The following is a 56,707-nucleotide window of genomic DNA, read 5'->3' as shown; positions in this document are numbered from 1 at the left end:
CTTTCTTTTGCAGATACTGCACGGTCATGGCCGAGAGAATGTGCTGCTCGGTAAAGCTCTTGGTTGCCAGGATCAGCGGCGCGGCGAGCGCCTGGCTGGTGAAGAGCGCGGCGGCGCATAGCGCCGTCAGGCCGGAAAACAGTCTCATAGAAGCTCCTTGTTATAATTATCGCGCGAGATGCGGGCTCAGTAGTCGACCCAGTGCCGCCAGCAGCGTATCCAGAATCAGGGCGAACAGGGCGGTGGCCGCCGCGCCCAGGATCAGCGTCGGGAAGTCATTCAGGTAGATCCCAGGGAAAATCAGCTCGCCGTAGCTGCTGGCGCCAATCAGGAATGCCAGCGGTGCGGTACCGACGTTAATCGCAGTGGCAATGCGAATACCAGAAAGCATCACCGGCCACGCGTTAGGGATCTCAACCTGACGCAGGCGCTGCCATTTGGTCATGCCGATACCGTTTGCCGCTTCCAGCAACGACGCGGGAACAGAGCACAGCCCGGCATAGGTGTTACGCACAATCGGCAGCAGAGAGGCCAGAAAGAGGGCGATAATGGCCGGTTTATCACCGATGCCAATCACCACCATCGCCAGCGCCAGAACGGCCAGCGGCGGCAGGGTGTTACCCACGTTAAAGATTTGCATCACATATTCGGCGATACCACGCGCGGCTGGACGGCTCAGCAAAATACCGCTTGGAATGCCCACCAGCAGGGCAAAGAACATTGATGAAAAGACCAGAATCAGGTGCTGTTGCCCGAGGTAGATCAGGTCAACCTGGCGCGCCTTAATCGTCTCCAGTCCAATTCCCCAGGTGAGGAGAGCGAGAACCACGATAATCGCGCCGACAAAAAGCAGCGAACGTTTAAGTAATGGGTGCATTGCGGTGTGTCTCCCTGTGCGCATGCGTTATAGCAACCACCGGTTGCCTGTTGTTATGCCATGTTTCGGCAGGGGTACTTCACCTATAGCAAGCGAAACGGAAGGGTTCCAGCGAAGGGGGTAAAACAGTAACCCTATGAAATTAGTGACAACCTGGGTGAAGCCTTATGGCATAAGGGCTGTCAGTGGGCAGGCAGAATAGTCTTAAAGAAGCATGCTTTACGTGACAATGTCACGTAAGGCATGCTGATTAAACCTGTCGACTAAGCGCGGCGCGCACTTTTCGTACCCGCCACGAGATGCGGACGATAGAGAAGGCGGCGACGACCACCAGCATCAGGCCCAGCGCCAGCATCGCGTGGAATCCAAACTCTCTGAACAGGATCAGCCCCGCGATACCTCCGCTGATAAAGGAGAAAAGGGTAGTTAAATGGGTTTTGAGCTGACTCTTTTGCGCGGCCGTATCTTTGGAATAATCCCGGCGCAGCATGGCGACCATAACGGAGGCCAGCGAAATGCCCGCATCGGTCAGCGTGCCGGTGATGTGTGTGGATCTTACCCGTCCACCGGATAGCTGAGTGGAGGTGGAATTATGAATTCCCATCAACCCGCACAGGAAAATAATAATCTCCTGATTCGTGGCAAAGGAGTGAAAATACATTTCGTACAGGGATACCCCTGCCAGTAATAGCCCTTCAACAAACAGAACCTGGCTGAATACCAGCCTGATGTTATGGATAATCCCCCAGATAACAATAATCCGCGCAGCGATGGCACCTGAGACAAACGAAAGAATAATGGCGCCGAAGAAAAGAATATCGCTGAGATCGGTGGAGGAAACTTCGCTGGATAGCTGCGAGGTATTGCCCGTCATATGCGAGGGAAAAAAGCCGAACGCGCCCAGCGCAATGGCATTCAGCAGTCCCGCGGAGGTCGCCAGCCAGAGGGCAAGACGACGATCCTCCTGATGCGTTCGTTCTTTCTTTAATTTAATCAGCAAAGAATACCTCCGGTTTGAGCTTTGCCTGAACGCTCAAGCTAACAAAGCGATGTCGCTGGCTGACCAGGATATTGCTTAATTATTATTTCAACGGGAGGAGTGCGAGGTTTTGTAATTAAATAAAATAACCTTGTTAATATAATGCTTTATTGCTGATGACGCGAGCAGACTGGCGGGCATAAATACCGGCCCAGTATGCATGCTCGCTGGAGCGGGATGGGATTTGATTCAGTGTAGACATAGATGTAATTCACAACGACGAGAAGAGAAGCCAGCATCTGGTCCGCTGTTCCTGGGAATGTACAGATCGCCAGCCAGGGTGATCCCGTATCGGTTCTCGAACGTCACCTTGCGGTGGTCGACTTTATCGCTCTCGGCGAAGGTCTTATCTCAGGTTGTCACCATCGAAACGCGGGCGTCAGGATTTCGTGTTTCTTACTAATTCATTGTTTTAACTCAACTTAATGATGCGCATAGCAGCACGGCGGACAGTTTGGTGAATATTTTCATTCGACGCTGGCGTCCGGCTGGGGCCGGATGATTGCCGTGCGCATCACGCCCGATATGGAGATGGCTGTGGTTGCCGCTCCGGCGCATTTTCGGCGCTATGGTTTTCCGCAGACGCCCGCCGATCTGGATGCTCATCCCTGCATTGCCTACCAGTTCGCCGACGGTAACCACTATCAATGGGAGCTTGTGCAGGATGGGAAGCGAGTGACTCACCGCCCGGAGGGGCAATGGGCCTTTTCCGACAGCTACATGGAGGCCGAAGCGGCCCGGCTGGGACTCGGGCTGGCCTATGTCCCGGTTGAGCTGGTGGCTGACGATCTGGAGCGTGGCACGCTTATACGCGTCTTACAGCGCTACAGCCTGCGGATGGACGGACTGTACCTCTATTATCCACACCGCAACGTATCCCCGGCGCTGAGAGCGGTGATTGATACGCTGAAAATTTAGGGTGCCTCTTCGCTACGGTCTATACAGCCCCTGCGTTTGTGATACGCTACTATTTTATATAGCGCAGCTCAACTAAGGCTCTGAAATGACAAAAATAACGCCAGAATATACGGTAGTTGACTTATCACGTTGGGCAAGAAAGGAACACTTTGAAGTATTTCAGGGCTTTGCTCAATCTACATTTAACCAAACGGTTCAGCTGGACATTACCGTGCTGCTAAAGCATATCAAAGAGGTTGGCTGGAAATTTTATCCTGCGATTATTTCCCTTATTTCTCACGTCGTAAACCGGCATCCGGAATTCCGTATGGCCATGAAGGATAATGAGCTTGTAATATGGAATGAGGTGCATCCCAGCTATACCCTTTTCCATAAAGAGACGGAGACGTTTTCATCATTATGGAGTCACTTCGACGGGAATATTCATCACTTTCAGAACGTTTATGCAGAAGACGTTTCTCGCTATGGTGATAATCTTGCCTACTGGCCCAAAGAAGAGTCCCGGGAGAATATATTTTTCATATCTGATATTCCGTGGGTCAGTTTTAGCAGTTTTAACGTCAACGTCGCTAACATGCGGAATTTTTTTGCGCCCATGTTCACGTTTGGAAAATACTATAACCAGGATGAAAAAGTCTTGTTGCCTTTCGCCGTTCAGGTCCATCATTCTGTTTGTGATGGCTTCCATGTAGCCAGGATGATCAACGAGTTGCAAGAGTTATGTGATAATTTACCACACCATTCAGAGGCGCCGAACGTGTGATTCACGTGTTTTTAACATACGTCTGACGAGAGGAAATGCTGTAACCAAATTTTACGCCAGAACAGATTAAAATGTTCAATCGCATTGTTTTCGAGAAGATCGAAATAATGCATGATGAAGCCGCGAGCCGTTTCCGGCCCGCGGCGGCAGGACAGGTGATGAGACGTTCTGACGATCAGGCGGCTTTGACGGCCCGGATTTTTTTGGTGCTGTCCGCATCTGATGCTGTTTTATCCGTTTCAGCATTGAGCTCGGGAAGCTTGCTGGTACGCAGGATATGCTGCACGGACTCTTTCTGCTCGGCGAGATAAAGACCTAGGTTCTCCGCCTGCGTTTCATCCATCTGCATTCCGCTTTGCAACAGCCAGTCGGTAAACGCTTCTGCCATATCGAGCAGCTTGTCGTGAGCGTCAGCCTCTTTCTTACTGGCAAATGTCATTTTTTCTTCACCTTTTCGTACGACAACAAATTTTGTTTCAACAGCCATTGTGCACCCCCATATACTGTAATTATATACAGTATAGCAGTTGTGAAGTTGTGTTGCAGCAAAAATGTGCGAGCCTGGCCTGCACAACGGGTGGACAAGCCAGGTGCTGTTATCGGTACAGCGTTTTTTCGACAATCGGGATCAGCAAAGTGGACTGCCATTCCGCCAGCGTCAGCTGGGCAAGTTTACCCAGCGCGGTGTAGAACGGATGGGCCGCGTTTTCAACGAATACGCTAAGGAAACGCGTGCTCCATGGCAGCAGATGCCAGGCAAGAAGCTGGTCGCGTTCTGTTTCGCGACCGTTCTCGGCAAGCCATGCCGCCAGCATCAGCAACGTTCCGAAATGATCTTCGGGCTCATTCTGCTGCATCTCAAAGGCGATATGGTTTTCACGCATCCACTGACGCAACGCGAGGGTCGAATCGCCAAACAGCACGGACTCGCGATCAAGCCAGACCGAGCCCCACGGGGGGGCGGGCAGGGCATACGGGCCAATAAACAGACGCTGCCAGGCGTCTTTCAACGCTTCATCCGACGGGGTCTTAAACATACTGGCGACAGGCAGCAGGTTTTCCTCCGCCAGCGGCCAGTCCTGAACCCAGTCACCTGCGGTCAGGGCACTCACCAGCGGCGCGGTCTGCTCGCTGTCTGGGGCGAAATAAAACAGCGCGCCCAGTACCCGGGCGCTGAACGCGAACGATTCGCGGTGTGAGACATCATTCATTACAACTTTCCTTACTTGCGCGCGGGTAGCCCCGCGCACCTGTGTTAACCTGCAATTGCTAACCCTGCGGTCATATGCAGACCATAAAATAGCCCACGGCCAATCAGTTCACCCAGCACCACCAGAACGACACCTGCAAACAGGCCGAGCGTTTTTTGCTCCTGACGACGAATAAGCGGGCAGATCCAGCAGCCTAAACCCGCCGCCAGCAACGCGATGCGCCACACCTGAAGCGAGCCATAATCTGGCAGCAGGGCGCTGGCCTGCTGGATGGAACTCTGTATCGTCCCCAGCGTATTGCTTTGCAACACGACGACCGCCACGCAGACGATAATTGCCAGTACGCTGACAGACGCGGCAAGAGTACCTTTGAATGTCACGTTTGCGACGCGTAGCAGCAGCGCGGCCAGCAGAGGACCAGCAAGGACCATCGTCAGGAAGAAGCTCAGCGTGGTGTAACCCGTATACCAGGTCGGGACAGTCTCTATCTGATAGACCCGGGTCATCGCCCAGACAAAAACGATACCCAGAAGCTGGCTGACAACCAGCCAGATTTTGCCCAAAGCTGGGGGCATTTTACCGATAACCGACACCAGCCACCAGAAACCGCCCACGGCAAAGAAGATCGAACCCGCCGCGATCTCATTACTCAGCGCTGACGCGCCCACGCGGTTAAGCGAGTTGAAGGCACGCAGCGGGGAGCCAAGATGCAGCACCGAAGCCATAAACCCAATACCCATTACCAGCCAGAGAAAAAACAGGCTGCGCACGATGCGCATTCTGGCCTTGTCATCATTTTCCTTAAGCCAGACGAAGCCCATCACGATTAACGCGCCGGCCACGCACTGCCCGAAAACGGTGAAGATCACCAGCGGCCATTCATGCCATCCACTTCCCATCTCACACCTCCTTCGGGTTTGCCAGGTAGCCGGTGGTGTCCCCCGTCGGACGGCTGTTGGCGTTAGGTTTAATCACAATACTCGGCTTTGTGAAGTGCGCAGACGGCAGCGGCGCGACGGCAGCAAGCTGGCCGTGTTTTTTGCGCAGTTCCTCAATCGGGCCAAAGTCCAGCGCGCGCAGCGGGCAGGATTCGACGCAGATGGGCTTTTTGCCGTCCGCCACCCGGCTGTGGCAGCCGTCGCACTTGTCATGTGGCCTTTGGCGGCATTGTACTGCGGCGCGCCGTACGGGCAGGCCATGTGGCAGTAGCGACAGCCGATGCAGACATCCTCGTCCACCACCACAAAACCGTCGTCGCGCTTGTGCATTGCCCCGCTCGGGCAGACCTTGGTGCAGGCCGGATCTTCGCAGTGGTTGCAGGCAATCGACAGGTAATAGGCGAAGACATTCTGATGCCAGACGCCGTTATCCTCCTGCCAGTCGCCGCCCGCATATTCATAAATACGACGGAAGCTGACCTCCGGGGTCAGATCTTTGTAATCCTTGCAGGCCAGCTCGCAGGTTTTGCAACCGGTGCAGCGGCTGGAATCAATAAAAAATCCATACTGGGTTGTCATCGGTTAATCCTTATGCCTTCTCGATCTGCACCAGGTTCGTGTGCTGCGGGTTGCCTTTCGCCAGCGGTGACGGGCGGTGCGTGGTCAGGGTATTGATGCAGGAGCCGTGATCGACACGATCGCCTTTCATGTTGGCGTCATGCCAGGCGCCCTGGCCCATCGCGCTTACGCCGGGCATGATGCGCGGGGTGACTTTCGCAGCAATGCGCACTTCGCCGCGGTCGTTGAAGACGCGCACCATATCCCCATTTTTGATACCTCGTTGCTCTGCATCCACAGGGTTAAGCCACACCTCCTGGCGACAGGCGGCCTGGAGCACATCTACGTTGCCGTAACTGGAGTGGGTACGGGCTTTAAAGTGGAAACCGAACAGTTGCAGCGGGAATTTGCTGCGCTCGGGCGCGTCCCAGCCTTCAAAGGTTGAGGTATAGACCGGCAGCGGGGTGATGGTTTCGTCTTTTTGCAGTTCCCAGGTTGCCGCAATATCCGCCAGCTTGCTGGAGTAGATCTCGATTTTGCCCGACGGGGTTTTCAGCGGATTGGCATCCGGATCGTCACGGAATTTTTTATAGGCCACAAAATGTCCATTTGGATCTTTGCGCTTATAAATACCCATTTTTTTCAGCGCGTCGTAGGACGGCAGCAGCGGATCTTTGGCGACCATTTTGGCGTACAGGTAGCGCAGCCACTGCTCCTGCGTACGGCCTTCGGTGAATTTCTGATGGATATCCGGTCCGAGGCGTTTCGCCACTTCGCTCATGATCCAGTAAATGGGCTTGCGCTCGAACTTCGGGGCGGTAACCGGCTGGAGGAAAATCAGGTATCCCATGTTGCCGGCGTAATCGTTGGGGATGATATCTTCCTGCTCGACGGTCATCAGATCCGGCAGAACAATATCGGCATACTTCGCAGACGAGGTCATGAAGTTATCAATGACGACGATCGTTTCGCACTTGCTCTCATCCTGCAAAATGTCGTGAGTTTTGTTGATATCGGAGTGCTGGTTGATGATGGTATTACCCGCGTAGTTCCAGATGAACTTGATCGGCACATCGAGCTTATCTTTGCCGCGTACGCCGTCGCGCAGGGCGGTCATCTCCGGTCCACGCACGATGGCATCCGTCCAGCTGAAGCAGGAGATTTGCGTTTTCACCGGATTTTCCGGCAGCGGCATGCGTTCGATGGTGATGGTGTAGGTCGATTCGCGTGCGCCGCTGTTACCGCCGTTAATGCCGACGTTGCCGGTCAGGATCGGCAGCATGGCGATGGCGCGGGACGTTTGCTCCCCGTTTGCCTGACGCTGCGGGCCCCAGCCCTGGCAAATGTAGGCCGGTTTCGCCGAACCGATTTCACGGGCCAGCTTAATGATGCGTTCGGCAGGGATGCCCGTTATGCGAGACGCCCAATCCGGAGTTTTCGCGGTTTTGTCATCACCCTGGCCGAGAATATAGGCTTTGTAATGACCATTAGCCGGTGCGCCTTCCGGCAGGGTTTTTTCGTCATAACCCACGCAGTATTTATCGAGGAAAGGTTGATCGACCAGATTTTCATTAATCAGCACCCACGCAATACCTGCCACCAGCGCGGCATCGGTGCCCGGACGAATCGGGATCCACTCGTCTTCACGCCCTGCGGCAGTGTCGGTATAACGCGGATCGATAACGATCATCCGCGCGTTTGACCGTTCGCGCGCCTGCTCAAGGAAGTATGTGATACCGCCGCCGCTCATGCGCGTTTCCGCCGGATTATTGCCGAACATCACCACCAGTTTGGTGTTTTCGATATCCGATGTGCTGTTGCCGTCGTTGCTGCCGTAGGTGTAGGGCATTGCGCAGGCGATCTGCGCGGTGCTGTAGGTGCCGTAGTGGCTGAGGAAGCCGCCGTAGCAGTTCATCAGGCGCGCGACCAGCGAGGCGTAAGGGGAGGAACGGGTGATGTTGCCGCCTACAATTCCGGAGGAGTAGTTAATGTAGACCGCTTCGTTGCCGTATTTTTCGACCACGCTTTTCAGACTCGCGGCGATGGTGTCCAGCGCTTCTTCCCAGGTGATACGCTCAAACTTGCCTTCTCCGCGTTTGCCCACGCGTTTCATCGGATAGTTCAGACGGTCTGGGTGATTGATGCGACGGCGAATTGAACGGCCTCGCAGGCAGGCGCGAACCTGATGGTTGCCGTAAACATCCTCGCCGGTATTATCCGTCTCAACCCAATAGACTTCGTCATCGCGAACGTGCAGACGCAGAGCGCAGCGGCTACCGCAGTTTACCGAGCAGGCGCCCCAGACGACTTTGTCTTCTGCGGGCTGAATAGCGGACTGCACAGCGGCGGCGGCGCTTTTCAGACCAAAAGGTAATGCGATCCCACCGGCGGCAAGCGCCAGAGATCCTATGGCAGTAGATTTAACCAGAGTTCGACGGCTTATCCCGCCGTGATGTTCAACTTCGGACATGACTCACCCCATCATTGTTAATAATTATTTTCACCCGTGACTACAACCGGGCTAATGATGGGGGGAATGTTACTTATTTAGAGGTATTAAATATTAATCCTCGTCAAATCAGGGGAATTGAGTGGGAAAATCATTGCGGCTCAGCGGGCGCATTCTCCTGCGTACCTGCGCCGCTCACCGGGTAGTTGCCGCTACTGGTGCGGGTATACAAAATTTTGAAAGTATCGTTGGCACAATGCCCAACGACCTGCGCATCCGGCTGATCGGCCTGATCGTTCGGGACGATGTTCAGGGTAAAGCCAGACTCCGGTACGCCGTTGTTGATAATCTTCTGCTGAATGTCGCTTTTCACGCGCTCGCAGGAATCCGGGGCCGCAAGAAGAGCGGGTGAAGCACTCATTAACAGCAGGGCGGTAATCCAGGGTAACCGTTTCATCTGTAGCTCCTTTTCACTGTGTAGACTGTAAGCATAGCAGGGCTAGGGTAAGCTTTTGTTTTTGGGTCTGTCTTTCTGAATTGTCCTGGAGCCCTGCCTGCGTCATAAAATAAATTGCGAATAATGGTGCTGATTGTCTACCAGATAAGAAGGCAGGGTGCGTTTTGATACCTCTTGCCTGACCAGTTTTCGGTCTCGTCCCCAGATATCTTCGGCGTTTGTGATAACCTTCATAATATGTTCCGGGTTATTGAATTCCGGCAGATCGTATTCGGTATGAGAAATGGTAGACATTTTTTCAGAAATTCTTTCTGGGGTCATTACCCAGGAGAAATGCCAGCCGCCATCTTTCACAATCTTATTATTGATTTTTAGCCAGTTCCATTTAAACCATGACCAGTTTTTATCTTTGCGCGCACGCTTCCAGTTTCGGAAAGATTCAGGCTCACCGTGGAAGAAATGCTTAAGGTTGTAATAGGACGTCGCGCGCGGCAAAGTACATTTTCTAGGCGTACCATCCGTGTTGTGAACCTGGAGATTAAACTGATAGTTGAATACGTTTTGATGAATAGTCGTGCAGAGCGCGCGCGGATTAATGGCCCTGACCGTGTCGGGAGAGAAGATTTCGTCAACGTCTGACACCAGAATCAGATCGTCGTCTGCCGCGTCTTTTAACCCGTTCATAATGGAGTTGCGAAGCGCTGCTTCATTTGCCCATGCATCAACCTGGTTATTATCCGCCCGGTTTAAAATAGGCTGCGCGTCAAAAGGCACGTAAATGATTTTGTCTTTGAATTTGGCAAACTTCGTAATATCGAAATGCAATTCTCGCGGTATGCCCGTAAAAGAGTGTGTTGCTTCTACAATGACAAAACGGTCAACGACATCAGCGAGAGTATGTAATCTGATGTCGAGCAACATATCTTCGTCATAGTATAAAAAACAGTCGTAAATCATGATGTTAACCCGAAAATTTAAGAATCTAATTTTATAATAGTGTGGAATCTTCCGCGCCCAAAGTAGCCACTTTGGCAGGTTTCGTCAATGCAAACGACGGATTTATAAAGCGCGAAGAGTCAAATGAAGTGCTGTTATGTAAGTTGCTGTATTTGCTAATATGATTGTATCTCTCTCTGAACGGTAAATGATGTGAACAAATACGCAGCGATAACGCTACTGGCAACGGTACTGGTGGGATGCGACAACAACACCGCGCCGCTGTCATTTACGCCAGAGATGGCGAGCTTTTCGAACGAGTTTGACTTTGATCCTCTGCGCGGGCCGGTGAAGGATTTTACCCAGACGCTATTCAACGATAAGGGTGAAGTCTCTAAACGTGTGACCGGCACGATGTCAACGGAAGGGTGTTTCGATACGCTTGAACTGCACGATCTCGAAGCGAATACGGGCGTTGCGCTGGTGCTGGATGCTAACTACTACGTCGATGCGGAAACCCAGCAGCAGAAGGTAAAGTTGCAGGGGAAATGCCAGCTGGCGGAACTGCCGTCTGCCGGCCTGACGTGGGACACCGACGATAACGGGTTTGTGGTTGCAGCGCACAGTAAAGAGATGGAAGTGAAGTACCAGTATGACGCCGACGGCTACCCGCTGGGTAAAACTACGGTTTCCGGCGACCAGCGTTTATCGGTCAAGTCGGTGCCTTCGAAAGATCTGCGCAAGCGCATGGATTATACGGCGGTAAGCCTGTTGAACGATAAACCGATGGGCAATGTAAAGCAGAGCTGTGATTACGATCGCCACAACAACCCGGTGAACTGTGAGCTGGTGATAACAGATGACAGCGTCAAACCTGCCGTTGAGCGCAAGTACACCATCAAAAACAGCATTGAATATTATTGAGAATAAAACCGCGCAGGTTACTGCGCGGTGGGTTTAAGCAGGCTGGCGGAGGAGGACTTATGCCCGGCCAGATGCTGATGCTGGAAAATGCACATGCGTATGGTGTTACGGTATTCGCCGTTAATAAAGAACTCATGGATCAGTTCACCTTCCACCATAAAGCCCAGCTTACGGTAGATATGAATCGCTTTTTCGTTCTCTTTGTCGACGATAAGGTAAAGCTTGTAGAGATTCAGGACGTTAAACCCGTAATCCATCGCCAGCTTTGCCGCTCGCGACGCAAGACCTTTCCCCTGGTGCTCCGGTGAAATAATGATCTGAAATTCCGCCCGACGGTGAACGTGGTTGATCTCAACCAGTTCAACCAGCCCGGCTTTTTCACCTTCGCACTCCACCACAAACCGGCGTTCACTCTGATCGTGGATATGCTTATCGTAGAGATCGGACAGCTCGACAAACGCCTCATAAGGCTCTTCAAACCAGTAGCGCATCACGCTGGCATTGTTGTCGAGCTGGTGAACAAAGCGTAAATCTTCGCGCTCCAACGGACGGAGCTTAACGTCACACGGCGTCGACATTACGGTGCTACCGTGCGGCCAGTGCGACGATCCAGACAGCGCAGGGTGTTAGGCTCCCAATAGGCGTTGACGTTGGCACTTTGCTGGCATTTGTCGCGGGCATCAAACGCGACGTCTTCTTTATCCCACTCTTTTTCCACGCGCTTATTCACTTTCTGACGCAGGCTGCGGGTGTCATTCCATTGTTCTTTGTCCATGGCGGCGTTCTGACGGCTTTGCGCGCTGTCACCAGACTCAATGATGAGTTTGCTGGTTTCGGCTGATGCCGTTGCGGCGAAGGCGAACGATGACAGCGCCAGTACGGCTGTCAGACAAAGGCGTTTGCTTAATGTAGTCATAGCGTTTCCTTTAAACGGGTGCAGACAATCGGATTACCCCGTTGGATTCTACACCAATCCGAAAGGGTGTCATACCCGCGCGGCAGGTATGGGAACGATGTGAACATTATCGCGTATGATGTCTAAATCAATCCTCACGAAACGAGAAAAATGTTCAAAACGACGCTGCTTTTTTTCGCGACCGCGCTGTGCGAAATCATCGGATGCTTTTTGCCGTGGCTCTGGCTAAAGCGGGGCGCTTCCGCGCTGCTGCTGATCCCGGCGGGTGTGTCCCTGGCCCTTTTTGTCTGGCTGCTCACCCTGCATCCGGCCGCCAGCGGGAGGGTATATGCGGCCTACGGCGGAGTGTACGTCTGTACCGCGCTGCTGTGGCTGCGCGTTGTCGATGGCGTCCGGCTAAGCCTGTATGACTGGGCAGGCGCGCTGATTGCCCTGTGCGGCATGTTGATCATCGTGGCCGGTTGGGGACGCGCATAAGCGTCCTTATAGTGTGATCGCCCGCTGATTTTACGATCATTATACTTGTATGGTAGTAGTGTAGTTGCGTAAATTTCCTGCATCACAACGAGCGATGTAAGGAAATGGATTATGAAGATTGTCGGGGCTGAAGTATTTGTCACCTGCCCGGGGCGTAACTTTGTCACCCTTAAAATTACGACCGATGAAGGCATTGTCGGCCTGGGTGATGCCACGCTGAACGGACGCGAACTTTCCGTTGCCTCTTACCTGAAAGATCACCTGTGCCCTCAGCTGATTGGCCGCGATGCGCACCGCATCGAAGATATCTGGCAGTTCTTCTATAAAGGCGCTTACTGGCGTCGTGGTCCGGTAACCATGTCAGCGATTTCTGCCGTGGATATGGCGCTATGGGACATTAAGGCGAAAGCCGCGAACATGCCGCTCTATCAGCTTCTGGGCGGGGCTTCCCGGGAAGGAGTGATGGTTTATTGTCACACCACCGGGCACACCATTGACGACGTGCTGGAAGATTATGCCCGTCATAAAGAGATGGGCTTCAAGGCAATTCGCGTGCAGTGCGGCGTGCCGGGAATGAAAACCACCTACGGCATGGCTAAAGGCAAAGGGCTGGCGTATGAGCCTGCGACGAAGGGCGCCTGGCCGGAAGAGCAGCTGTGGTCCACCGAGAAATACCTCGACTTCACGCCCAAACTGTTCGACGCAGTGCGCAGCCAGTTCGGTTTCAGTGAACATCTCCTTCACGACATGCACCACCGTCTGACGCCCATCGAAGCGGCGCGGTTCGGCAAAAGTATTGAAGAGTACCGCCTGTTCTGGATGGAAGATCCGACTCCCGCTGAAAACCAGGAGTGTTTCCGCCTGATCCGCCAGCACACCGTCACGCCAATTGCGGTGGGGGAAGTGTTCAACAGCATCTGGGACTGCAAGCAGCTGATTGAAGAGCAGCTCATTGACTATATCCGCGCCACCATAACCCATGCGGGCGGCATCACCGGGATGCGTCGCATTGCGGACTTTGCCTCACTCTACCAGGTGCGTACCGGCTCACACGGCCCGTCGGATCTGTCGCCGATTTGCCACGCCGCGGCGCTGCATTTTGACCTGTGGGTACCGAACTTTGGTGTGCAGGAGTATATGGGTTATTCAGAGCAGATGCTGGAAGTGTTCCCGCACAGCTGGCGCTTCGATAACGGCTATATGCACCCGGGCGACAAGCCAGGGCTGGGCATTGAGTTTGATGAGAAGCTGGCAGCGAAATACCCGTACGATCCGGCTTATCTGCCGGTGGCCCGTCTGGAAGACGGCACTCTCTGGAACTGGTAAACGAGGAGCGAATGATGAAAAGCGTAGTGATCCAAGAGCCGAATGCGCTGGAGATTGCGGAGCGTCCTCTCCCGTTGCCGGGGGCAGGCGACGTCCGCGTCAAAATTAAGCTCGCCGGTATTTGCGGTTCAGACAGCCATATCTATCGCGGGCATAACCCGTTTGCGAAATACCCGCGGGTAATCGGTCACGAGTTCTTTGGCGAAATAGACGCGGTTGGCGAAGGCGTGGAGGGCACCCGACTGGGCCAGCGCGTTTCGGTTGATCCGGTGATCAGCTGCGGGCACTGCTACCCATGTTCCGTTGGAAAACCGAACGTTTGTACTTCGCTGGTGGTGCTGGGCGTCCATCGCGACGGTGGTTTCAGCGAATACGCCGTCGTGCCGGCGAAAAATGCCTGGCACATTCCGGATGCGATCCCTGACAAACACGCGGTGATGGTTGAGCCATTCACCATTGCCGCCAACGTGACGGGGCAGGCGAAACCCACCGAACAGGACGTGGCGCTGATCTACGGCGCAGGCCCGATGGGGCTGGTCACCGTGCAGGCGCTGAAGGGCGTTTACAAGGTGAAGCAGGTCATCGTGGTAGACCGCATTGATGAGCGGCTGGAGATGGCGCAACGCAGCGGCGCAGACTGGGTCTTCAACAACGGCGAGCAGTCGTTACAGACTGCGCTGGATGAAAAAGGCATCAAGCCGACATTAATCATCGATGCTGCCTGTCATCCGTCCATTTTGCAGGAAGCGATTACGCTGGCGTCTCCGGCGGCGCGCATCGTGCTGATGGGATTTTCCAGCGACCCGAGCCAGATCGTGCAGCAGGGGATCACCGGCAAAGAGCTGTCGATCTTCTCTTCGCGCCTGAATGCCAACAAATTCCCGGTGGTCATTGACTGGCTGGAAAAAGGGCTGATCGACCCTGAAAAACTGGTCACCCATACATTTGACTATCACCACGTTACAGACGCCATCGAACTGTTTGAAAAAGACCAGCGGCAGTGCTGCAAAGTCTTGCTCACGTTCGACCAATAATAATTCACGCGGTTAAGAGCCTGCGAAGACAGGCTCTAAGTGGTACGCATCTTACCTTTCAGAGATAGCCATTATGACTCAAGCACAACCTCAAAGAAGTACGTCAGATTTGGTGAAAGCCGCCGTATCTGGCTGGCTGGGCACCGCCCTGGAATTTATGGATTTCCAGCTCTACTCCCTTGGCGCCGCGCTGGTGTTTCATGAAATTTTCTTCCCTGAGCAATCGGCGGCCATGGCGCTGATCCTGGCGATGGGCACCTACGGCGCAGGCTACATCGCGCGTATTGTCGGGGCATTTATTTTCGGCAGAATGGGCGACAGAATTGGCCGTAAAAAAGTGCTGTTTATCACCATCACCATGATGGGGATCTGCACCACCTTAATCGGCGTGCTGCCGACCTACGCGCAGATCGGGATTTTCGCACCGGTGCTGCTGGTGACGCTGCGTATTATTCAGGGGCTGGGCGCGGGGGCAGAAATCTCTGGTGCGGGCACCATGCTGGCGGAGTACGCGCCGAAGGGTAAACGCGGCATCATCTCCTCGCTGGTGGCCATGGGCACCAACTGCGGAACGCTGAGCGCCACGGCGATCTGGGCCGTGATGTTCTTTGCCCTCGATCGTGAAGAACTTATTGCCTGGGGCTGGCGCGTGCCATTCCTCGCCAGCGTGGTGGTGATGATCTTCGCCATCTGGCTGCGTATGAACCTTAAAGAGAGCCCGGTGTTTGAGAAGGTTAACGACGCCGAAACCGTTGCGCCAGCGGCGGCGCAGGATACCTCATTAGGCGCGATGTTTAAGAGCAAATCGTTCTGGCTGGCGACGGGGCTGCGCTTTGGCCAGGCCGGTAACTCTGGGCTTATCCAGACCTTCCTTGCCGGGTATCTGGTGCAGACGCTGTTATTTGATAAGGCGATCCCAACCGATGCGCTGATGATCAGTTCGATTCTCGGCTTCCTCACCATTCCGCTGCTGGGCTGGCTGTCCGATAAAGTGGGGCGCCGTCTGCCGTATATCATCCTTAACATTTCAGCCATTATTCTGGCTTACCCGATGCTGTCGATTATTGTTGATAAGAGTTACGCGCCGGGCGTGATTATGCTCTCTATCATCGTTATTCATAACTTTGCGGTCCTCGGGCTGTTTGCGCTGGAAAACATCACCATGGCAGAGATGTTTGGTTCGCGGAACCGCTTTACCCGCATGGCAATCTCGAAAGAGGCGGGAGGGCTGGTGGCCGTAGGCTTTGGTCCGGTGCTGGCGGGGATCTTCTGCAATATGACCGGGTCCTGGTGGCCAATTGTGGCGATGCTGGTGGCGTACTCGCTGATTGGACTGGTCTCCGCTTTGCTGATGCCGGAAGTGCGCGACCGCGATCTGAGTGAAGCCGAAGATGCAGCCGAAGCGCCGCGTAAAGAAGCGGTAGCCTACGGCGCGCTCTCTTCACGGCGTTAATGGTTTATATCTTGCGCTACCTGTCACACAACTTTTCACTGATGTCACACCACATGGCGAAAAGTTAATGTAAATCAAGATCTGAAAACGACGTATCAGTATGGTTAATGGCAGCGTTTTTGACTCCGACTGCCATTCTAGTTGGTGTAGTCAGCAGGCGCTGCCGCTCTTAAAAGGAAGCGGCAGCGGATCACAGCTTTCATTAATTAACGAGTCTCAATCATGGAAAACCAGTTATTACAGGCGAAGGCAACGCGTCCTCAGTACGATCGCGACAGCCTCAAGGCACGCATTGTTCATTTAGGGTTTGGCGCGTTCCACCGCGCGCACCAGGCGGTGTACACCGATATACTCGCCGCAGAACAGGGCAGCGACTGGGGTTACTGCGAAGTTAACCTGATTGGCGGCGAACAGCAGATCGCCGATCTGAAGGCACAGGATAACCTTTATACCGTGGCAGAGATGTCTGCCGAGGCGTGGACAGCGCGCGTGGTCGGCGTCGTCAAAAACGCGCTGCATGCGCAGGTCGACGGGCTGGAAACCGTGTTGGCGGCGCTGTGCGAGCCACAGGTCGCCATTGTTTCCCTGACCATCACCGAGAAAGGGTATTGCCATTCCCCGGCAACAGGACAACTGATGTTTGATCATCCGTTAATCGTTGCCGACCTGCAAAACCCCCATCAGCCGAAATCTGCGCCGGGCGTTGTGGTTGAAGCGCTGGCGCGGCGTAAGGCGGTGGGGCTGCCAGCATTCAGCGTGATGTCATGCGATAACATGCCGGAGAACGGCCACGTGATGCGCAATGTCACCTGCGCCTACGCGCGCGCTGTTGACGGCGAACTGGCCGACTGGATTGAAGCGAACGTCACCTTCCCGTCAACCATGGTGGACCGTATTGTGCCCGCCGTCACGGCTGACACGCTGGATAAAATCGAACAGCTGACCGGCGTACGCGATCCGGCAGGTGTCGCCTGCGAGCCGTTCCGCCAGTGGGTGGTGGAAGATAATTTCGTCGCCGGACGTCCAAAGTGGGAAAAGGCCGGTGCGGAACTGGTTTCTGATGTTATTCCGTTTGAAGAGATGAAGCTGCGAATGCTTAACGGCAGCCACTCGTTCCTGGCCTATCTCGGCTACCTTGCCGGTTATCAGCACATTAACGACTGCATGGAAGATGAACATTATCGCGCAGCCGCGCATGCGCTGATGCTGAAAGAGCAGGCGCCGACTCTGAAAGTGAAGGGGGTGGATTTAGCTCACTATGCTGACCTGTTGATCGCGCGCTACAGCAATCCGGCCCTGCGTCACCGCACCTGGCAAATCGCCATGGACGGTAGCCAGAAATTGCCGCAGCGGATGCTCGATTCCGTGCGCTGGCACCTGGTCCACCAGAAACCCTTCCCGCTGCTGGCCCTCGGTGTGGCGGGCTGGATGCGTTATGTCGGCGGTGTGGATGAGCAGGGTAACCCGATTGAGGTGAGCGACCCGCAGCTGGCGGTGATTCAGGCGGCGGTAAACGGTAGCGCTGAAGGCGAAAGCCGCGTTAATGCGCTGTTAGGCATTGAGGCTATTTTCGGTAACGAGCTGCCGAAGGACGCGGTGTTTGTGGCGTCGGTCATGCAGGCTTATCAGACGTTGCTGCAAAAAGGCGCGAAGGCCACGGTTGCTGAGTACGCCACCCGGCTTTAACGCTATGACATGCCGCCGTCCGCGGCGGCATGTCGGGGCGCAGCTTAGTGCATCCCCAGGCGAATCAGCTCAATCGGTTCGAACTTACCTTCGCATCCTTCCACTTCAACCGTTTTACCACGACGCACCTGCTCGGCATTAAGGCCGTCGCTGTGGATTGCTTTAATCACGCCGAACTGACCTGTGCCGCTAATCATGACGCGGCTGCCAGTGGTGATTGCATTTCGGTTACGGTCGTATGTCATCATGGTATTTTCTCCTCTCGTACTTATCCGCTACGGCGCTAATTCGACGGCTGCCGTTCACGGGGCACTATTAATACGCCTCTCTTTAACGAAATTATTTGCTTTTGATCAAGCTCACACTTTTTTCTTATTTCATGCAGGCGTTGACGGTTCAGGACACCACTTTACAAAGCGGACAGTTATTTTCCTTAATTGATAGTTTCCGGATGCAAGTGTTTAGGCTTTGTTTATATCCACAATGTCATTCTGGAGACAGAAAATAACCCTTCATCGGAAAAGGAGTCAGGCTTATGTATAAGAAAATTTTGATGCCTGTTGACGTGTTTGAAATGGATTTGAGCGATAAAGCGGTACGCCATGCGGTCAACCTCGCGAAGGCGGAAGGCGCGACGATCACCCTGGTCAACATTCTCCCTAACAGCAGCCGTTCATTACTGCGGGGGTTCAATGCCGATATTAAGAAGTTCGAAGAGTATATGACCGCCGAGTCTGATAAGAAGATGAAGGCGCTGAAACGGCTCTTTGATATGTCCCCGGAAAATATTGATTGTGAAGTTCGCTTCGGCAACGTACGCGATGAAATCATCAAGCTCAGCAAAGAGGGGAAATATGACGTTATTGTTATTGGATCAAGAAATCCGAGCATGACAACCCATCTGCTGGGTTCAAATGCTGAAACTATCCTGCGCTACGCCACTATTCCGGTGTTAGTGGTCCGCTAATTACTTCGCCGCAACCGAAAGGGGGCGGCGAGGTTTTATTCTTCGCTGAACCACTCGCGGTTTTCCTGACGAATTAACTGAACTGACTCACTAATTTCCTGAAGGTGAAGCGTCATCGCTTTATCTACGGCTTCCACGTCGCGTTTTTCCAGCGCGCTGAAAATATCATGATGCTGGCGCAGCAACATCTCTGGCGGAGAAACATGGTCGAGGCTCATGTAGCGCACTCGGTCGATGGTCGCTTTGATGTTTTCAACGGTATCCCACGCGAGCTGGCACTCGGCGATCTGCGCCAGTTTCTGGTGAAACTCGTCGTCCAGCTGGAAAAAGTCGTTTAACTGTTTGCGGTCGATGGCGATTCGTTGCTGATGCAGGTTTTGCTCCAGCAGGTAGCACTGGTTATCGTTGATGAGCGACGCGGCGCGACGCACCACGGCGCACTCGATGGCCTGGCGAACAAAACAGCCATTCCGTACCTGCGAAAGCGAAATTTTATTTACATAGCTGCCGCGCTGTGGGCGGATCTGAATAAGGCCGTTTTCTGCGAGTTTAATAAACGCCTCGCGCACGGGCTGACGGGAAACGTCAAAACGTACCGAAACCTCTTTTTCTGAGAGTGGCGTTCCCGGTGGGATCAGGCAGCGAACAATATCACGGCGTAAGATGCGATATATTTGCTGATTAACGGGCTGGGTAGGATTAAGTTGCGATTCAGCGGCCATGGGTTGTGATTTCTCAGAGAGTTAACCTGAACATACTACCATTCTTTTCCCTGCCATCACATACCCGGCCCGCAGGCCGGGAAGGGTGAATTACCCGCGATGCACGCTGAGTCCGGCATAGGTCTGGCTGACGGGCATCATCTCAACCGTGTTGATGTTGACATGCTTCGGCAAATTCGCGACCCACCAGACGGTTTCGGTGATATCTTCCGGCGTCAGCGCATTCGCGTTTTCATAGGTTTTATCCGCTTTCGCGTCATCGCCTTTGAAACGCACGTTGGAGAATTCGGTTCCGCCTACCAGACCCGGTTCAACATCGGTCACGCGGATCGCGGTTCCGTGCAGGTCGGTGCGCAGGTTCAGACTGAACTGGCGGACAAAGGCTTTGGTCGCGCCATAGACGTTGCCGCCCGCGTAAGGCCAGCTTCCGGCGGTGGAACCGATGTTAATGATATGACCACGGTTACGTTCAACCATGCCCGGCAGCACGGCGCGGGTCATGTACACCAGGCCTTTGTTGTTGGTGTCGATCATGTTCTCCCAGTCTTCCACGCTGGCTTTGTGGGCAGGCTCCATACCCAGCGCCAGGCCAGCGTTATTGACCAGCACGTCAATTTCACGCCATTCGGCAGGCAGGTTGGCAATCATCTCTTCAATGGCGGCGCGGTTGCGGACGTCCAGCTGTGCGGTCAGAATGCTGTCACCCAGCTCGTCTTTTAGCTCCTGCAAACGCTCCTGACGACGCCCCGTTGCAATCACTTTGTGTCCGTTGGCGACGAAGCGACGCGTGATGCTTTCACCAAAACCCGCTGTCGCCCCGGTAACTAAAATAATCATCTCACTGTTCCTCAACGCTTTTTGTGTTGTACTAACATAGCACGCTCTCCGGCACGTCGTTAAGGCAACATTTGTATGACGCCATTGCAGGCCGGCGCAGGCTGGCCTACTCTGGGGAGAAATACCGTGCTCAGGAGTAAACGATGTCGGTCAACAATCCTTTTTTTGAAATTAGCCTGTTGCCTTATCAGGCGCCACGTTTTGATGCGATCAACGACAGCCATTATCGCCCGGCGTTTGATGAAGCAATGCGCCTGAAGCGTGCAGACATTGACGCGATTATCGCGCAGCGCGCCGCGCCGGACTTCGATAACACCGTGCTGGCGCTTGAAAAAAGCGGGGCCATGCTGTCGCGCGTGAGCAGCGTATTCTTCGCCATGACGTCCGCACACACTAACGATGATCTTCAGGCGCTGGACGAGCAGTTCTCCACCGAACTGGCCGGGCTGGCGAACGATATCTGGCTAAACGATACGCTTTTCGCCCGCGTGGAAGCCGTCTGGCAGGATCGCGAGGCGCTGGATGCCGAATCCCGCCGACTGACGGAGGAGACGTATCAGCACTTTGTTCTTGCGGGCGCGCGTCTGAACGCCGATGAAAAAGCCGAGCTGAAATCTCTGAATACCGAAGCCGCCACCCTGACCAGCCAGTTCAACCAGCGCCTGCTCGCGGCGAATAAGGCGGGAGGGCTGGTGGTGGACGATGTTCGCCAGCTTGACGGGCTCAGTGCGGAGGAGATGGCTGCCGCGGCTCACGCTGCCGCAGAAAAAGGGCTGAAGGAGCGCTGGCTGATCCCGCTTTTGAATACCACGCAACAGCCCGCGCTGGCGGCGCTGGCGTTGCGCGAGACCCGTAAAAGGTTGTTCAGCGCGGGCTGGGAACGCACTCAGAAAGGCGACGAAAACGATACGCGCGAGTTGATCCGTCGGCTTACCGCGTTACGGGCAAGACAGGCGCAGCTGCTCGGCTTTGACAACTATGCGAGCTGGAGCATTGCCGATCAAATGGCGAAAACGCCGGAAGCCGCGCTCGAATTCATGCGCGGAATAGTGCCTGCGGCGCGCGGCAGGGCTGCGCTGGAGCAGGCGGATATTCAGAAAGTCATCGACGACGAGCAGGGCGGTTTTACGGTGCAGGCCTGGGACTGGGCGTTTTATGCCGAACGCGTGCGCTCAGCGAAATACGCGCTGGATGAGTCGCAGATCAAACCCTATTTCGCGCTCAATACCGTGCTTGAAGATGGCGTATTCTGGACCGCCACGCAGCTGTTCGGTATTCGTTTTGTCGAGCGTTTCGATATTCCGGTTTATCACCCGGATGTTCGCGTGTGGGAGATTTTCGACCACACGGGTGAAGGCATGGCGCTGTTCTATGGCGACTTTTTCGCGCGTGATTCCAAAGCGGGCGGTGCGTGGATGGGGAATTTTGTTGAGCAGTCTTACGAGTTTGCTGCGCGTCCGGTGATTTATAACGTCTGCAACTATCAAAAACCGGCGAACGGGCAAACCGCGCTGATCTCCTGGGATGATGTGATTACCCTGTTCCACGAGTTTGGCCATACCCTGCATGGTCTGTTTGCCAGCCAGCGCTATGCCACGCTTTCAGGCACCAACACGCCGCGTGATTTCGTTGAATTTCCGTCGCAGATCAATGAACACTGGGCCAGCCATCCGCAGGTGTTTGCGCACTTTGCTCGTCATTATCAAACCGGCGAACCGATGCCGGATGCGCTGCGGGAAAAAATGCTCAATGCGACCCAGTTTAACAAGGGTTATGACATGACGGAGCTATTGAGCGCCGCGCTGCTGGATATGAACTGGCACGGCATTCAGGAGCCCGTTGAAGACGTGGAAGCCTTTGAAGCCGCCGCGTTGAAAAAAGAGGGGTTGGATCTTCCAGCCGTACCGCCGCGCTATCGCAGCAGCTATTTCGCCCATATCTTCGGCGGCGGGTACGCGGCGGGGTATTACGCTTACCTGTGGACGCAAATGCTGGCGGACGATGGCTATCAGTGGTTTGTCGAGCAGGGTGGTTTGACCCGCGAAAACGGACAGACATTCCGCGAGGCGATTTTGTCCCGCGGCAACAGCACTGATCTAGCTGAACTTTACCGGAACTGGCGCGGGCACGATCCGAAGATCGAACCGATGCTGGAGAATCGCGGATTGAGTGCGTAAGGCTTTTTTAGTGTGTAAACAGAACCGGGCGCGAGGCCCGGTTTTTTGTACGCTTTGGTCCGCTTTGTGTCTGAAAGGTACATTGAGACAGGTATAATTACGGGCCATTAGTCGCTGCGATAAAAGAGGGTTACTGAAATAGCATCGCCAGTAACACCAGGAACAGCAGCATGACATAGATTCGTGCGTGCCAAATATCAGGTACAGCAGGTATAACCCGACGGCTAAAAACTATTCCTGCCCAGCCTGTTAGTACCAACATACCTAAAATTTTCAGGTTGATAAAACCGAGAAATCCATTCACAGGAATAGTTTGCCAGCCAATAACTGCATACGTCACGGCACCACATAGCGCGACGGGCAGGGAAAGCGGATTAGAAGCACTAATGCATTCACGCATCGCATAACCATGGCGCCGTAACAGGGGTACCGTCATTACGCTTCCGCCCACGCCAAGCAATGCGGCTATCATACCAATGGTCACTCCGCCGCCCGTTACTACAGGAAATGACAAGCGACGCAGAGAACTTCCTCCGAGAAAACCCTTACGCAACAAACAATCGCTGATTGTTGCCAGCATGTAGAAAATGAACAGCGCGCGAACAACACTCTCACTAAATATTCCTGCCAGACAGGAACCCATGATAGCCCCAATGGCTATAAACCATAGTAACGGGAATAACATTTGCGATGAAAGCTCGCAAGCTCGCCAGTTTCGATAGGTGACCCAGCCCGCGTTAAATATCATCACCGATGTAGAGGTAGCAACCGCGATATGCATGGCGTTTAGTGCCAGTTCGGTCTGCCGTAGCATTAGTTGATAAACGAATGGTACTACGACAAAGCCGCCGCCAAAGCCAAAAAGCACGGTGGTAATACCGGTAGTAAAGCCTGCCAGCGCAATGATTGCGATATCATTCAAAATCATACCCTCGACCTGAAAATGATTTCGCAGCTTATACCGGTAGCGTCCTGCTTCCCATTCGCGCCGCGCTCAATTACCTTTGTAAATCGGTCATAAGGAGACGGGTGTGCGCAACGTAAAGATTGAAGAGGTCGAGCAGCTAGATCGTGAAGTGGTAGCGATAGGCAATGACTATGTGCAGGGATTTATGCTGCCACAGCACAAACATCGCCGCGCGCAGCTGCTATATGGCGCGACCGGATTAATGCATGTCATAACCCAGGATGGAGAGTGGATTGTTCCTCCACAACATGCTGTTTGGATCCCACCCGAAACTATGCACGCCGTCAAATTTGTTGGCGTGACTACTCGCAGTCTGTATATAGAACCAGATTTCGTGAATGCCTTCTTAAAATATCCTCGTTGTGAAGTTATTAGCGTATCGCCATTATTACGTCAGCTATTGCTTGAGTCAGTGGATTTACCGCCACTGTATGAAAGCACGCGTGACCGTGCACTGATAAATCTGATGATATTGGAGCTGGCGGCTATGCCGGTTCGCGAATTCGATATTCCGCTGCCGCGACATCCGGCCCTACTGGCTCTTTGTCAGGCGTTTTTACTCAATCCCTCAATCCATGATCCAGCAGAGCGCTGGGCAAATGCGCTGTTCATGAGCGACAGCACCTTTCGTCGCCATTTCCTTAAGCAAATGGGCATGTCATTTTCTGTCTGGCGCCAACGAGCATGCGTGGTTAGCGCGCTGGCATTGTTGATAACGGGAAAACCCGTAAATGAAGTAGCCTTGACTCTTGGATACGATAATGCATCATCCTTCGCAACGATGTTCCGCCGTGTCACAGGACAGCCACCTTCGTATTATCACCCGGCATTATTCAAAAAGTTCCACGGGACAGGGCACCGATCATAGCGTCAGCTATGTACCAGCTAAAGACGCTGCCACGTCAAATTCATGAAAAGGGTTAAGGTGTTAAAATCGTAGGCGTTTAGGATCTTAATACTATTAAATAATGATAAATAAAATACTGGTCAGTGCCTGCCTGATGGGCCTTAAAGTCCGTTATAACGGGAAAGAGAAAGCGCAGATGACTCATCAACTTGCTCGCTGGCAACAGGAGCAGCGCCTGGTGATGCACTGCCCTGAGTTGGCTGCGGGGCTACCTGTTCCGAGACCACCCGCTGAGATTATGTCTGCTGAGGGTAAAGACGTAATGCGTGGACAAGCCAGAATAATTGAAAACACCGGAACAGATGTTACCGGGCATTATCAACTTGCAGCCTGGCTGGCTCTGCGAGCAGCACAAGAAGCAGGATGTACTGCTGCTTTGTTAACTGATGGTAGTCCAACGTGCGGAACTCAGTTTATCTACAACGGTTCTTTCAGTAATCAGCGTAAATCGGGTATGGGAGTGGCAGCGTCATTACTCTCCGAGCATGGTATTGCGGTATTTTCAGAAACTCAGTTTGCGGAGCTTGTGAACTGGATTGAAGAAAGGGAATGAACGATTCTCCAGGATTAACGCCGAGCGGCATCGCTTCCTGGTCATAATGGGTATGCAGCTCATTTTTCCATTTTATGAGCCACCTCGATTAACTCCGCCCCCTGATTCTTCACGTTCCCCACGGCGCGAGTTACAGCATGCCAAATAAACTCGTCGGCGGGTACTGTACCGTCGGCAATAATCTCTTCCGCTTCTTTCCCGCCAACATCCTGTCGCATCCATTCTCTTGCTGCTTCTGGCGACAGAACCAGCGGCCGTCGATCGTGTATATCAATGAGGCCTTTATCCGCAGCAGAGGTCACTATGAGAAATCCCTCGGCTTCATCGCCGCGCTCAAACGGCGTACTGCCGATCGCCGCCATGAATATCGGCTGCCCGTCGGCCCGATGAATAAAATACGGCTGTTTCTTGTCGCCTTCCTTTTTCCATTCGAACCACCCATCGGCAAAGCAGATCGCCCGGCCATGCTGCCAAAGAGGTTTAAACATTCTGCTGGTGGCTGCGGTTTCTACACGCGCGTTAATCAGTGGTGCTTTGTCCCACCATCCAGGCGCGTAGCCCCAGAATACCGGATCGAGGTGCAGTTGTTCGTCACGTTCGCTTAACAGCAGCACTTTGGTACCGGGCGCAACGTTGTAGCGGCCAATGGGTTCAGGGTCATATGCGATATCGCGTTCGCCTTCGTCGGCTAGGTAAGCCAGATATTCTTCACGGGTTTGGGCTTGTGCAAAACGTCCACACATAGAAACCTCCAGTCAGTCAGACTGAAAGTATAGGGCAGGGAGAAAAAGTCGCGCGGGCATGCTTCTGAGATTGAACCGATGCTGGAAAATCGCGGCCTGAATACACAGGGGTATTGTTAGTTGAAAACAGAACCGGGCTTTGCGCCCGGTTACTCTTGTATCAACCACATATCCGACTCTTCGAACATCTCCTCGAGCATGCGGTTGAGCTTTTCACGGTCGCTTTTGCTGGCGTCGCTGTTCAGGCCGTTCGCTTGCATTGGCTTAACCGTCACGCTGGCATCAGGAAAAATCCGGTGCACGCGTTTAGTCAGCTCGGCCAGGATGATTTCCCTGGCTCCCTCCAGCCCCTGTACGTTTCGCTTGTCATAAACCAGTTCCACAAACATGATTGTTTACCTTATGGATATTACGCATGTGATTCAGCCTGAACGTAAAATACTACTGTATATGGGTACAGTCAAACGGCGTTCAGGCTAAAGCATTGTCCAGAGCAATGCAGACAGCGTTGCCAGTCCGCCCAGAACAACCAGAAACACCGTCACGCCGCGAAGCTCCGCCAGCGAGGGGCGGGTGTATATGAGGTACGCAGGGATAAGGAACAGGATCACCGCGATCAGTGGTCCGCAGAACATTTCAATCAGGCTGAGCACATCCGGATTGGCATAAACAATGCCATAGGTCAGCAGGAACAGCGCCAGAGAGGCCAGCCGCTTGCTGGCGCTGGCCTTTTTGCCGGATACGCTGGCAGCCAGCTGACCAAACGTTTGTGCGACCGACAGGCCTACGCCGAGAAAGGATTTCGTCATACCGATGATAGCGATGAGCGGGGCAATGTGGTAAATCAGGCTGAAATCACCGTTTCCTTTCATCACGGACAGCACATTCAGGTTTTCCGCCTTCGCCCGTACAAAGTTGTCATGCGGGATCCCCAGCACGCAGCTCAGCACGAAAAAGAGGATACTGGCGAAGATGGCTAAATAGGCGATGCGGATCACGAACAGTGCCTTTTTCTCGCCCTCCGCTTTCCTCTCCCGGTAGTAAGAGCTCAGCGGAGAGACCATAGGCGCAGAGCAAAACGAGAAGGTAATAAGCGGCAGCGTCAGCCAGATATTTTTCAGCGTTACCGGCAGCGGCGTGGCGTTCATTTCAGCGGCCGTATTGGTCAGGTTAGACAGATGCCATCCCGGGATAAGTGATATGGCGATCAGCAGTACAGATGCCGCGAACGGCAGCGCCAGCGCGCTCATAATGGCCACGACTCTGTCCCGGCCCTTACTAAGCACCACATAAAGTGCGGCAACCACGATAAACGACAATGGCCCACGACTGAGCGCGGTAATATGCAGATGCTCCACCAGTAAATTACTCAGCGCATTAATCAGCGCCACCCCGTAAACCAGGGTTACCGGGAAGAAGGTCACACAATAGAACAGGGTGATCAGCTTTTCACCCCGTCCGCTGAAGAAGGAGCCGAAGATCGGCAACGTGCCGTTTTCATTCTTCTCTTCTCGCATATACACACGACAAAGGAGTAAATGGGGGATCAGGGATAACGGCAGCCCCAGCAGGAGCATGACCAGGAAAATAACCGGACCACGGGTGCCGATTTCCACGGGCAGGAACAGCGTTCCCGCCCCGACGGCTGTACCGTAGAGGCCCAGCGTCCAGATGTTATCCTGCCAGTGCCAGTTAGAGCGTGTTGTAATATTAGCTGAGAGAGTGGTGGCTTTATTCATCATATTTTACCGCGTTGTTAGAGGAGCGACGACTTATTTAGTTTTTATCTGCCTGTAGTCGTTGCTGCGCCATTACACCACGGGTGGGAGGGGTTTGATTTCGCATACCGTAAACCTTATGTGTATGCCTGCAATAACTATCGTTATTCTTTGACGATGCTTTAACAGGCGGTTAATTAAGAAGGGGATTTGTTAAATTAACGAACAAATAACGACTGACTTTCCCTGCCTGCACGTCTGTTAATTAAAAAATAAATACCCTGTTTTATTAAGTAACATAAGGCGCCATCATATTGAAGGGGGGCTTATTTAATTATTTTATTGGATGGAAAATTATCCCGTTATGCCTCAAATTAAAAAACAGGATATAGACAATCACGTAACCTGCTCGTAGCTTTCAAACTGTCTTGTAACATAACGCTATCTTTATGGTGGCGAAGGGGCACAAGGCGTCTTATGCCTGCTATTAAACGCCCCATAAAAAAATCCTCTTCTATACTCAGTTACGTTTAGTGAAATATGCCGCCGCTCCACACGTCGCGTTGCCTTAATAGCGGCGGGCAGCAGGGGCATATATCCACGAAAACGCCTTAATAATGGTCAATTTTGCATTTTTAGAGGGGGATTCCTGGTATGTTGCATTCTCAATCCTCGCGGGTCGGCAGCATGTTGCTGCTGCTGACCGCGATAATAGCCTTCGCGGTGGCGCTATACGCCTGGTGGACGCCGCTTACCGGCGTCACTGGCACCATTGGCGCACTGGGCGTGGTCATTGCCAGCGTAGTGCTGGCGATCCTGACCGTTATGCTACGCGCGGCATCGCGTCGCGGGGCGCGCGTTTTCCTGATTATTGTCACCCTGGTGGTGTTGGCGGGTATTGGTTTTGCCGCCGCGCTGCTGCACCAGTACATCATAACGGCAGCCATGGTGGTCGGCCTGATAGGTCTGATTATGCTGAGCAGCCATTCCGCCCGTTACAACCATCGCGTCAGAAGCTGAGGAGCCGCCCGTGCACAACGATAAGCATTATCCCTTCATAAAAGTCAGCATGACGGCGCTGGCGCTGCTGGTCGCTCCGCTCGCGCTACAGGCGCAGGATAAGGCCACTGAGGCCTCTCAGGGGACCCAGGAATCGCTTAACATTGATGCCGCCGATCAGCAGGCACCCGGAACCACAAAAACCACCGACGATGCCTCAACCGGCAGCGGTGACGGAAAGAAAGTCGCCTCGGCCAGCCAGCCCGCGACGCCGCTGGTGCCCGGCTCGCCCACCTGGGACAGCTTCCACGGCCAGCTTAACGCGCAGAAATACAGCCCCCTGACCCAAATTACGGCGGATAATGTCGGGAAATTAACGAAAGTCTGGGAATTCCATACCGGCGACGTCTCGGATGGTAAAGGCGATACGCCAGCTACCGTCTGGTCCGCAACGCCCATTTTCGCCAACGATACGCTCTACATTGGCACGCCATTCGATCGCCTGATTGCGCTGGATCCGGGGACGGGTAAAGAGAAGTGGCATTATGACACGAAATCGTCGCGCAAGGCGCTGACCCAGCCAGTGCTGAAAAACCGCGGCGTTTCCTACTGGCAGGCCAAAAATCCGGTGAGCGGAGAGGCATGCCAGAAGATGGTTTATATGGGCACCGTTGACGGCAAGCTCTTTGCGCTGGACGCCGATTCAGGCAAACCTTGCAGCGGCTTTGCGAATAACGGCGTGTTGGATCTGAACCAGTGGAATACCGTTAACGCGAAGTATCCGCTCTCTGTCCTGCAACCGCCAACCGTTGTCGGCAACCATCTGCTGGTGGGCTGGGCCGGGAAGGACTGGGCCTATGCCGAAGCCCCTCCGGGCACCGTATTTTCAGTCAACGCCCAGACCGGTAAGCTTGAATGGACCTTTGAGGCGATCCCGGCAGAGATTCGCAAGCGTACCGGTACCGCCAACGTCTGGACGCACATGTCCGCCGATGAGGCCAACGGGCTGGTCTATCTCCCGGTTTCATCGCCATCTCCCAACTATTGGGGCGGCAACCGCGTGGACGCTATTCCGCTTGGTACCTCGACCACCGCGCTGGACATCAACACCGGTAAAGTGGTCTGGTCCCGTCAATGGGTACACCACGACGTCTGGGATTACGATATTAACTCCGCCCCGACGCTGATGGACATCACCGTAGACGGCAAGCAGATCCCGGCGCTGATTCAGGCCACCAAGCAGGGTTTCCTGTTCGTGGTTAACCGCCTGACGGGGGAGGACGTATGGCCAATCGAAGAACGTCCGGTTCCGCAGGGTGATGGTTCGGTTCAGGGTGAAGTTCTCTCGCCCACGCAGCCGTTCCCGACCAAACCCGCACCGCTGCTCGACCAGTCGAAAAAACCGGAAATCTGGAAGCTGGCGGATATCGTCGGTGGCGGCCAGTGCTCTCGTCTGTGGGATAACCTGACCTATGAGGGAATGTATACTCCGCCGACCACAAAGGGCGAAGGCACGCTAACCTATCCTGATAGCGCGGGCGGCGTACAGTGGGGTGGGGTGGCGTTCGATCCGCAAAAACAGATCGCCATCGTCAACACCTCGCATATCGTCCAGTACGTGAAGCTCTACAGCCGCGAAGATTACGATAACGCAGACAAAGAGTCCGGTAACGAAAGCGGCTTTGCCCCACAGGAAGGCGCCCCGTACGGTATGCGTCTGCTGGTGGCGAGCAACTGGCTGGGCATGCCGTGCTGGCAGCCGCCGTTTGGCGAAATCGTGGCGCTGGACATGCATACGGGCGATGTGAAATGGCGTCGTCCGGTTGGCGCCTCCCAGCAGTATGGCTTCTTCATGCCGGAGAGCTGGGGTTCACCTACCATTGGTGGCCCGGCAGTGACGGCGGGCGGCGTGATCTTCATCGGTGCTTCAATGGATGCCAAAGTGCGTGCCTACTCGGTCGAGAGCGGTGAAGAGCTGTGGTCCGATCAGGCAGAAGCGCCGGCAGTAGCGAACCCGTCAGTCTATGAATATAAAGGTCGCCAGTATGTGGCCTTCGTGGCAGGCGGGAATACGATCCTGAAGGATCAGGTGGGCGATCAGGTGGTGGTCTACGCCTTGCCGGAATAATTCATCAGGAAGGGGAAATAAGCGTGGGGCCTGCGGGCCCCACTTTGTTTTGCAATTGTCGTTTTACCGACGCGTTATTTATCGGCTGATGCGCCGGAGTGGGTTGACATCTGCTCGGCGGACTTCAGATGCTGCTCAACGACCGGCGTGTGCTCGTTGGCCAGAGCCTTCACATCCGGATCGTCGATTTTACTGGCGTCGCTCTTAAGCTTCGACAGCACCTTCTCGTGGTCCTTCACGCCAGCATATTCCATATACATTTTGTCAAAAGCGTCACCACGCTGGTTTTCCAGCCTTGAGTTCAGGGCTTTATGCGCGGCGTCTGGTTCGGTCGGCAGCTCCACGCCCTTTTTCTGGGCAACGGTCTGGACTTTGGTCAGCGCGGCGCCGTGATCGTCGACCATTTTCTGAGCGAATGTTTTCACTTCACTGCTTTGGGCCTTGTCCAGGGCGAGCCTGGCGGCGGCGACTTCGTTGATATTGGCCTGCGCCATGTCCTTCAACGCATTCTCGTCGCCGGAGCTGAGTCTGGCGTCCGGTTGAGCCTTGCCCGCAGTTTGAGTTTGTGCGGCGCTTGTCGTCTGGGCTTGTACGCCAACGGTGCTGAACATTGCTGCAACTGCTGATACGGCTAGCAGCCTTTTCAGGGTTTTACTCGTGTGCATATTGTTCTCCTGATGGTCATGGTACAGGTAAGTTTCGGTTGCTTCAGGCGCAACCGGACAGATAAATGCTCACTACAAGGGTCAGTATAGTAGATGAAACTGCTGCACCCGCCGTTCAGGTCAGTGATGGCTGGTCGTGATGCTCAATTCTTCTACAATATTGATACGGATCATTTACATATTTGGTGCTAATGTTAAATATATAGATTCATCAACAGGAGGAATGATATGAAAAAAGCACTATTAGGGAGTGTATTGGCTTTAACAGTAGCAAGCTTCGGCGCATCTGCGGCAGATATGATTTCCAAGGATGAAGCGCACCACTTCAAACTTGAATACCTTGGTAATGTATCTGTAGGGGCTTCAGGTGGACAAATTTCTTCACCTTCAGATCTTCATCAAAAACTCTCAAAACTGGCAGACGAGAAGGGCGGGAAATACTACGTCATTATCGCTGCCCGCGAGCATGGCCCTAACTTCCAGGCCGTCGCAGAAGTCTTTAAATAATTTTCTCGAATACCACAAAAACCCGCTTCTGGCGGGTTTTTTGCTTACAGACAGCCAATAAAATGCCCCTGATGCGGGGCAAGTTTAAGTCAAAACTTTTCTTATGTTTATGTGCTCTAAGGCTTTGGGACAATAACAGCTTGTTCAAATAATGCAACATAAATGCATGTTTAAATGTGACGGCTCCATCATGCTGCTCATCTTAAGGTTAATGCAGCATACGTAACGTAGATAGTCTACGCTTTACAAAGGGTTATGGTTAAAACCATTTAGAGAATGGATACAGTTAACGGTCGTAAGAGGTAAAGATGAAAGTTGACGCACTTACACAAAAGGCAGAGGAAGAGATTTCAGCGCTTATAGCCAAAAAAATTGCAGAGTTACGAAAAAAAACAGGGCAGGAAGTTTCTGAAATAGAGTTTATCGCTCGTGAGGCCATGACGGGCCTCGAGGGGTATGAAGTAAAAATCAAACTCCTGTAAGCGTTTCTTCCTGAAATGGTCGCTCAATTCTTGCCGCAAAAGAGAACCGGGCGTGATGCCCGGTTGTATTATGGATAATCATCGTCTTTATGAGCGAATAAATGTCAGTATATCGGCGTTTATGGTATCTGCATGCGTGGTATGCATCCCATGCGGGAAGCCTGGATAAATTTTGAGTTCGCTGTTTGCGAGCAGCTTATCCTGTAGAAGGGCGGCATTTTTATAGGGGACAACCTGATCGTCATCACCCTGCAACACAAGGACGGGAACCGTAATGGCTTTAAGATCGTCCGTCTGGTCGGTCTCTGAAAACGCCTTAATGCCTTCATAGTGGGCTTTGGCGCTACCGATCATTCCCTGACGCCACCAGTTCTGGATTGTGCCCTGCGAAACCTCTGCTCCGTCTCGGTTAAATCCATAGAAAGGACCGCTGGCGACGTCGAGGTAAAACTGGGCGCGGTTAGCGGCCAGCGCCTGGCGGAAGCCGTCAAACACCTCAATGGGCGTTCCGCCGGGGTTCGTGTCTGATTTTACCATCAGCGGAGGAACGGCGCTGACCAGTACCGCTTTGGCCACTCGCCCCTGAGGCTGGCCGTACTTCGCAACGTACCTGGCGACCTGGCCCCCGCCGGTGGAGTGGCCGACGTGCACTGCATTACGCAAATCAAGGCTTTCGACCACGGCCGATGCGTCGGAGGCATAATGATCCATATCATGACCTTCACTTACCTGATCGGAACGACCATGACCACGACGGTCGAGGGCGATGACGCGGAAGCCTTCTGCAAGGAAAAAGAGCATCTGGTTATCCCAGTCATCGGCGCTCAGCGGCCAGCCGTGATGGAAAACGATCGGCTGCGCATCCTTCGGACCCCAGTCTTTGTAATAAATACTGACACCATCTTTCGTTGTTACGAATGCCATATTTCAGACTCCTCTGCTAATGGCAAAAACGTGTGAAGGCTAAGTAAATAGCCCAGCATTTAGGGACGTAATAAAACTGACTTATATTAATCTTATTACTGATATATCCGCTTAAAGTGTAGAAGGGTTCCTGAAAACAGTTATAGATTAAATTTGTATGGTCATTATTTATTTTTAAACGAAATATCCCCTAAACCAGCCGGGGCACTGTGTTATTTTTCTCGCGTGGTGAATCCCCCTGTGCGGAGGGGTTAAACAGCACGTGTAGCTTAGGCAATCAGTAGCGGGTCAAGGTGGCTGACCAACGACTCACCGGGAGGCACCCGGCACCACACATACGTTAAAGCTTGTATCTCGCTGAATTTATTATGGATGGTGTATGAAGTTGGGCTTTTTGGCTGGAGCAGTGCTGGCAACCTGGTTGTCTTTAACCTACCCGACGCAAATGAGAGCTGTTTTTGAACAACTGGTTACGATAGTGCAGCAAATCACGCAGCCTTCATCAGAGTCTCATTCTGATATGGTCACACCGGAACAGTCATATCCTTGATTGTTATATTTACGGTGAACGTTACCCGTCTTAATAGTTAACCTGTGCTTATTTTTCTGATGGGCTTGTTATTGGCCGGGCAGAGGTTACCGCCGCCCGGCCTGACGGTCTTAAACGATCGCGTTAGGGCACGCTTCGCCCTTATCAAGCTGCTGTAAATTCCCCAGCGTGGTTTCCGATATACTAATCAGCGCTTCGGCGGTCAGAAACGCCTGGTGGCCGGTGAACAACACGTTGTGGCAGGCCGACAGGCGACGGAACACGTCATCCTGAATCACGTCGTTAGATTTATCCTCAAAGAACAGGTCGCGTTCGTTCTCATACACATCCATACCCAACGCGCCAATTTTTTGCGTTTTCAGCGCTTCGATAGCGGCCTGAGAGTCGATCAGTCCACCGCGGCTGGTATTGATGATCATCACGCCGTCTTTCATCTGGTCGAACGCCGACTGGTTAAGCAGGTGATAGTTTTCCGGGGTCAACGGACAGTGCAGGGAGATAACATCAGACTGCGAGAAGAGCGTTTTCAGATCGACATACTCCACGCCCAGCTCCAGCGCAGCGGCGCTAGGGTACGGATCAAACGCCAGCAGACGCATGCCAAATCCTTTCAGGATGCGAAGGGCGGCCACACCAATTTTGCCGGTACCAATCACGCCTGCGGTTTTACCATACATGGTAAAGCCGGTCAGCCCTTCCAGAGAGAAGTTAGCATCACGGGTACGCTGATAGGCACGGTGAATACGACGGTTGAGCGACATCATCATCCCGACGGCATGTTCAGCCACGGCTTCCGGAGAATAGGCTGGGACGCGAACGACCTTCAGACCCAGCTCTTTGGCGGCATCGAGATCGACGTTGTTAAAGCCTGCGCAGCGCAGGGCAATGTATTTCACGCCCTGTTTTTTCAACTCTTCCAGCACCGGTCGGCTACCGTCGTCGTTAACGAAGATACACACGCCTTCGCAGCCGTGAGCGGTTTTAGCCGTCTTTTCTGTCAGCAGAAAGTCGAAAAATTCAAGATCGAAACCGTACGTCTCGTTAACATGTTGCAGATACTTTTTGTCGTACTGCTTTGTGCTATATACCGCGAGTTTCATAAGACTTTCTCCAGTGATTTTGGAACCACGTTAGCATGTTTAAAATTATCTTACAATTTTTCAAAATTCATTGAAATCAATAAGTTCTATGAATTATTGTAGAGCATCTACTCTTAAAAATGGCATTACCTTCAACTGACTGGCTAAACATGCGACAATGAGCGGCAAGAACGGCTTATTTTTTTCGCAAAATCAGGATATTAACTGCCCATGAAGGGTAAATACAAAGCCGCAATCGCGCTATTACTGCTGCTATTACTCGTGCCGCTGACGCTGCTGATGACGCTCGCCCAGTGGGTACCCACGCTCGCCGGGATCTGGCTCCCTGTTGGAACGCGCATCGCGTTTGAAGAAAGCCCACGGCTCACGCGCCACGCCCTGATCATCCCCGATCTCCGCTATCTGGTAGAAGAGTGCGAAATTGCCCGTGTGGAAAACGTGACCCTGTCACACCCCAGCCGTTGGGATCTGGATATTGGCGCACTTGAACTTAATTCTGTCTGCCTGAGCAAATTACCGCAGTCAGCGTCCTCAACGGTGGCGCCGAAAACGCTGGCGCAGTGGCAGGCCATCCTGCCCAACACCTGGCTGACCATCCACCGCTTTACCCTTTCTCCCTGGCAGCAGTGGGAGGGTGAGCTGCATGCTTCACTCACGCCAGCCCGCCAGGACATCACTTATAACGGCGAGCAGGTGAGCATTAAGGGGCAGTTGCGCGGCCAGACGCTCTCCATCAGCCAGTTCGATGTGCAACTGCCGGATCAGCCGCAGCCCGTGAAGCTGATCGGTGAATTTACCCTGCCGTTGGTACCGGACGGCGTGCCGGTGAAAGGGCATACGGTCGCGACCTTTAACGTGCCACAGTTATCCTCGCTGGTCGATGCCGATCTGGACTGGGAGGACAATCAGGGCCAGCTGGTGGTCATGGCGCGGGACAACCCCGATCCACTGCTCGATTTACCGTGGCAGATCACCGCTCAGCAGTTAACCGTCAGCGACGGACGCTGGAACTGGTCAGCCTCCGGTATGCCGATGAGCGGTCGCGTCGGGCTGAAAGTGGATAACTGGCAGCAGGGGCTAGAGAAAGCCACCTTCACAGGGCGGCTCAATGTGCTGACCCAGGGGGATGCGGGGAAGGGCAACGCGGTGCTGAATATCGGTCCCGGCTCGCTCAGTATGGAAAACAGCGCTATGCCGCTGCACCTGAGCGGGGAAGCCAAGCAAAACGATCTGATCCTGTATGCCAGACTCCCGGCGAAGCTGACCGGCAGCCTTTACGATCCGCAGCTTACGTTTGAACCCGGCGCATTATTGCGCTCGCGCGGGCGCATCATCGACTCGCTGGATATCGATGAGATCCGCTGGCCGCTGGCAGGCGTGAAGCTCACGCAGAAGGGCGTGGACGGCCGCCTGCAAGCCATTCTGCGGGCGCATGAAAACGAGATGGGCGATTTTGAGCTGCATCTGGACGGCCAGGCTAACGACTTTTTACCGGACAACGGTTTGTGGCAGTGGCGCTACTGGGGTAAAGGGAATTTCACGCCGATGAATGCGCGCTGGGATGTCCGGGGAACCGGGGAGTGGCGCGACAACGTTATCGAACTGACCGATCTTTCCACGGGGGTCGACAAATTGCAGTACGGTACGATGCTGGTCAGCAAGCCGCGCCTGGTGCTGGATCACCCGGTGCGCTGGTCGCGGGACCCGGATAACCCCACCTTTAGCGGCGCGCTCGCGCTCAATGCCGGGCAAACAAGCTTCTCGGGCGGAAGCGTGCTGCCGCCGTCCGTTTTGACCTTCAGCGTTGACGGGACAGACCCGACGGTGTTCCAGTTTAAAGGGAACCTGCATGCGGACGACATCGGCCCGGTCCAGGTGAATGGACGCTGGGATGGCGAACGCCTTCGCGGTCAGGCCTGGTGGCCAAAACAGTCTCTTACGGTGTTCCAGCCGCTGATCCCGCCAGACTGGAAACTGACCCTGCGCGGCGGCGAAATGTACGCACAGGTGGCTTTCTCAGCGGCCTCCGATCAGGGGTTTGAGGCCGGGGGGCACGGGGTGCTGAAAGCGGGCAGCGCGTGGATGCCGGATAACGAAATCAACGGCGTTGATTTTGTTCTGCCGTTCCGCTTAAGCCAGGGTACCTGGTCGCTGGGCACGCGCGGGCCGGTAACGTTACGAATCGACGAGGTGAAAAACCTGGTCACAGCCCGAAATATCACCGCGGATCTCCAGGGCGATTATCCCTGGACCGAAGCGAACCCGCTCCTTCTCACCAACGTGAAGGTGGAAGCGCTCGGCGGGAAAATCACCATGCAGCAGTTGAGAATGCCGCAGCACGATCCGGCTTTACTACGCGTAGATAATATTTCCTCGAGCGAACTGATAAGCGCGGTGAATCCGAAGCAGTTTGCCATGTCCGGCCCGGTGAGCGGCGCGCTGCCGTTCTGGCTGGACAATGAAAAATGGATCATTAAAGATGGCTGGCTGACCAACCCGGGGCCGATGACGCTGCGCATCGACCAGGACACGGCGGATGCCATTGTGAAAGACAACGTGGTTGCCGGGGCGGCGATCAACTGGCTCCGCTATATGGAAATTTCGCAGTCGTGGACAAAACTCAATGTGGATAATCTGGGCGTGTTAACCATGCAGGCGGCCATTAAAGGCACCAGCCGCGTCGAGGGCAAAAGCAGTTTCGTAAACCTGAATTACACCCATGAAGAGAACATTTTTACCCTCTGGCGCAGCCTGCGCTTTGGGGACAATCTGCAAACATGGTTTGAGCAACATGCGGCGATACCCCTTCTCCGCGGTTCGACAGGCAAGGAAAGTGAGGAACAACAATGAAAAAGAGGGCTGGTGTACTCACCGTGGCCGTCGTCGCGCTGCTGTCAGGCTGTACGCCGCGCATTGAAGTGGCGGCGCCCAAAGAGCCGATCACTATCAACATGAACGTGAAAATTGAGCATGAAATCCATATCAAGGTGGATAAAGACGTTGAAGCCCTGCTGAAATCCCGCAGCGATCTGTTCTGAGGATGCCATGAAACGATTAGCTCTGATGTTACTGGCGCTGGGGATGAACGTTCACGCCGCCACGCTTACGCTCAACGATGCACGTGCCCAGGGGCGCGTAGGGGAAACCCTGAGCGGCTATCTTGCGCCCGTTCAGCACGACGCTGAAACCCTGGCGCTGGTGAGCCGTATCAACGCTGCACGCACGGAAAGTTACCAGCAGTTAGCTGACAGCAATAATTTGCCCGTCGACGAGGTGGCGAAAATGGCGGGACAAAAGCTGGTGGCGCGCGCCCAGCCGGGTGAATACGTGAAGGGGATTAACGGCAAGTGGCTAAAAAAGTAACTAGCGGTAACGCTTACGGTATTCGCCCGGCGAAACCCCGAAACGCTGCTTAAAGGCGGTGGAAAAATGGCTATGGTCGGTAAAGCCCCAGCTGTAGCCAATGCCCGCCAGCTTTTCGTCATCGCTGATGGAACGCAGCGCCTGAGCGCATAAATCGAGGCGACGGTTCTTAATATACTGCGCCACCACCAGCCCTTTCCCGGCAAACATGCGGTACAAGCTCCGCACGGACATGCCGCTCTCTGAGGCTATCCACTCCGGTCTTAACGCCTCCGACTGAATATGATTATCAATCAGGGACAGAACGTGGCGGAACTGACGCTCCTTGCGCGGCAGCACCTCGTGTTGCTGCTGGAAGGCCGGACGCAGCAGACACACCATCGCCTCCAGCGCCGCTTCGCTTTCACTGGCGCTGAGATCGGCATTGCCCATGCTCTCCTGTAACAGTCGGTAGCTCAGCTGTACGGTAGGCAGACTGCGGGAGAGGGGCAGCGCGCACCTCACTTCCTGAAAACGCGCGTGTTGCTCAATGATTTGTCGCGGGAGCAGCAGCGAAATCTGGCGGGAACGCTCCTGCCAGTAAATGGAGCACGGGCGGGAGGCGTCAATCAGCGTGATATCCCCGGCTTTCAGCATCGCGCGCTGGTTGTCCTGTTCGATTCCGGCGCTGCCTTCCAGCTGAAACACGGTGTAGAACCAGGCGTCGTTGCCGTTTTTGATCTCCTGACGGGTGCGAAAAAGGTTAACGCCTGCGGCGGTCACCGTGCTCAGCTTCAGACTTTGGGTATAGCTGGTTTCCAGTTCGCCGAGAAACGCCCCCTCTAACGGACGTGCCGCAAAGCGCCCACAAACCTGGTTAATTTGCGCCAGCCACTGCTGAAAATTGTCCTGTTCGCTTGCACACGCCATTGATGTTCTCGCTGCACCGTCACTGTTTTCGCATTGTTGCATTTATGTTGCATTTTGTCAGGGCTACGAGGCTGACTATAGGAAAGAACACTCAACGGTTACAGCGATATAAGCGGGAATTATCACGATTTGCGGAGCCTGTCACAGCTGACAAAGCGAATGTCACACAGACAAAAGCAGGAATGCGATTCCCCTCTTAGACTGCATACACACCCTGCGAAGCATAACGAAGGAGTATCCTATGTCCGAATCACACGTCGCCATCCTGCCAGGCGTGCAGCAGTTTTTAGATCGCCAGCACGGCCTGTGGATTGAAGGGCGTCAGGCGGCATCCGACAGCGAAAAGCGTCTGAACGTCTACAACCCGGCGACCGGAGAGGTTATTGCCTCCACCGCCGATGCCAGCGTCGATGATGTCGATCGTGCGGTGATGTCTGGCTGGCGCGCCTTTGTCGCCAGAAGCTGGGCAGGGCGTCTGCCGGCAGAGCGGGAACGCATCCTGCTGCGGTTTGCCGATTTGGTGGAACAGCATGGCGAAGAGCTGGCACAGCTCGAAACCCTGGAGCAGGGGAAATCCATTAACATCTCCCGCGCCTTCGAGGTGGGATGCACCCTGAACTGGATGCGCTACACGGCAGGGCTGACCACCAAAATTGCCGGTAAAACCCTCGATCTCTCGATTCCACTGCCGCAGGGCGCGCGTTATCAGGCGTGGACGCGTAAAGAGCCTGTGGGAGTCGTGGCGGGGATTGTGCCGTGGAACTTCCCGCTGATGATTGGCATGTGGAAAGTAATGCCCGCGCTGGCGGCAGGTTGCTCCATCGTGATCAAACCCTCGGAAACCACGCCGCTCACCCTGTTACGGGTGGCGGAACTGGCGAGCGAGGCGGGGATCCCGGATGGCGTGTTCAACGTGGTGACCGGTAGTGGCGCCGTCTGTGGCGCGGCGCTAACCTCGCACCCGCGCATTGCCAAAGTAAGCTTTACCGGTTCGACGGCGACGGGCAAGCAGATTGCCCGCGTGGCTGCGGATACGCTAACGGGCGTGACGCTGGAGCTGGGCGGCAAAAACCCGGCCATCGTGCTGAAAGACGCCGATCCGGCGTGGGTAATTGAAGGGCTGATGACCGGCAGCTTCCTGAATCAGGGGCAGGTCTGCGCGGCCAGCTCGCGTATTTATATTGAGGCTCCGCTGTTCGACACGCTGGTCAGCGGCTTTGAACAGGCCGTGAAATCTCTGAGCGTCGGGCCGGGCATGTCGCCGGATGCGTTTATCAACCCGCTGGTGTCGCGCGCCCATTGCGATAAGGTTCAGGCGTTCCTGGATGAGGCGAAGGCGCACAATGCGGAGCTGATCGCCGGGAACCGGGGGCCAGACGGCAAAGGCTATTACGTTTCGCCAACGCTGGTGGTCAACCCGGATAATCATCTGCGACTGACGCGTGAAGAGGTCTTCGGGCCGGTGGTGAACCTGGTTCGTGTGGACGACGGGGAAGAGGCGCTTCAGCTGGCGAACGACACTGAATACGGCTTAACGGCCAGCGTCTGGACGCAGAATATCAGTAAAGCGCTAGCGTATACCGACAGGTTACAGGCAGGAACCGTGTGGGTGAACAGCCACACGCTGATAGACGCCAACCTGCCGTTCGGCGGCATGAAGCAGTCTGGCACCGGGCGCGATTTCGGCCCCGACTGGCTGGATGGCTGGTGTGAAACCAAGTCGGTGTGTGTGCGGTATTAATAAAACGCCGGGTAAGGCGAAGCCGGCACCCGGCATTATTTAACGCGACCACCTATCCCGCCCGGACTCCTTCGCCCGATACAACGCTGCATCGGCGCGGGCGATGATTTCCGGGCCGGCCAGTCCTGGGGTATAGCCGGCAATGCCCATACTCACCGTCACACATTCACTCACCTTCGACGCGCTGTGCGCAATGGCTGCGGTGCGCAGGCCAGCCTGGATCCGCGCGGCGACTTTCTCAGCAACGCTTTCTTCACAGTCAAAGAGGATCACGACGAACTCCTCACCACCGTAGCGCGAAACCACATCCTCTGGCGTGCGCACAGAGGTGTTCAGCACCTCTGCCACCCTCGCGAGACACGCGTCTCCTGCCTGGTGACCATAGGTGTCGTTATACAGTTTGAAGTAATCGACATCCAGCATCAGCACCGCGAAGCGTTTGCCTTGCTCCACGGCGTTTTCCAGCACCAGCTCCATCGCCCGCCGGTTGGCCGTTTTCGTCAGCGGATCCTGATGGGCCAGCGCATCCAGCCGCGAAATTAAACGCTGATTCTGCTGGTTGCGACGCCACGCCTCTTCAAACCAACTCAACAGGATATAGCGCCCGCACACGAGAATGAAGGTGAACACCACCCACAGCCCGGCGAAGCGATAATTAATTTCCTGATTCAGCAGCATGCTGGCAACGGGCAGGCTTATCCATAGCGGAACGGTGAAGCAGAGCAGTGCCACCGGGTGAAAATAGAGCGCGGTCATACCGGCCATCAGCAGGGTAACGAATATAGGCCAGGGATGCGGAAGATGTAACACGTTGATAAACCAGTAACAACTTATCGACCACAGCAGACTGCACATAAACAAAACGACGCTGACGCCGCGGATGTGGCGCCAGGCCATGATCACCAGCGCCACGGAAAGGATCACCACGCCTAGCATGGAGGCGTCTATCATCTGCCGCAGAGGCGGGCTGATGTGCAGGAGGGCATCGATATGGCCGAACAGCGAATTGCGCAGCAGGACCATAAGGGCAAAGCTGGCATTCACAAAGGCGAGCCACGGCAGGTTCACGGCCAGCCCGTGAACAACCATTGATTTACGGGTAGGCCATGTCGCGGGTTCGGGTGTGGCTGGATGTCTTTTTTCCATTGAAGAGAATTTTCCTTGAGCGGGCGGAACCTCCGCCCGCGAGTGCTGCCTTTACGGGGTCACAATGTTAAACCAGAATTCAAATTTATCCATGTAACCGAGCATGGCATCGAGTTTTGCGGCATCGCCGGTCACTTTGATATCGCCATTATCCTGCGCCTGTTTAAGCGTCACTTCTTTCAGGATGATTTTATTCAGCGTATCGCGGTTGAGGGTCACGGTCGCGTCAGCGTCTTTCGCTTCGGCGTTCGCCGTGTGGTTCAGCACGCCATTTTCCAGTTCCAGCTTGTATTTACCGCCCTCGCTGCCGAGGTCGATGTTAAACACCGATTTTGCATCCGCCGCTTTTTCACCGTTAATGTGCACCGCCAGATAGTCAAAGAACATTTCTGGCGTCATCGCGCGCACGGTGTCCGGGCTGGCGGTGTTCGGGGTCGGTCCTTTCACCACGCCGTTACGCAGCTCCTGGGCGCCGGTCAGGTAGAAGTTACGCCACGGGCCTGATTCAGCCTGATAACCCAGCTGCTCCAGCGCATCCGCTTCCAGGTTTCGCGCGGCCTGATTATTTGGATAGGCAAAGACCACTTTGCTGACCACCTGAGCCACCCAGCGGTAGTTCCCCTGGTCAAAGTCGGTTTTCGCTTTGCTCAGGATGGCATCCGCGCCTCCCATATACTCCACAAATTTCTTCGCGGCTTCTTCAGGCGGCAGTTCATCCAGGGTCGCGGGGTTGCCGTCAAACCAGCCTAAATAGAGCACGTAGGTGGCTTTGACGTCATGGCTGACTGAACCGTAATAGCCTCGGTTGGCCCAGGTATTGGCCAGGGAGTTCGGCAGCTTGAAGTTGGCGGCGATCTCGTCACGCGTCAGCCCTTCATTCGCCATGCGCAGGGTCTGGTCGTTAATGTAGCGATACAGGTCGCGCTGGCTTTTCAGCAGGTTAACCACATTCTCGTTGCCCCAGGTCGGCCAGTGGTGCTGCGCCATGATAACTTCGGCCTTATCACCCCAGCGTACAATTGCCTGGTTGATGTATTTCGACCATGGCAGCGGTTCACGAATTTTCGCACCGCGCAGGGAGTAGGTGTTGTGAAGGGTATGGGTGACATCTTCCGCAGACTCGATCAGCTTTTTCTCTTCGATATACCAGAGCATCTCAGAAGGCGCTTCCGATCCCGGCGCGAGCATAAAATCATAGGTCAGGCCGTCGATCACCTCTTTCTGACCATCTTTCTCGATGATATTGGTCGGTGCGATCAGGGTCACCGTCCCGGCGGAGGTGGTGGTGCCGAGACCCGCGCCGACCTGGCCCTTCGCATCCGGCTTCAGCAGGTTGCCGTACATATAGCTGGCGCGGCGGCTCATGACGTTACCCGCCATGATATTCTCCGCGACGGCGGCCTCCATAAATCCGGCGGGCGCGTAGACTTTCACCTTGCCGGACTTCACATCTGCTTCATCCACCACGCCGCGCACGCCGCCATAGTGGTCAACGTGGCTGTGGGTGTAAATAACGGCGACCACAGGCTTGTTACCGCGATTTTTATAGTAAAGATCCATCCCGACTTTGGCCGTTTCTGCCGACACCAGCGGGTCGACCACGGTAATGCCTTCTTTACCTTCAATAATAGTCATGTTTGACAGGTCGAGGTTACGGATCTGGTTGACGCCTTCGGTCACTTCAAACAGACCGCTGATGTTGATCAGCTGGGACTGACGCCATAAGCTCGGGTTAACCGAGTCGGGCGCCTTATCGCCTTCTTTGATAAAAGCGTACTGCTGAGGATCCCAGACGGTGTTGCCTTGCTCCCCTTTGATAATTTCCTGAGGCAGCGGGGCAATAAACCCTTTGTGGGCGTTGGTAAAATCGGTGTTATCGGAGAAAGGAAGCTGGTTGAAGAGTGCGTTGTTGGCCTGTTGCGTTGCTGCGCTGGCATCCTTAGGTGCTTCTGCGGCCCAGGCGGAACTGGTAGAAATAAAACATCCCGCCAGCGCGAGCCTCCTGACGATCTCATTGATTCTCATCCTAAAACCTCTCAGTAAACTGTGACGTTGTTTGTGGAGACTTCGAATCCTGGTGAAAGTGTGTCAAGAAATGCAAAAGGATTAAGCGAGGTAACAATAACTATAATCGGGGAGAGTAATTCAGCAAGTAAGCGGATGAAAAACCGGGCATTACGCCCGGTCGGTGGGTTATTTCTGCTCTTTTTTCTTGCCGAGCGTTGGCGTCTCGTCAAAGAAATTCCACGGCTTGAGCAACGTGTGCACCCATTCCGTCGGCATTATTGGCCACTCCTCGGCACGGGCGACATGGGTGGTGCCGGTGGTCATCCAGATGACGTTATCCTGGTCGTTCAGCGACTCGTTATCTTTGCTGTACTGGCCGAGGCCGGTATCGTGCGTGGAACGGTTCGGGTATTTTCCCTCCGGGTACATCTCGTCGGGATGGTAACGCGTTACCCACAGTTGTTTATCCATAAAGCTCAGGCGGTGATAAATCCACTCGTCCGGGGCAAACTTCGCGCCGGACGCTACCGGGTGTGTACCGCCCGCGTAAGGGATGATCTGATATGAGACCGGGTTGCCCATGCGGTTCTCTTTGCTGGTATTGCTCAGCAGGCGGATGGTGCCCGGGTCAAACTTCTGCGCCGCCTGCTGTTCGGTATCAATATCATACTGATTAACCTGCATGGTGCTGGTGCGCGGTCCGCCAGCGGTGTTCGGTTTGACGTCGGGATCCATGGCCACCAGCTTGTTGTTGATGCCGTCCACGTCCATATCCAGACGGAAGTTGTAGATGTGCTGGTGGGTGGTACCGACAATATTATGGTCGATTAGCGTTCCGTATCGGGTGTCATCCTTCGCGGTGGCATCATGCATGGTTTTCGTCTGCACGCCTTTCACCGCTTCAATGCCCGTGGCCCCTGCATCAATGCCGATAGTGCCGTTTTCGTGGAATACCCAGTCGAAGATGTAATCGTAGTTACCCACGGTGCTGACCCAGCGCACCACCAGCTCGCGGCGTTCGGTGCTGACGTTGGGTTTTCCTAATTCCTGATGCTTATATTCCGGCCCGGCGTAACGCTCGAAAATGGCGATCGCCCGGGGGATCTCCATTGGCGCGCCGGTGTAATCCGGGATGGTTTCGTTGAGCATCACGGCGTTAGACGGAACATCCTTGCCGCGCACCAGCGGGGAGGTCAGGGTACCCATGCCGTAATCGCCGGAGTCCAGGTAGGCTTTAAAGTACCAGCCGATATCCGGGTCGCCGTACGGCACAATCATGCCGCCGAGCGACCCCTGATACATCACCTGTCGCTTTTTGCCGTTGTCGTTATAGGTCACGGTGGAGATTATCGGGCCGACGCGTGAGTCCAGGCTCAGATGAAAATCCCAGTTCTGCCAGTGCACCCTATCCCCGGTGATGGTGTAGTTCTTGCCTTCCGGCTCGATAATCTCCAGCGGTTTTTTCACCGTTTCAACGCGGTCACGGCCATCATAAGGGCGCGGCGTGAGCGGCACCGGCACGACCGGGCCTTCCTCAATCTTCTGGATTTTCTTCTGCTCGAGATCCACCACCGCAACCAGGTTTTCGATCGGGTGCGCCCAGTAGTTACCGTCGCCCACGTCGAGATAGCTGATCACTTTCAGCAGGCGGTCTTCCTGTTTCAGCCCATCCTTGCGGTCAAAAAAGCCGACGGTAAGCGGGGTGGTGATCACTTTCTTCGGGTCGGTAATGCCGCGCTTTTTCAGCACGGCGGCAAACTCCGGGCTTTCATTGATGATCTGCTGCACGGTATTGAAGTCATCCAGCAGCACCATGCCGTGCGCGTCTTTGATCGGCTCACAGCGGAGGATCTTTTTCTCCTTCAGATCCACCCGGCTTTCGATGATGTGTTTACCATCAAGCATGATGATATTGGCCTGGCGGGGCGCATCCACCGCCGTGCCGTTAAGCACAAAGTCCCAGACTTTGGCCTTTTCTGGCTCCGCCAGCGCAATCTGGGTAAAGCGGGTATTGGGTTTAAAATCCGCTGAGGCTTTCACGATTGCTACGGCCTGGTTGATTTCATCAGCCGTCAGCGCGTTTAACGGGTGGGGGCTTTTTTCAACCTGGAATGTCTGATCAAGACCGGACTGAAAGACATCGTTGATAAAGGTCTCCGGGATAAACGCCTTATTGTTCTTCATCACCACGGGCACCTGGAGCGTCAGCGGTTTGCCGTTAACGATGGCGGTATTTGCGCCGGGTTTGACCTTCACAAAGGCACCGTCTTTGACGATGGTGAACATCTGGGCGTAATCATCCCACTGCACGTCCGCGCCAAACGCCTGAAGCGTTTTGTCCATCGGGACCATATGCGCCTCGCTGCCGTGAGCGTAAACAGGGGATTGCCAGGCGCAACAGAGCGCAACGGCCATGGCCAGTGCCGTTCTACGGGCAGAAAAAGAAGAATTGCTTCCCATCGCAGACCTCATCTTGTTGTGTTTATTGTGTTGTGTCAGCGTTATCCTGACAGGCGCGCACGAAAAGCGTTTGCCTGCATCTGCCAGGTTGTTTGTCAGTCTTGCCAGGTTAAAAAAAGAGCGGGGGTGCATCACACCCCCATGGCAGATAAATTGCGCTTCAGTAAGGCGAGCTATCGAGATGCGTGCGGACATCAAAACCTACCGTCGTGAACGAATAAACCGTACCGCGAACGCGAAGATAAATGTCTCCATTTTTAATTGCCACTGAAGCTTTATCATCATCGGTGATCATGACGGGATTGATATTCTTAATGTTAGACATGAATTCTTCCGGACTTTTTTTCGCATCAAAGAGATAAATATGATACCTGTTTTTAGACAGTGAGCCCGTCTCAACCTGGGTGATGTAAAGAGTTAAACGATCGTTAACCTTGATTTTTTCCTGCAAATTTTCATACACGGTAAAAAGATCGCGGAAAGGGTATGCAATGAATATGAGAAAAATAAAGATAATAATTCCAGCTCGCCAGTTAAAAACCCGAACGTCGCGCATAATCTATTCCTGCCCTTATCCATAACTGATCTACTGGATCATCACCGTAATTATTATTGTTCTGGAATTTTGCAAATTCGGCAGGATCAATTAGGAGGCGAAGATTGTGTGTAAAGCCGGTGACTTCAATGCTTCCCTCACGGTAACGAACATCCACCGAGCCTGTAATTTTTGACCCACCATCTTCAGTTAAGAAAAGGTAAACAGGAATTGCCATAGTTTGTTAATCATCCATGTAATTTAATGCGGGAATATTCCCGGCGCCAAATAATAACCATGCTAACTACATGGTCAATTTGCTTAGTGTTTCCGGTTGTAACTTATCCAAACCAGGCAGACTGGATGGTTCGATTAATCAAAGCCATCCAGTCCCTGTTTTACCTTCCGCTTATTTTGATGCGCTCAAACACTCGAGGCAGCAAGGTTAATGCCATTGCATTGATTAAAAGTCACCCTGCTGGCGCGCCACCAGCGTCAGGATGGAGTAGAGCGCCACGGCCTGCTGGTGCTGGTTGAAGATCTCCACAGCCCATTCCACCACGCCGGTGGGTTTTTCCTCGGCAGTGCGCTGTTTCTTCAGCGTTTTACGTTTACAGGTCAGGCGCACCTGAATGGTATCACCCGGCTTGACCGGCTCGATAAAGCGCAGGTTTTCCATGCCGTAGTTGGCAATAACCGGCCCAACCCCGGCATCGACAAACAGCCCCGCCGCGGCGGAAATCAGGAAATAACCGTGTACCACGCGCTCACCAAAAATCGACTCCGCCGCGCCAATTTTGTCCATATGGGCGTAGAAATGATCCCCGCTCAGGCAGGCAAAATTCACGATATCCGCTTCCGTCAGGGTACGACGCGGGGTCAGCAGGCTGTCGCCCGGCTGTAACTCCTCGAAGTATTTACGGAACGGATGAACGCGATCTTCCTGCACCTCCGCGCCACGGACCCACTGTTTACCGATCGCGGCGAGCATGGACGGGCTGCCCTGAATGGCTGTGCGCTGAAGATAGTGCTTCACAGCGCGCAGGCCGCCCAGCTCTTCGCCGCCGCCCGCACGTCCCGGACCACCGTGCACCAGCTGCGGCAACGGTGAACCGTGGCCGGTAGATTCTTTCGAGGATTCCTGGTTGAGGATCTGAATGCGTCCGTGGGCGCGCGCGGCACCAGCAATAAACTGCCGCGCCACGCGGGTATCTGCCGTAACCAGCGTTCCCGCCAGGCTGCCGCCGCCCGCCCGCGCCAGCTGCATGGCGTGCTCGGTGTTACGGCAGGGCATCAGGGTTGCGACGGGGCCAAAGGCTTCGGTGGCGTGAACGGCCGGGGTTTCGTCCGGCTGCGGGCAGAACAGCAGGGTGGGTGGGAAGAATGCGCCAGGCGCCTGCAAATCAGCTTTACCACCCAGACGGATCTGGCAGCCCGAGGCCAGCAGATGATCGACTTTTTCCTGCACGTCAGCACGTTGCTCACTGTTGACGAGAGCCCCCATCTTCACCCCTTCCTGGGCCGGATCGCCGACGACCACGTTCACCAGCCGCGCAATCAGCGCCTGGCTGACGGCTTCAACCTGCGCTTCAGGCACGATGATGCGGCGGATGGCGGTACATTTTTGCCCGGCTTTGGCGGTCATCTCGCGCACCACTTCGCGGATAAACAGCGTAAACTCCGGCTGTTCCGGCGTCACGTCCTCACCCAGCACGCAGCAGTTAAGAGAATCTGCTTCCATGGTAAACGGAATGGAATGTGCGACGATATTCGGGTGGACGCGCAGGCTCTGCCCGGTGCTGGCCGACCCGGTAAACGTCACCACGTCCTGGCTGTCGAGGTGGTTCAGCAGATCGCCCGCGCCACCGCAGATCAGGCTGATGGCGCCGTCCGGCACCAGTCCGCTCTCCACGATCGCTTTCACCATCGCCTGAGTCACCTGCGCGGTGGCGGTGGCGGGCTTGATGATGGCGGGCATCCCGGCAAGCCAGGTGGGCGCGAGCTTTTCCAGCATCCCCCAGCACGGGAAGTTGAACGCGTTGATATGCACCGCCACGCCGGATTTCGACGTTAACACGTGACGTGCCGCAAAGCCGCCTTCCTTCGACAGTGGGATCAGCTCATCCTCCGGCCACAGGGTATCGTCCGGCAGCTCACGGCTGCCGAGGCTTGCGTAGGTGAAGAGGGTGCCGATACCGCCTTCAATATCCACCCAGCTGTCAGCCTTCGTCGCGCCGGTCTGGGCTGACAGGGCATAAAACCGATCCTTCTGGCTCAGCAGATGTTTGGCCACCGCCTTCAGCATGGCGGCGCGCTCGATAAAGCTCATTGCGCGGAGCGCTTCTCCGCCGTGTTCAATGGCGTAACGGCGCGCGGCCGCCATATCCAGCCCTTCGCTGGTGACTTGATATAGCGTTTCCCCGCTGATGGCGTGGGTGATGGTGCGCTCGCGGCCCCGGCCTGATTGCCAGATGCCGGACAAGAAGCTGGCTAACTGCTGCATTTCTTCTCTCCAGATGTTTCGTGATTTCACTATAAATAGTTTGATCTCGAATCATAAAAATCAAGCTGAGTTTTAATGAATTGTTAACGTTGTGATCTGTATTGCTTGGCCTGACCAACAGAAAGCCTTGCGCCATCGGCCTTTCATGAAAAGGCTTGCGAGCGTCGTCACAAAATAAACAAACGCTTCTTGGGGTTATATTTAACCCTTGTGTAACTTTTAAGAAACCAAATGATTCACCATTTTGCTATTTGTGGTGATTTAACGAATCACAAAGGTGGTTATGTGACGCAAGAACAACGCTTTGAGCAACGCATCGCACAGGAGACGGCCATCGAGCCGCAGGACTGGATGCCGGATGCCTACCGCAAGACGCTGATCCGCCAGATTGGACAGCACGCCCACTCTGAGATTGTCGGCATGCTGCCGGAAGGGAACTGGATCACCCGCGCACCGACGCTGCGCCGGAAAGCCATTCTGCTGGCGAAGGTGCAGGATGAAGCCGGACACGGCCTGTACCTTTACAGCGCGGCGGAAACGCTGGGCTGCGCCCGGGAGGACATCTATCAAAAGATGCTCGACGGCAAGATGAAATACTCCTCCATCTTCAACTATCCGACCCTGAGCTGGGCCGATATCGGGGTCATTGGCTGGCTGGTGGACGGGGCGGCCATTGTGAACCAGGTGGCACTGTGCCGTACGTCTTACGGCCCGTATGCCCGGGCGATGGTGAAAATCTGTAAAGAAGAGAGCTTTCACCAGCGTCAGGGTTTTGAGGCCTGCATGGCGCTGGCGCAGGGTAGCGAAGCCCAGCGGCAGATGTTGCAGGACGCCATCAACCGCTTCTGGTGGCCCGCGCTGATGATGTTCGGACCCAACGACGACAACTCCCCAAACAGCGCCCGCAGTCTGGCCTGGAAGATCAAACGCTTTGGCAACGATGAGCTTCGCCAGCGCTTCGTGGACAACACGGTGCCTCAGGTGGAGATGCTCGGCATGACCGTGCCGGATCCCGACCTGCGTTTCGATGAAGAGAGCGGCCACTACCGCTTCGGCGAAATCGACTGGCAGGAATTTGACGAGGTGATCAACGGGCGCGGGATCTGCAACCACGAACGTCTGGCCGCAAAACGTAAAGCCTGGGACGACGGCGCATGGGTGCGTGAAGCCGCTCTGGCCCACGCGGAAAAACAACGCGCCCGCCAGGCCGCATAAGAGGAATCAACCATGAGCAACGTTTACTGGCCGTTATACGAAGTTTTTGTCCGTTCGAAGCAGGGGCTGTCGCACCGGCATGTAGGCAGCCTTCACGCTGCCGACGACCGCATGGCGCTGGAAAACGCGCGCGATGCCTATACCCGCCGCAGCGAAGGCTGTTCTATCTGGGTGGTGAAGGCGAGTGAAATCGTCGCTTCCCAGCCGGAAGAGAGCGGGGAGTTTTTCGATCCGGCGGAAAGCAAGGTCTACCGCCATCCGACGTTTTACACCATCCCTGATGGTATCGAGCATATGTGAGGTTGGGGATGAACAACGTATCTGCTTATGCCCTGCGTCTGGGCGACAACGGTCTGGTGCTCTCACAGCGTCTGGGCGCCTGGTGCGGCCACGCGCCGGAGCTGGAAATTGACCTGGCGCTCGCCAATATCGGCCTTGATCTGCTCGGGCAGGCGCGCAATTTCCTGACCTACGCCGCTGAACGGGAAGGTAAGGGTGATGAAGATACCCTGGCCTATGGCCGCGATGAGCGTCAGTTCCGCAATTTGCTGCTGGTGGAACAGCCAAACGGCAGCTTCGCCGACACCATTGCCCGTCAGTATCTGATGGATGCGTGGAACGTGGCGCTCTACGAGCGGCTGATCCACAGCAGCGACAGTCAGCTTGCCGCCATCGCGGCAAAAGCCATTAAGGAGACGCGCTATCACCTGCGCTTTAGCTGCGGCTGGCTGGTGCGGCTGGGGGACGGAACAGAAACCTCCGCACAAAAAATGCAGCAGGCGGTGGATAGCCTGTGGCGCTTTACGGCTGAACTGTTCGACGCTGACGAGGTCGAGCTGGCGCTAATTGATGACGGCGTGGCGGTTGATCCGCGCGACCTGCGGGACCCGTGGGAGCGCGAAGTGTTTGCTGGCCTGGCGGAAGCCACCCTCCGCGTGCCCGAAGAGGTGGCGTATCGCACGGGCGGTAAGAAGGGGCTACATACCGAACACCTCGGGCCGATGCTGGCAGAGATGCAGTATCTCCAGCGCGTTTACCCCGGCCAGCAGTGGTAAAGGAGGACGCCATGCAACGCCTCGTCGACATCGCGCCTGCACAAATCCCGCAGATTTGGGCGCTGTTAAGCCAGATCCCCGACCCGGAAGTGCCGGTGCTGACCATCACCGACCTGGGCATGGTGCGCAGCGTGAAGGCACAGGGGGAAGGCTGGGTTATCGGCTTCACGCCAACCTATTCGGGCTGTCCGGCAACGGAGCATCTGCTGGGGGCGATCCGCGAAACCCTGACCGGAAACGGCTTTAGCCCGGTACATATTGTGCTGCAACTGGAGCCCGCCTGGACCACCGACTGGATGACCGACGATGCCCGCAGGCGCCTGCGTGAATATGGCATCAGCCCGCCTGTTGGTCATAGCTGCCATGCCCACGTTCCCGCGGAGGTGAGCTGCCCGCGCTGTGCGAGCACCGATACCTCGCTTATCAGTGAATTTGGATCCACGGCCTGCAAAGCGCTCTACCGCTGCAATACCTGCCGTGAGCCCTTCGACTATTTCAAATGTATTTGAGGCTGCCATGACAACGTTTCATTCATTAACAGTGGCAAAAGTGGAACCCGAAACCCGCGACGCGGTGACCATTACCTTCGCGGTGCCGCAGGCGTTACAGGAGGCGTACCGCTTCCGTCCCGGTCAGCATCTGACCCTGAAAGCCAGCCCTGGCGGGGATGAACTGCGCCGCTGCTACTCCATCTGCCGGAGCACCGCGTGCGGTGAGATCAGCGTGGCGGTCAAAGCCATCGAGGGCGGACGTTTTTCCCGCTATGCCCGGGACGAGATCAAACCGGGCATGGCGCTGGAGGTGATGGTGCCCCAGGGGCATTTTGGCTACCAGCCGCAGGCCGAACGCGAAGGCCATTATCTGGCGATTGCCGCCGGGTCCGGGATCACCCCGATGCTGGCGATTATGTCCGCTACGCTGGCCACTGAAGCCCACAGCCACTTCACCCTGATTTACGGCAACCGCAGCAGCCAGAGCATGATGTTCCGCCGGGCGCTGGCGGACCTGAAAGATAAATACCCGCAGCGTTTGCAGCTGATCGCCATCTTCAGCCAGGAGACGCTCGACAGCGATCTGCTCCATGGCCGCATTGACGGGGAAAAGCTCCAGGCGCTGGCAAAAACGCTGGTGAATTTCCGTCAGTACGATGAAGCCTTCATCTGCGGCCCGTCGGCGATGATGGATGAGGCCGAAGCGGCGCTGCAAGCGCTGGGTATGCCGGAAAAAGCGATCCATCTTGAGCGCTTTAACACGCCGGGTACCGCCGTTAAACGGACAGCCAGCGTGCAGGCCGATGGCCAGAAGGTCACCGTCCGTCAGGACGGGCGCGACAGGGAGATCACCCTGACGGCGGACGACGAAAGCATTCTTGACGCGGCCCTGCGTCAGGGGGCGGATCTGCCTTACGCCTGCAAGGGCGGCGTATGCGCCACCTGCAAATGCAAAGTGCTGCGTGGGAAAGTCGATATGGCGACCAACTACAGCCTGGAGCCGGACGAGCTGGCCGCAGGCTATGTGCTGAGCTGTCAGGCGCTGCCGTTAACCGCCGACGTTATCGTCGATTTTGATGCGAAGGGGATGGCATGAGCGAACTGATTGTTACCCGTCATGGCCGCGTGTTGCAGCTAACGCTTAACCGTCCGGCGGCGCGCAACGCGCTCAACAATGCGCTGCTCCTGCAAATCGCGGAGCAGCTTGAGGCCGCCGCCGCGGATGCTGAGATCGCCGTCTGCGTGATGTACGGCAACGAACGCTGCTTTGCCGCCGGGGCCGATCTCAACGAAATGGCGGAGAAAGACCTGCCCGCCACCCTGAACGATATCCGTCCGCAGCTGTGGGCGCGGATCAACGCCTTCACCAAACCGCTGATTGCCGCCGTAAACGGCTTCGCGCTGGGGGCAGGCTGTGAGCTGGCGCTGCTCTGCGATGTCGTGATTGCTGGCGATAACGCCCGTTTTGGCCTGCCGGAAATCACCCTCGGGATCATGCCGGGCGCAGGCGGCACCCAGCGGCTGATCCGCAGCGTAGGCAAATCGCTGGCCAGCAAAATGGTGCTGACGGGCGAAAGCATCACGGCGGTGCAGGCGCACAGCGCCGGGCTGGTCAGCGACGTCTATCCGGCCTCGCTGACGCTGGAGTACGCCCTGAAGCAGGCAGCGCTGATGGCGCGCCATTCGCCGCTGGCGCTACAGGCGGCGAAGCAGGCGCTTCGCCAGTCGCAGGAAGTCCCGCTTCAGGCCGGGCTGGCGCAGGAGCGTCAGCTGTTTGCGCTGCTCGCGGCCACCGACGATCGCCGGGAAGGGATCAACGCCTTTTTACAAAAACGCACCCCAGACTTTAAAGGACGCTAATTGTGGAATCTATTCTGAGCCATGTTGAGCAGGGCGTAATGACCATTACGCTGAACCGCCCGGAGCGCCTGAACAGCTTTAACGACGTCATGCACCAGCAGCTTTCCGAATGCCTGAAGCAGGCCGAGCGCGATGACGCCATCCGCTGCCTGCTGATCACCGGGGCAGGACGCGGTTTCTGCGCCGGGCAGGATCTCAACGACCGTAACGTCGACCCGAACGGCCCGGCGCCCGATCTGGGCATGTCCGTTGAGACTTTTTACAACCCGCTGGTGCGCCGCCTGGCAAAACTGCCGAAGCCGGTGATTTGCGCGGTTAACGGCGTGGCGGCGGGCGCGGGGGCGACGCTGGCCCTCGGCTGCGACATGGTGATTGCGGCGCGCTCCGCCAGTTTTGTGATGGCCTTCAGCAAGCTCGGCCTCGTCCCGGACTGCGGCGGCACCTGGCTGCTGCCGCGCGTGGCCGGACGCGCCCGCGCCATGGGGCTGGCATTGCTGGGCGATAAGCTCAGCGCTGAGCAGGCACAGGCCTGGGGAATGATCTGGCAGGTGGTGGACGACGAGCAGCTCTCCGCCACCGCACAGCAGATGGCGCTGCATTTTGCCTCGCAGCCGACCTTTGGCCTGGGCTTGATCAAGCAGGCGATCAACGCCGCCGAAACCAACACCCTCGACGCCCAGCTTGATCTGGAGCGCGACTATCAACGCCTGGCCGGACGCAGCGACGACTACCGGGAAGGCGTCAGCGCGTTCCTGGCAAAACGCGCGCCGAACTTTACGGGGAAATAATATGGTGAATATCCATACGGTCGCCGTCATTGGCAGCGGCACCATGGGCGCCGGGATTGCCGAAGTGGCAGCCAGCCACGGTCATCCGGTTCTGGTGTACGACATTGACGCAGCGGCGATTTCCCGCGCCGTCGACGGCATTCGCCAGCGGCTGTCCTCACGCGTTGCGCGTGGAAAACTCTCTGCCGACGCCGGGGAGCAGATCCTCGCCCGCCTGACGCCGGTGACGAATATCAGTGCTCTGGCGAAAGCCGATCTGGTGATCGAGGCGGCCTCCGAGCGGCTTGAAGTGAAAAAGGCGCTGTTTACCCAGCTGGCAGAGGTTTGCCCGCCGCAGATACTGCTCGCCAGCAATACCTCGTCCATTTCCGTTACCGCGATTGCGGCGGAGATAAACCACCCTGAACGCGTCGCCGGGCTGCACTTCTTCAATCCTGCCCCGGTGATGAAGCTGGTGGAGGTGGTCAGCGGGCTGGCGACCTCACCAGAAGTGGCCGATGCGCTGTGCGAGCTGGCGCTGAGCTGGGGAAAGCAGCCGGTACGCTGCCAGTCCACGCCGGGGTTTATCGTCAACCGCGTGGCGCGCCCGTTCTACTCGGAAGCCTGGCGCGCGCTGGAAGAGCAGGTGGCAACGCCCGAGGTGATTGACGCCGCCCTGCGAGACGGCGGAGGCTTCCCGATGGGGCCGCTTGAGCTGACGGACATGATTGGTCAGGATGTCAACTTTGCCGTGACCTGCTCCGTGTTTAATGCCTTCTGGCAGGAGCGTCGTTTTCTGCCGTCGCTGGTGCAGCAGGAGCTGGTGCTGGCGGGGCGTCTGGGTAAGAAAAGCGGGCAGGGCGTTTACCGCTGGCTGGAGGACAAACCCGCCGTCAGATGGCTCGCCCCGGTCAGCGACAGCTTCAACCCCATGCGCGTACAGCGAAGAAGTGACGGTGTCACGGAAATTGACGATCTGTTGCTGATCGAAACGCAGGGTGAGACCGCGCAGTCGCTGGCGCTGCGCCATGGCTGCCCGGTGGTGGTGGTCGACCGCATCGAGCGGGATGTGGCCGTGATAGCCGCCGCACCCGGCAACCCGCACGCCGCCACGCAGAAAGCCATTTACTGGTTGCAGCACCAGCAGAAACGGGTGGTCCAGATTGCGGATTACCCCGGTCTGCTGGTCTGGCGCACGGTAGCGATGATTGCCAACGAAGCGCTGGACGCCCTGCAAAAAGGGGTCGCCAGCGAGCAAGACATCGATACCGCCATGCGCTTAGGGGTCAACTATCCCTGCGGGCCCATCGCCTGGGGCGAGCGCCTTGGCTGGCAGCGTCTGTTAACGCTGCTGGAGAACCTGCAACGTCACTACGGCGAGGAACGCTATCGCCCCTGTTCACTGCTGCGCCAGCGTGCGCTTCTGGAGAGTAGCTATGAGTCATAACGCCTGGCATAACGCCCGCGCGATGTACGAACGGGACGCCTGCGCGCAGGCGATGGGGATGGACATTCTCGACATGGGCGAGGGCTACGCGGTGGTGACCATGACCATCACCCCGCAGATGCTCAACGGGCATAAAACCTGCCACGGCGGACAGCTGTTCTCGCTGGCCGATACCGCCTTTGCCTACGCCTGCAACAGTCAGGGGCTGGCGGCGGTGGCCTCAGGCTGCGCCATCGATTTTCTGCGTCCGGGCTTTGCCGGCGATAAGCTGACCGCTACCGCGCGGGTGAAGCATCAGGG

At 55.3% G+C, this 56,707-nt stretch carries 55 protein-coding genes and 5 pseudogenes (2 of these 60 only partly in view); 29 read left to right on the top strand and 31 right to left on the bottom strand.

The genetic code is table 11. The features are described from left to right. The 4 genes and pseudogenes from osmX to CU081_RS26880 all read right to left on the bottom strand — a co-directional run. Positions 1–148, bottom strand: the 5' portion of a protein-coding gene (osmX, locus tag CU081_RS17280; RefSeq protein ID WP_003857443.1) for an osmoprotectant ABC transporter substrate-binding protein OsmX. 752 nt of this gene lie to the left of the window's left edge; 148 of the gene's 900 nt are visible here — the first part of the coding sequence; it begins with the start codon at positions 146–148; its stop codon lies beyond the left edge, outside the window. Positions 149–166: 18 nt separating this feature from the next. Further along, positions 167–877, bottom strand: coding sequence for an osmoprotectant ABC transporter permease OsmY (gene osmY / locus CU081_RS17275; protein ID WP_003857442.1), 711 nt, complete (start codon positions 875–877; stop codon positions 167–169). A 250-nt stretch (positions 878–1,127) separates the two neighbouring features. Beyond that, positions 1,128–1,877 (bottom strand): YoaK family protein, encoded by a 750-nt coding sequence (locus CU081_RS17270; protein WP_003857441.1) that lies wholly within the window; start codon positions 1,875–1,877, stop codon positions 1,128–1,130. A gap of 282 nt (positions 1,878–2,159) precedes the next feature. Then, positions 2,160–2,282 (bottom strand): annotated as a pseudogene (locus CU081_RS26880) (alpha/beta hydrolase); the annotation flags it as partial. Positions 2,283–2,386: 104 nt separating this feature from the next. On the opposite strand from CU081_RS26880, the pseudogene CU081_RS17260 reads away from it, so the two are divergent. Together CU081_RS17260 and catA are read left to right on the top strand one after the other, a co-directional pair. Then, a pseudogene (locus tag CU081_RS17260) lies at positions 2,387–2,834 on the top strand (LysR substrate-binding domain-containing protein); the annotation flags it as partial. Between the two features lie 85 nt (positions 2,835–2,919). Beyond that, positions 2,920–3,597 carry a type A chloramphenicol O-acetyltransferase gene (gene catA, locus CU081_RS17255; RefSeq protein ID WP_022651054.1) on the top strand — a complete coding sequence of 226 codons (678 nt, stop codon included), beginning with the start codon at positions 2,920–2,922 and terminating at the stop codon, positions 3,595–3,597. Between the two features lie 175 nt (positions 3,598–3,772). On the opposite strand, the gene CU081_RS17250 is transcribed toward catA, so the two are convergent. From CU081_RS17250 to CU081_RS17220, 8 genes and pseudogenes are all read right to left on the bottom strand, one after another. Next, positions 3,773–4,084: a YebG family protein gene (locus CU081_RS17250; RefSeq protein WP_032609101.1), complete on the bottom strand. Its 312-nt coding sequence runs from the start codon at positions 4,082–4,084 to the stop codon at positions 3,773–3,775. 109 nt (positions 4,085–4,193) lie between these two features. Continuing rightward, complete coding sequence (dmsD, locus tag CU081_RS17245) at positions 4,194–4,808, bottom strand: Tat proofreading chaperone DmsD (RefSeq protein WP_017384547.1); 615 nt, start codon at positions 4,806–4,808, stop codon at positions 4,194–4,196. Between the two features lie 44 nt (positions 4,809–4,852). Beyond that, the gene (locus CU081_RS17240) at positions 4,853–5,707 is read right to left on the bottom strand and encodes a dimethyl sulfoxide reductase anchor subunit family protein (RefSeq protein ID WP_022651056.1); all 855 of its coding nucleotides are present in this window, start codon (positions 5,705–5,707) and stop codon (positions 4,853–4,855) included. A gap of 1 nt (position 5,708) precedes the next feature. Further along, positions 5,709–6,211, bottom strand: a pseudogene (locus CU081_RS17235) (4Fe-4S dicluster domain-containing protein). A gap of 57 nt (positions 6,212–6,268) precedes the next feature. After that, positions 6,269–6,325 (bottom strand): annotated as a pseudogene (locus CU081_RS26875) (hypothetical protein); the annotation flags it as partial. Positions 6,326–6,335: 10 nt separating this feature from the next. Continuing rightward, complete coding sequence (gene ynfE / locus CU081_RS17230) at positions 6,336–8,774, bottom strand: selenate/tellurate reductase subunit YnfE (RefSeq protein WP_047737606.1); 2,439 nt, start codon at positions 8,772–8,774, stop codon at positions 6,336–6,338. Positions 8,775–8,904: 130 nt separating this feature from the next. Beyond that, positions 8,905–9,210, bottom strand: a complete 306-nt coding sequence (locus CU081_RS17225; RefSeq protein ID WP_003857424.1) for a DUF1161 domain-containing protein — start codon at positions 9,208–9,210, stop codon at positions 8,905–8,907. Positions 9,211–9,312: 102 nt separating this feature from the next. Then, positions 9,313–10,167, bottom strand: a complete 855-nt coding sequence (locus CU081_RS17220; protein ID WP_003857421.1) for a benzoate transporter — start codon at positions 10,165–10,167, stop codon at positions 9,313–9,315. Between the two features lie 192 nt (positions 10,168–10,359). On the opposite strand from CU081_RS17220, the gene CU081_RS17215 reads away from it, so the two are divergent. Beyond that, a complete protein-coding gene (locus tag CU081_RS17215; RefSeq protein ID WP_003857419.1) occupies positions 10,360–11,070 on the top strand; it encodes a YnfC family lipoprotein in 711 nt (236 codons plus the stop codon). 17 nt (positions 11,071–11,087) lie between these two features. Here the strand turns inward: CU081_RS17215 and speG are convergent, their stop codons facing one another. Both speG and CU081_RS17205 read right to left on the bottom strand, forming a co-directional pair. Then, positions 11,088–11,648, bottom strand: coding sequence for a spermidine N1-acetyltransferase (gene speG, locus CU081_RS17210; protein WP_003857416.1), 561 nt, complete (start codon positions 11,646–11,648; stop codon positions 11,088–11,090). Further along, the gene (locus CU081_RS17205; protein ID WP_006808856.1) at positions 11,648–11,986 is read right to left on the bottom strand and encodes a DUF1283 family protein; all 339 of its coding nucleotides are present in this window, start codon (positions 11,984–11,986) and stop codon (positions 11,648–11,650) included. Before CU081_RS17205 ends, speG begins: the two co-directional genes overlap by 1 nt. Before the next feature lie 150 nt (positions 11,987–12,136). On the opposite strand from CU081_RS17205, the gene CU081_RS17200 reads away from it, so the two are divergent. The 5 genes from CU081_RS17200 (at position 12,137) to CU081_RS17180 (ending at position 17,962) form a co-directional block, all read left to right on the top strand. Beyond that, positions 12,137–12,463 carry a YnfA family protein gene (locus CU081_RS17200; RefSeq protein WP_003857412.1) on the top strand — a complete coding sequence of 109 codons (327 nt, stop codon included), beginning with the start codon at positions 12,137–12,139 and terminating at the stop codon, positions 12,461–12,463. Positions 12,464–12,574: 111 nt separating this feature from the next. After that, positions 12,575–13,789 (top strand): D-mannonate dehydratase ManD, encoded by a 1,215-nt coding sequence (gene manD / locus CU081_RS17195; RefSeq protein ID WP_003857410.1) that lies wholly within the window; start codon positions 12,575–12,577, stop codon positions 13,787–13,789. A 14-nt stretch (positions 13,790–13,803) separates the two neighbouring features. Next, positions 13,804–14,823, top strand: coding sequence for a Zn-dependent oxidoreductase (locus tag CU081_RS17190; RefSeq protein WP_023314072.1), 1,020 nt, complete (start codon positions 13,804–13,806; stop codon positions 14,821–14,823). Between the two features lie 73 nt (positions 14,824–14,896). After that, on the top strand, positions 14,897–16,276 hold the full coding sequence (locus tag CU081_RS17185) for an MFS transporter (RefSeq protein WP_039268871.1): 1,380 nt from the start codon (positions 14,897–14,899) through the stop codon (positions 16,274–16,276). A gap of 222 nt (positions 16,277–16,498) precedes the next feature. Then, a complete protein-coding gene (locus tag CU081_RS17180) occupies positions 16,499–17,962 on the top strand; it encodes a mannitol dehydrogenase family protein (protein WP_022651134.1) in 1,464 nt (487 codons plus the stop codon). 44 nt (positions 17,963–18,006) lie between these two features. Here the strand turns inward: CU081_RS17180 and ydfZ are convergent, their stop codons facing one another. Beyond that, the gene (ydfZ, locus tag CU081_RS17175) at positions 18,007–18,210 is read right to left on the bottom strand and encodes a putative selenium delivery protein YdfZ (RefSeq protein WP_003857405.1); all 204 of its coding nucleotides are present in this window, start codon (positions 18,208–18,210) and stop codon (positions 18,007–18,009) included. Between the two features lie 287 nt (positions 18,211–18,497). On the opposite strand from ydfZ, the gene CU081_RS17170 reads away from it, so the two are divergent. Then, entirely contained in the window at positions 18,498–18,929 is a 432-nt protein-coding gene (locus CU081_RS17170) for a universal stress protein (RefSeq protein WP_003857404.1), read from the top strand. 35 nt (positions 18,930–18,964) lie between these two features. Here the strand turns inward: CU081_RS17170 and CU081_RS17165 are convergent, their stop codons facing one another. After that, a complete protein-coding gene (locus CU081_RS17165) occupies positions 18,965–19,651 on the bottom strand; it encodes a GntR family transcriptional regulator (protein ID WP_003857403.1) in 687 nt (228 codons plus the stop codon). A gap of 90 nt (positions 19,652–19,741) precedes the next feature. After that, a complete protein-coding gene (ydfG, locus tag CU081_RS17160; RefSeq protein WP_015570609.1) occupies positions 19,742–20,488 on the bottom strand; it encodes a bifunctional NADP-dependent 3-hydroxy acid dehydrogenase/3-hydroxypropionate dehydrogenase YdfG in 747 nt (248 codons plus the stop codon). A 143-nt stretch (positions 20,489–20,631) separates the two neighbouring features. Between ydfG and dcp the strand changes: the two genes are divergently transcribed. Then, positions 20,632–22,665 (top strand): peptidyl-dipeptidase Dcp, encoded by a 2,034-nt coding sequence (gene dcp, locus CU081_RS17155; protein ID WP_022651135.1) that lies wholly within the window; start codon positions 20,632–20,634, stop codon positions 22,663–22,665. Between the two features lie 130 nt (positions 22,666–22,795). Here dcp and CU081_RS17150 read toward each other — a convergent pair whose 3' ends face one another. After that, the gene (locus CU081_RS17150) at positions 22,796–23,587 is read right to left on the bottom strand and encodes a sulfite exporter TauE/SafE family protein (RefSeq protein WP_032645704.1); all 792 of its coding nucleotides are present in this window, start codon (positions 23,585–23,587) and stop codon (positions 22,796–22,798) included. 109 nt (positions 23,588–23,696) lie between these two features. On the opposite strand from CU081_RS17150, the gene CU081_RS17145 reads away from it, so the two are divergent. Both CU081_RS17145 and CU081_RS17140 read left to right on the top strand, forming a co-directional pair. Continuing rightward, positions 23,697–24,500, top strand: coding sequence for an AraC family transcriptional regulator (locus CU081_RS17145; protein WP_039268873.1), 804 nt, complete (start codon positions 23,697–23,699; stop codon positions 24,498–24,500). A gap of 100 nt (positions 24,501–24,600) precedes the next feature. Then, entirely contained in the window at positions 24,601–25,092 is a 492-nt protein-coding gene (locus CU081_RS17140) for a DUF523 domain-containing protein (protein ID WP_022651137.1), read from the top strand. Positions 25,093–25,151: 59 nt separating this feature from the next. Here the strand turns inward: CU081_RS17140 and CU081_RS17135 are convergent, their stop codons facing one another. The 3 genes from CU081_RS17135 to CU081_RS17125 all read right to left on the bottom strand — a co-directional run bounded on the left by CU081_RS17135 (position 25,152) and on the right by CU081_RS17125 (position 27,574). After that, positions 25,152–25,835, bottom strand: coding sequence for an SOS response-associated peptidase (locus tag CU081_RS17135; protein ID WP_003857392.1), 684 nt, complete (start codon positions 25,833–25,835; stop codon positions 25,152–25,154). Between the two features lie 149 nt (positions 25,836–25,984). Then, positions 25,985–26,224 (bottom strand): DinI family protein, encoded by a 240-nt coding sequence (locus CU081_RS17130; RefSeq protein ID WP_003857390.1) that lies wholly within the window; start codon positions 26,222–26,224, stop codon positions 25,985–25,987. 87 nt (positions 26,225–26,311) lie between these two features. Continuing rightward, complete coding sequence (locus tag CU081_RS17125; protein WP_080332505.1) at positions 26,312–27,574, bottom strand: amino acid permease; 1,263 nt, start codon at positions 27,572–27,574, stop codon at positions 26,312–26,314. Positions 27,575–28,207: 633 nt separating this feature from the next. Between CU081_RS17125 and CU081_RS17120 the strand changes: the two genes are divergently transcribed. Together CU081_RS17120 and CU081_RS17115 are read left to right on the top strand one after the other, a co-directional pair. Beyond that, positions 28,208–28,573, top strand: a complete 366-nt coding sequence (locus CU081_RS17120) for a hypothetical protein (protein ID WP_022651139.1) — start codon at positions 28,208–28,210, stop codon at positions 28,571–28,573. Positions 28,574–28,583: 10 nt separating this feature from the next. Next, a complete protein-coding gene (locus CU081_RS17115; protein ID WP_022651140.1) occupies positions 28,584–30,680 on the top strand; it encodes a pyrroloquinoline quinone-dependent dehydrogenase in 2,097 nt (698 codons plus the stop codon). Between the two features lie 74 nt (positions 30,681–30,754). Here the strand turns inward: CU081_RS17115 and CU081_RS17110 are convergent, their stop codons facing one another. Continuing rightward, the gene (locus CU081_RS17110; protein WP_022651141.1) at positions 30,755–31,345 is read right to left on the bottom strand and encodes a DUF4142 domain-containing protein; all 591 of its coding nucleotides are present in this window, start codon (positions 31,343–31,345) and stop codon (positions 30,755–30,757) included. Between the two features lie 228 nt (positions 31,346–31,573). Here CU081_RS17110 and CU081_RS17105 point away from each other — a divergent pair, with 228 nt between their 5' ends. Together CU081_RS17105 and CU081_RS17100 are read left to right on the top strand one after the other, a co-directional pair. Then, positions 31,574–31,852, top strand: coding sequence for a DUF1471 domain-containing protein (locus tag CU081_RS17105; RefSeq protein WP_003857380.1), 279 nt, complete (start codon positions 31,574–31,576; stop codon positions 31,850–31,852). A 308-nt stretch (positions 31,853–32,160) separates the two neighbouring features. After that, the gene (locus tag CU081_RS17100; protein WP_003857379.1) at positions 32,161–32,334 is read left to right on the top strand and encodes a GnsA/GnsB family addiction module toxin; all 174 of its coding nucleotides are present in this window, start codon (positions 32,161–32,163) and stop codon (positions 32,332–32,334) included. Positions 32,335–32,421: 87 nt separating this feature from the next. Here CU081_RS17100 and CU081_RS17095 read toward each other — a convergent pair whose 3' ends face one another. Both CU081_RS17095 and CU081_RS17090 read right to left on the bottom strand, forming a co-directional pair. Next, on the bottom strand, positions 32,422–33,258 hold the full coding sequence (locus CU081_RS17095; RefSeq protein ID WP_003857377.1) for an alpha/beta fold hydrolase: 837 nt from the start codon (positions 33,256–33,258) through the stop codon (positions 32,422–32,424). Positions 33,259–33,918: 660 nt separating this feature from the next. Further along, on the bottom strand, positions 33,919–34,908 hold the full coding sequence (locus CU081_RS17090; protein WP_003857375.1) for a 2-hydroxyacid dehydrogenase: 990 nt from the start codon (positions 34,906–34,908) through the stop codon (positions 33,919–33,921). Positions 34,909–35,118: 210 nt separating this feature from the next. On the opposite strand from CU081_RS17090, the gene CU081_RS17085 reads away from it, so the two are divergent. The 3 genes from CU081_RS17085 to CU081_RS17075 are packed head-to-tail and all read left to right on the top strand — an operon-like array spanning position 35,119 to position 38,271. Beyond that, positions 35,119–37,758, top strand: a complete 2,640-nt coding sequence (locus tag CU081_RS17085) for a YdbH family protein (RefSeq protein ID WP_022651143.1) — start codon at positions 35,119–35,121, stop codon at positions 37,756–37,758. After that, on the top strand, positions 37,755–37,946 hold the full coding sequence (locus tag CU081_RS17080; protein WP_003857369.1) for a YnbE family lipoprotein: 192 nt from the start codon (positions 37,755–37,757) through the stop codon (positions 37,944–37,946). The genes CU081_RS17085 and CU081_RS17080 overlap by 4 nt, the downstream gene beginning before the upstream one ends. A gap of 7 nt (positions 37,947–37,953) precedes the next feature. Then, complete coding sequence (locus CU081_RS17075) at positions 37,954–38,271, top strand: YdbL family protein (RefSeq protein ID WP_022651144.1); 318 nt, start codon at positions 37,954–37,956, stop codon at positions 38,269–38,271. On the opposite strand, the gene feaR is transcribed toward CU081_RS17075, so the two are convergent. Next, positions 38,272–39,180, bottom strand: coding sequence for a transcriptional regulator FeaR (feaR, locus tag CU081_RS17070; protein WP_022651145.1), 909 nt, complete (start codon positions 39,178–39,180; stop codon positions 38,272–38,274). It abuts the gene before it with no gap. Between the two features lie 241 nt (positions 39,181–39,421). On the opposite strand from feaR, the gene CU081_RS17065 reads away from it, so the two are divergent. Further along, positions 39,422–40,921, top strand: coding sequence for an aldehyde dehydrogenase family protein (locus tag CU081_RS17065; protein WP_022651146.1), 1,500 nt, complete (start codon positions 39,422–39,424; stop codon positions 40,919–40,921). Positions 40,922–40,960: 39 nt separating this feature from the next. Here CU081_RS17065 and CU081_RS17060 read toward each other — a convergent pair whose 3' ends face one another. The 6 genes and pseudogenes from CU081_RS17060 to paaZ all read right to left on the bottom strand — a co-directional run bounded on the left by CU081_RS17060 (position 40,961) and on the right by paaZ (position 49,572). Then, entirely contained in the window at positions 40,961–42,067 is a 1,107-nt protein-coding gene (locus CU081_RS17060) for a GGDEF domain-containing protein (RefSeq protein WP_022651147.1), read from the bottom strand. A 51-nt stretch (positions 42,068–42,118) separates the two neighbouring features. Further along, entirely contained in the window at positions 42,119–44,092 is a 1,974-nt protein-coding gene (locus CU081_RS17055; RefSeq protein ID WP_022651148.1) for an alkyl/aryl-sulfatase, read from the bottom strand. Between the two features lie 168 nt (positions 44,093–44,260). Continuing rightward, positions 44,261–46,534, bottom strand: coding sequence for a primary-amine oxidase (gene tynA, locus CU081_RS17050; RefSeq protein ID WP_058647462.1), 2,274 nt, complete (start codon positions 46,532–46,534; stop codon positions 44,261–44,263). 160 nt (positions 46,535–46,694) lie between these two features. Beyond that, a complete protein-coding gene (locus CU081_RS17045) occupies positions 46,695–47,090 on the bottom strand; it encodes a hypothetical protein (protein WP_022651150.1) in 396 nt (131 codons plus the stop codon). 85 nt (positions 47,091–47,175) lie between these two features. Further along, positions 47,176–47,307: pseudogene (locus CU081_RS26315) on the bottom strand (type VI secretion system tube protein Hcp); the annotation flags it as partial. A 225-nt stretch (positions 47,308–47,532) separates the two neighbouring features. Continuing rightward, positions 47,533–49,572: a phenylacetic acid degradation bifunctional protein PaaZ gene (gene paaZ, locus CU081_RS17035; RefSeq protein ID WP_003857356.1), complete on the bottom strand. Its 2,040-nt coding sequence runs from the start codon at positions 49,570–49,572 to the stop codon at positions 47,533–47,535. Positions 49,573–49,857: 285 nt separating this feature from the next. Between paaZ and paaA the strand changes: the two genes are divergently transcribed. The 9 genes in view from paaA to paaI are tightly spaced (at most 12 nt apart) and all read left to right on the top strand, a layout consistent with a single transcriptional unit that may run on beyond the window. After that, a complete protein-coding gene (gene paaA, locus CU081_RS17030; RefSeq protein ID WP_003857355.1) occupies positions 49,858–50,787 on the top strand; it encodes a 1,2-phenylacetyl-CoA epoxidase subunit PaaA in 930 nt (309 codons plus the stop codon). A 12-nt stretch (positions 50,788–50,799) separates the two neighbouring features. Further along, positions 50,800–51,087 carry a 1,2-phenylacetyl-CoA epoxidase subunit PaaB gene (paaB, locus tag CU081_RS17025; RefSeq protein ID WP_003857353.1) on the top strand — a complete coding sequence of 96 codons (288 nt, stop codon included), beginning with the start codon at positions 50,800–50,802 and terminating at the stop codon, positions 51,085–51,087. A gap of 8 nt (positions 51,088–51,095) precedes the next feature. After that, positions 51,096–51,842, top strand: coding sequence for a 1,2-phenylacetyl-CoA epoxidase subunit PaaC (gene paaC, locus CU081_RS17020; RefSeq protein WP_003857348.1), 747 nt, complete (start codon positions 51,096–51,098; stop codon positions 51,840–51,842). An 11-nt stretch (positions 51,843–51,853) separates the two neighbouring features. Continuing rightward, positions 51,854–52,351 carry a 1,2-phenylacetyl-CoA epoxidase subunit PaaD gene (gene paaD / locus CU081_RS17015; RefSeq protein ID WP_003857347.1) on the top strand — a complete coding sequence of 166 codons (498 nt, stop codon included), beginning with the start codon at positions 51,854–51,856 and terminating at the stop codon, positions 52,349–52,351. Between the two features lie 7 nt (positions 52,352–52,358). Further along, the gene (gene paaE / locus CU081_RS17010; protein ID WP_003857345.1) at positions 52,359–53,429 is read left to right on the top strand and encodes a 1,2-phenylacetyl-CoA epoxidase subunit PaaE; all 1,071 of its coding nucleotides are present in this window, start codon (positions 52,359–52,361) and stop codon (positions 53,427–53,429) included. Then, the gene (gene paaF, locus CU081_RS17005; RefSeq protein ID WP_003857343.1) at positions 53,426–54,193 is read left to right on the top strand and encodes a 2,3-dehydroadipyl-CoA hydratase PaaF; all 768 of its coding nucleotides are present in this window, start codon (positions 53,426–53,428) and stop codon (positions 54,191–54,193) included. The genes paaE and paaF overlap by 4 nt, the downstream gene beginning before the upstream one ends. Further along, positions 54,193–54,981, top strand: coding sequence for a 2-(1,2-epoxy-1,2-dihydrophenyl)acetyl-CoA isomerase PaaG (gene paaG, locus CU081_RS17000; RefSeq protein WP_026080707.1), 789 nt, complete (start codon positions 54,193–54,195; stop codon positions 54,979–54,981). The genes paaF and paaG overlap by 1 nt, the downstream gene beginning before the upstream one ends. Position 54,982: 1 nt before the next feature. Beyond that, positions 54,983–56,407: a 3-hydroxyacyl-CoA dehydrogenase PaaH gene (paaH, locus tag CU081_RS16995; protein WP_003857337.1), complete on the top strand. Its 1,425-nt coding sequence runs from the start codon at positions 54,983–54,985 to the stop codon at positions 56,405–56,407. After that, positions 56,397–56,707, top strand: the 5' portion of a protein-coding gene (gene paaI, locus CU081_RS16990) for a hydroxyphenylacetyl-CoA thioesterase PaaI (protein ID WP_003857335.1). Its footprint extends 112 nt past the window's final position; only the first 311 of its 423 coding nucleotides appear in the window; its start codon is at positions 56,397–56,399; its stop codon lies beyond the right edge, outside the window. The genes paaH and paaI overlap by 11 nt, the downstream gene beginning before the upstream one ends.

The sequence above is a fragment of the Enterobacter sp. CRENT-193 genome (assembly GCF_002787395.1).
Taxonomy (GTDB): Bacteria; Pseudomonadota; Gammaproteobacteria; order Enterobacterales; family Enterobacteriaceae; genus Enterobacter; species Enterobacter hormaechei_C.
The sequence above is the reverse complement of the archived record's forward strand: the minus strand, read 5'-3'. Positions and strand labels throughout refer to the sequence as shown.

Bases quoted from the DNA above. Each gene is read 5' to 3' on its own strand.
- ydfG (WP_015570609.1), bottom strand. From the start codon at position 20,488: ATGATTATTTTAGTTACCGGGGCGACAGCGGGTTTTGGTGAAAGCATC.
- paaC (WP_003857348.1), top strand. From the start codon at position 51,096: ATGAACAACGTATCTGCTTATGCCCTGCGTCTGGGCGACAACGGTCTG.
- CU081_RS17165 (WP_003857403.1), bottom strand. From the start codon at position 19,651: ATGGCCGCTGAATCGCAACTTAATCCTACCCAGCCCGTTAATCAGCAA.
- CU081_RS17090 (WP_003857375.1), bottom strand. From the start codon at position 34,908: ATGAAACTCGCGGTATATAGCACAAAGCAGTACGACAAAAAGTATCTG.
- paaB (WP_003857353.1), top strand. From the start codon at position 50,800: ATGAGCAACGTTTACTGGCCGTTATACGAAGTTTTTGTCCGTTCGAAG.
- paaD (WP_003857347.1), top strand. From the start codon at position 51,854: ATGCAACGCCTCGTCGACATCGCGCCTGCACAAATCCCGCAGATTTGG.
- CU081_RS17225 (WP_003857424.1), bottom strand. From the start codon at position 9,210: ATGAAACGGTTACCCTGGATTACCGCCCTGCTGTTAATGAGTGCTTCA.
- CU081_RS17205 (WP_006808856.1), bottom strand. From the start codon at position 11,986: ATGACTACATTAAGCAAACGCCTTTGTCTGACAGCCGTACTGGCGCTG.
- CU081_RS17220 (WP_003857421.1), bottom strand. From the start codon at position 10,167: ATGATTTACGACTGTTTTTTATACTATGACGAAGATATGTTGCTCGAC.
- paaF (WP_003857343.1), top strand. From the start codon at position 53,426: ATGAGCGAACTGATTGTTACCCGTCATGGCCGCGTGTTGCAGCTAACG.
- osmY (WP_003857442.1), bottom strand. From the start codon at position 877: ATGCACCCATTACTTAAACGTTCGCTGCTTTTTGTCGGCGCGATTATC.
- paaZ (WP_003857356.1), bottom strand. From the start codon at position 49,572: ATGCAGCAGTTAGCCAGCTTCTTGTCCGGCATCTGGCAATCAGGCCGG.
- CU081_RS17055 (WP_022651148.1), bottom strand. From the start codon at position 44,092: ATGAGAATCAATGAGATCGTCAGGAGGCTCGCGCTGGCGGGATGTTTT.
- CU081_RS17075 (WP_022651144.1), top strand. From the start codon at position 37,954: ATGAAACGATTAGCTCTGATGTTACTGGCGCTGGGGATGAACGTTCAC.
- CU081_RS17120 (WP_022651139.1), top strand. From the start codon at position 28,208: ATGTTGCATTCTCAATCCTCGCGGGTCGGCAGCATGTTGCTGCTGCTG.
- CU081_RS17135 (WP_003857392.1), bottom strand. From the start codon at position 25,835: ATGTGTGGACGTTTTGCACAAGCCCAAACCCGTGAAGAATATCTGGCT.
- CU081_RS17065 (WP_022651146.1), top strand. From the start codon at position 39,422: ATGTCCGAATCACACGTCGCCATCCTGCCAGGCGTGCAGCAGTTTTTA.
- ynfE (WP_047737606.1), bottom strand. From the start codon at position 8,774: ATGTCCGAAGTTGAACATCACGGCGGGATAAGCCGTCGAACTCTGGTT.
- CU081_RS17240 (WP_022651056.1), bottom strand. From the start codon at position 5,707: ATGGGAAGTGGATGGCATGAATGGCCGCTGGTGATCTTCACCGTTTTC.
- CU081_RS17060 (WP_022651147.1), bottom strand. From the start codon at position 42,067: ATGGAAAAAAGACATCCAGCCACACCCGAACCCGCGACATGGCCTACC.
- feaR (WP_022651145.1), bottom strand. From the start codon at position 39,180: ATGGCGTGTGCAAGCGAACAGGACAATTTTCAGCAGTGGCTGGCGCAA.
- CU081_RS17100 (WP_003857379.1), top strand. From the start codon at position 32,161: ATGAAAGTTGACGCACTTACACAAAAGGCAGAGGAAGAGATTTCAGCG.
- paaE (WP_003857345.1), top strand. From the start codon at position 52,359: ATGACAACGTTTCATTCATTAACAGTGGCAAAAGTGGAACCCGAAACC.
- CU081_RS17080 (WP_003857369.1), top strand. From the start codon at position 37,755: ATGAAAAAGAGGGCTGGTGTACTCACCGTGGCCGTCGTCGCGCTGCTG.
- CU081_RS17140 (WP_022651137.1), top strand. From the start codon at position 24,601: ATGATAAATAAAATACTGGTCAGTGCCTGCCTGATGGGCCTTAAAGTC.
- CU081_RS17110 (WP_022651141.1), bottom strand. From the start codon at position 31,345: ATGCACACGAGTAAAACCCTGAAAAGGCTGCTAGCCGTATCAGCAGTT.
- dcp (WP_022651135.1), top strand. From the start codon at position 20,632: ATGTCGGTCAACAATCCTTTTTTTGAAATTAGCCTGTTGCCTTATCAG.
- speG (WP_003857416.1), bottom strand. From the start codon at position 11,648: ATGTCGACGCCGTGTGACGTTAAGCTCCGTCCGTTGGAGCGCGAAGAT.
- paaH (WP_003857337.1), top strand. From the start codon at position 54,983: ATGGTGAATATCCATACGGTCGCCGTCATTGGCAGCGGCACCATGGGC.
- CU081_RS17180 (WP_022651134.1), top strand. From the start codon at position 16,499: ATGGAAAACCAGTTATTACAGGCGAAGGCAACGCGTCCTCAGTACGAT.
- tynA (WP_058647462.1), bottom strand. From the start codon at position 46,534: ATGGGAAGCAATTCTTCTTTTTCTGCCCGTAGAACGGCACTGGCCATG.
- CU081_RS17130 (WP_003857390.1), bottom strand. From the start codon at position 26,224: ATGTTTGTGGAACTGGTTTATGACAAGCGAAACGTACAGGGGCTGGAG.
- CU081_RS17105 (WP_003857380.1), top strand. From the start codon at position 31,574: ATGAAAAAAGCACTATTAGGGAGTGTATTGGCTTTAACAGTAGCAAGC.
- CU081_RS17085 (WP_022651143.1), top strand. From the start codon at position 35,119: ATGAAGGGTAAATACAAAGCCGCAATCGCGCTATTACTGCTGCTATTA.
- dmsD (WP_017384547.1), bottom strand. From the start codon at position 4,808: ATGAATGATGTCTCACACCGCGAATCGTTCGCGTTCAGCGCCCGGGTA.
- catA (WP_022651054.1), top strand. From the start codon at position 2,920: ATGACAAAAATAACGCCAGAATATACGGTAGTTGACTTATCACGTTGG.
- CU081_RS17250 (WP_032609101.1), bottom strand. From the start codon at position 4,084: ATGGCTGTTGAAACAAAATTTGTTGTCGTACGAAAAGGTGAAGAAAAA.
- CU081_RS17045 (WP_022651150.1), bottom strand. From the start codon at position 47,090: ATGCGCGACGTTCGGGTTTTTAACTGGCGAGCTGGAATTATTATCTTT.
- CU081_RS17125 (WP_080332505.1), bottom strand. From the start codon at position 27,574: ATGAATAAAGCCACCACTCTCTCAGCTAATATTACAACACGCTCTAAC.
- CU081_RS17200 (WP_003857412.1), top strand. From the start codon at position 12,137: ATGTTCAAAACGACGCTGCTTTTTTTCGCGACCGCGCTGTGCGAAATC.
- CU081_RS17170 (WP_003857404.1), top strand. From the start codon at position 18,498: ATGTATAAGAAAATTTTGATGCCTGTTGACGTGTTTGAAATGGATTTG.
- manD (WP_003857410.1), top strand. From the start codon at position 12,575: ATGAAGATTGTCGGGGCTGAAGTATTTGTCACCTGCCCGGGGCGTAAC.
- CU081_RS17190 (WP_023314072.1), top strand. From the start codon at position 13,804: ATGAAAAGCGTAGTGATCCAAGAGCCGAATGCGCTGGAGATTGCGGAG.
- ydfZ (WP_003857405.1), bottom strand. From the start codon at position 18,210: ATGATGACATACGACCGTAACCGAAATGCAATCACCACTGGCAGCCGC.
- CU081_RS17095 (WP_003857377.1), bottom strand. From the start codon at position 33,258: ATGGCATTCGTAACAACGAAAGATGGTGTCAGTATTTATTACAAAGAC.
- CU081_RS17185 (WP_039268871.1), top strand. From the start codon at position 14,897: ATGACTCAAGCACAACCTCAAAGAAGTACGTCAGATTTGGTGAAAGCC.